The sequence below is a fragment of the Streptomyces sp. NBC_00557 genome, from assembly GCF_036345995.1.
GTDB lineage: Bacteria > Actinomycetota > Actinomycetes > Streptomycetales > Streptomycetaceae > Streptomyces.
Genome location: NZ_CP107796.1, coordinates 8258864 through 8316534, shown reverse-complemented (window position 1 = coordinate 8316534; position 57671 = coordinate 8258864). Strand labels below are relative to the sequence as shown.

48 protein-coding genes and 3 pseudogenes (2 of these 51 running past the window's edge) are annotated in these 57671 nt (G+C 69.9%); 22 read left to right on the top strand and 29 right to left on the bottom strand.

Annotation, left to right across the window (positions count from 1 at the left end):
• The 3 genes from OG956_RS37060 to OG956_RS37050 form a co-directional block, all read left to right on the top strand.
• Positions 1-544, top strand: partial view of a GNAT family N-acetyltransferase gene (locus tag OG956_RS37060; RefSeq protein WP_330342396.1) — the 3' portion only. 176 nt of this gene lie to the left of the window's left edge; only the last 544 of its 720 coding nucleotides appear in the window; its start codon lies off the left edge, out of view; the stop codon is at positions 542-544.
• A gap of 180 nt (positions 545-724) precedes the next feature.
• Positions 725-1573 (top strand): inositol monophosphatase family protein, encoded by an 849-nt coding sequence (locus tag OG956_RS37055; RefSeq protein ID WP_330342395.1) that lies wholly within the window; start codon positions 725-727, stop codon positions 1571-1573.
• Between the two features lie 378 nt (positions 1574-1951).
• Positions 1952-2665: a PH domain-containing protein gene (locus OG956_RS37050; protein ID WP_330342394.1), complete on the top strand. Its 714-nt coding sequence runs from the start codon at positions 1952-1954 to the stop codon at positions 2663-2665.
• Between the two features lie 265 nt (positions 2666-2930).
• On the opposite strand, the gene OG956_RS37045 is transcribed toward OG956_RS37050, so the two are convergent.
• The 11 genes from OG956_RS37045 to mftA form a co-directional block, all read right to left on the bottom strand.
• Positions 2931-3101: a hypothetical protein gene (locus tag OG956_RS37045; RefSeq protein ID WP_330342393.1), complete on the bottom strand. Its 171-nt coding sequence runs from the start codon at positions 3099-3101 to the stop codon at positions 2931-2933.
• A gap of 332 nt (positions 3102-3433) precedes the next feature.
• Complete coding sequence (locus OG956_RS37040) at positions 3434-3997, bottom strand: adenylate kinase (protein ID WP_330342392.1); 564 nt, start codon at positions 3995-3997, stop codon at positions 3434-3436.
• Between the two features lie 108 nt (positions 3998-4105).
• Complete coding sequence (locus tag OG956_RS37035; RefSeq protein WP_330342391.1) at positions 4106-4780, bottom strand: SDR family NAD(P)-dependent oxidoreductase; 675 nt, start codon at positions 4778-4780, stop codon at positions 4106-4108.
• A gap of 26 nt (positions 4781-4806) precedes the next feature.
• A complete protein-coding gene (gene acs, locus OG956_RS37030) occupies positions 4807-6753 on the bottom strand; it encodes an acetate--CoA ligase (RefSeq protein WP_330342390.1) in 1947 nt (648 codons plus the stop codon).
• Between the two features lie 104 nt (positions 6754-6857).
• Positions 6858-8354 carry a mycofactocin biosynthesis glycosyltransferase MftF gene (gene mftF, locus OG956_RS37025; protein ID WP_330342389.1) on the bottom strand — a complete coding sequence of 499 codons (1497 nt, stop codon included), beginning with the start codon at positions 8352-8354 and terminating at the stop codon, positions 6858-6860.
• Positions 8351-9136 carry a mycofactocin-coupled SDR family oxidoreductase gene (locus tag OG956_RS37020; protein ID WP_330342388.1) on the bottom strand — a complete coding sequence of 262 codons (786 nt, stop codon included), beginning with the start codon at positions 9134-9136 and terminating at the stop codon, positions 8351-8353. The genes mftF and OG956_RS37020 overlap by 4 nt, the downstream gene beginning before the upstream one ends.
• The gene (mftE, locus tag OG956_RS37015; protein WP_330342387.1) at positions 9133-9948 is read right to left on the bottom strand and encodes a mycofactocin biosynthesis peptidyl-dipeptidase MftE; all 816 of its coding nucleotides are present in this window, start codon (positions 9946-9948) and stop codon (positions 9133-9135) included. Before mftE ends, OG956_RS37020 begins: the two co-directional genes overlap by 4 nt.
• Position 9949: 1 nt before the next feature.
• Positions 9950-11122, bottom strand: a complete 1173-nt coding sequence (mftD, locus tag OG956_RS37010; RefSeq protein ID WP_330342386.1) for a pre-mycofactocin synthase MftD — start codon at positions 11120-11122, stop codon at positions 9950-9952.
• Positions 11119-12360 (bottom strand): mycofactocin radical SAM maturase, encoded by a 1242-nt coding sequence (gene mftC, locus OG956_RS37005; protein ID WP_330342385.1) that lies wholly within the window; start codon positions 12358-12360, stop codon positions 11119-11121. Before mftC ends, mftD begins: the two co-directional genes overlap by 4 nt.
• The gene (gene mftB, locus OG956_RS37000) at positions 12360-12650 is read right to left on the bottom strand and encodes a mycofactocin biosynthesis chaperone MftB (protein WP_330342384.1); all 291 of its coding nucleotides are present in this window, start codon (positions 12648-12650) and stop codon (positions 12360-12362) included. Before mftB ends, mftC begins: the two co-directional genes overlap by 1 nt.
• Positions 12651-12658: 8 nt before the next feature.
• Positions 12659-12772 carry a mycofactocin precursor MftA gene (mftA, locus tag OG956_RS36995; protein ID WP_330342383.1) on the bottom strand — a complete coding sequence of 38 codons (114 nt, stop codon included), beginning with the start codon at positions 12770-12772 and terminating at the stop codon, positions 12659-12661.
• 382 nt (positions 12773-13154) lie between these two features.
• Here mftA and mdo point away from each other — a divergent pair, with 382 nt between their 5' ends.
• The 5 genes from mdo (at position 13155) to OG956_RS36970 (ending at position 18936) form a co-directional block, all read left to right on the top strand.
• Complete coding sequence (mdo, locus tag OG956_RS36990) at positions 13155-14447, top strand: NDMA-dependent methanol dehydrogenase (protein ID WP_330342382.1); 1293 nt, start codon at positions 13155-13157, stop codon at positions 14445-14447.
• Positions 14448-14520: 73 nt separating this feature from the next.
• Positions 14521-15720: an AAA family ATPase gene (locus OG956_RS36985; RefSeq protein ID WP_330342381.1), complete on the top strand. Its 1200-nt coding sequence runs from the start codon at positions 14521-14523 to the stop codon at positions 15718-15720.
• A 26-nt stretch (positions 15721-15746) separates the two neighbouring features.
• A complete protein-coding gene (locus tag OG956_RS36980) occupies positions 15747-17264 on the top strand; it encodes a VWA domain-containing protein (protein WP_330342380.1) in 1518 nt (505 codons plus the stop codon).
• A 34-nt stretch (positions 17265-17298) separates the two neighbouring features.
• Positions 17299-18225 (top strand): mycofactocin oligosaccharide methyltransferase MftM, encoded by a 927-nt coding sequence (gene mftM / locus OG956_RS36975; protein ID WP_330342379.1) that lies wholly within the window; start codon positions 17299-17301, stop codon positions 18223-18225.
• Between the two features lie 54 nt (positions 18226-18279).
• Positions 18280-18936: a GPR1/FUN34/YaaH family transporter gene (locus OG956_RS36970; protein WP_330342378.1), complete on the top strand. Its 657-nt coding sequence runs from the start codon at positions 18280-18282 to the stop codon at positions 18934-18936.
• Positions 18937-18972: 36 nt separating this feature from the next.
• Here the strand turns inward: OG956_RS36970 and OG956_RS36965 are convergent, their stop codons facing one another.
• From OG956_RS36965 to OG956_RS36955, 3 genes are read right to left on the bottom strand one after another with little or no spacing between them, the layout of a single operon-like run.
• A complete protein-coding gene (locus OG956_RS36965) occupies positions 18973-19638 on the bottom strand; it encodes a MadR family response regulator transcription factor (RefSeq protein ID WP_330342377.1) in 666 nt (221 codons plus the stop codon).
• Entirely contained in the window at positions 19635-21005 is a 1371-nt protein-coding gene (locus OG956_RS36960; protein WP_330342376.1) for a MadS family sensor histidine kinase, read from the bottom strand. The genes OG956_RS36965 and OG956_RS36960 overlap by 4 nt, the downstream gene beginning before the upstream one ends.
• 10 nt (positions 21006-21015) lie before the next feature.
• Complete coding sequence (locus OG956_RS36955; protein ID WP_330342375.1) at positions 21016-22290, bottom strand: iron-containing alcohol dehydrogenase; 1275 nt, start codon at positions 22288-22290, stop codon at positions 21016-21018.
• 223 nt (positions 22291-22513) lie between these two features.
• Here OG956_RS36955 and OG956_RS36950 point away from each other — a divergent pair, with 223 nt between their 5' ends.
• The 4 genes from OG956_RS36950 (at position 22514) to OG956_RS36935 (ending at position 26605) form a co-directional block, all read left to right on the top strand.
• Positions 22514-23752 carry a transcriptional regulator gene (locus OG956_RS36950; protein WP_330342374.1) on the top strand — a complete coding sequence of 413 codons (1239 nt, stop codon included), beginning with the start codon at positions 22514-22516 and terminating at the stop codon, positions 23750-23752.
• Between the two features lie 112 nt (positions 23753-23864).
• Positions 23865-25382, top strand: coding sequence for an aldehyde dehydrogenase (gene adh, locus OG956_RS36945; RefSeq protein ID WP_330342373.1), 1518 nt, complete (start codon positions 23865-23867; stop codon positions 25380-25382).
• Complete coding sequence (locus OG956_RS36940) at positions 25382-25786, top strand: DUF779 domain-containing protein (protein WP_330342372.1); 405 nt, start codon at positions 25382-25384, stop codon at positions 25784-25786. The genes adh and OG956_RS36940 overlap by 1 nt, the downstream gene beginning before the upstream one ends.
• 393 nt (positions 25787-26179) lie before the next feature.
• Positions 26180-26605 (top strand): ATP-binding protein, encoded by a 426-nt coding sequence (locus OG956_RS36935; protein ID WP_330342371.1) that lies wholly within the window; start codon positions 26180-26182, stop codon positions 26603-26605.
• A gap of 967 nt (positions 26606-27572) precedes the next feature.
• Here the strand turns inward: OG956_RS36935 and OG956_RS36930 are convergent.
• Genes OG956_RS36930 through OG956_RS36915 form a run of 4 tightly spaced genes read right to left on the bottom strand, consistent with a single transcriptional unit; the run spans position 27573 to position 31822 of the window.
• Positions 27573-28694, bottom strand: a complete 1122-nt coding sequence (locus OG956_RS36930) for an acetoin dehydrogenase dihydrolipoyllysine-residue acetyltransferase subunit (protein WP_330342370.1) — start codon at positions 28692-28694, stop codon at positions 27573-27575.
• Positions 28695-28702: 8 nt separating this feature from the next.
• Positions 28703-29716, bottom strand: a complete 1014-nt coding sequence (locus tag OG956_RS36925) for an alpha-ketoacid dehydrogenase subunit beta (protein WP_330342369.1) — start codon at positions 29714-29716, stop codon at positions 28703-28705.
• Between the two features lie 24 nt (positions 29717-29740).
• Positions 29741-30736: a thiamine pyrophosphate-dependent dehydrogenase E1 component subunit alpha gene (locus OG956_RS36920; RefSeq protein WP_330342368.1), complete on the bottom strand. Its 996-nt coding sequence runs from the start codon at positions 30734-30736 to the stop codon at positions 29741-29743.
• Positions 30737-30781: 45 nt separating this feature from the next.
• Entirely contained in the window at positions 30782-31822 is a 1041-nt protein-coding gene (locus OG956_RS36915) for an ATP-NAD kinase family protein (RefSeq protein ID WP_330342367.1), read from the bottom strand.
• Positions 31823-31993: 171 nt separating this feature from the next.
• On the opposite strand from OG956_RS36915, the gene lipA reads away from it, so the two are divergent.
• Together lipA and lpdA are read left to right on the top strand one after the other, a co-directional pair.
• Complete coding sequence (gene lipA / locus OG956_RS36910) at positions 31994-32932, top strand: lipoyl synthase (protein WP_330342366.1); 939 nt, start codon at positions 31994-31996, stop codon at positions 32930-32932.
• Positions 32929-34296, top strand: a complete 1368-nt coding sequence (gene lpdA / locus OG956_RS36905) for a dihydrolipoyl dehydrogenase (protein WP_330342365.1) — start codon at positions 32929-32931, stop codon at positions 34294-34296. Before lipA ends, lpdA begins: the two co-directional genes overlap by 4 nt.
• A 381-nt stretch (positions 34297-34677) precedes the next feature.
• Here lpdA and OG956_RS36900 read toward each other — a convergent pair whose 3' ends face one another.
• Complete coding sequence (locus OG956_RS36900; RefSeq protein WP_330342364.1) at positions 34678-35877, bottom strand: transcriptional regulator; 1200 nt, start codon at positions 35875-35877, stop codon at positions 34678-34680.
• 373 nt (positions 35878-36250) lie between these two features.
• Between OG956_RS36900 and OG956_RS36895 the strand changes: the two genes are divergently transcribed.
• Together OG956_RS36895 and OG956_RS36890 are read left to right on the top strand one after the other, a co-directional pair.
• Positions 36251-36637: a hypothetical protein gene (locus OG956_RS36895; RefSeq protein WP_330342363.1), complete on the top strand. Its 387-nt coding sequence runs from the start codon at positions 36251-36253 to the stop codon at positions 36635-36637.
• Between the two features lie 176 nt (positions 36638-36813).
• Positions 36814-37872: a 2,3-butanediol dehydrogenase gene (locus OG956_RS36890; RefSeq protein WP_330342362.1), complete on the top strand. Its 1059-nt coding sequence runs from the start codon at positions 36814-36816 to the stop codon at positions 37870-37872.
• A gap of 1451 nt (positions 37873-39323) precedes the next feature.
• On the opposite strand, the gene OG956_RS36885 is transcribed toward OG956_RS36890, so the two are convergent.
• Complete coding sequence (locus OG956_RS36885) at positions 39324-40283, bottom strand: WD40 repeat domain-containing protein (RefSeq protein ID WP_330342361.1); 960 nt, start codon at positions 40281-40283, stop codon at positions 39324-39326.
• A gap of 395 nt (positions 40284-40678) precedes the next feature.
• Between OG956_RS36885 and OG956_RS36880 the strand changes: the two genes are divergently transcribed.
• Positions 40679-41356 carry an IS5 family transposase gene (locus tag OG956_RS36880; RefSeq protein WP_330342360.1) on the top strand — a complete coding sequence of 226 codons (678 nt, stop codon included), beginning with the start codon at positions 40679-40681 and terminating at the stop codon, positions 41354-41356.
• 459 nt (positions 41357-41815) lie between these two features.
• Here the strand turns inward: OG956_RS36880 and OG956_RS36875 are convergent, their stop codons facing one another.
• Positions 41816-42376 (bottom strand): hypothetical protein, encoded by a 561-nt coding sequence (locus tag OG956_RS36875; protein WP_330342359.1) that lies wholly within the window; start codon positions 42374-42376, stop codon positions 41816-41818.
• A 480-nt stretch (positions 42377-42856) separates the two neighbouring features.
• On the opposite strand from OG956_RS36875, the pseudogene OG956_RS36870 reads away from it, so the two are divergent.
• Positions 42857-43338, top strand: a pseudogene (locus OG956_RS36870) (sugar transferase); the annotation flags it as partial.
• Between the two features lie 2355 nt (positions 43339-45693).
• Positions 45694-46625, top strand: a pseudogene (locus OG956_RS36865) (IS5 family transposase).
• A gap of 15 nt (positions 46626-46640) precedes the next feature.
• On the opposite strand, the gene OG956_RS36860 reads toward OG956_RS36865, so the two are convergent.
• Positions 46641-46955, bottom strand: a complete 315-nt coding sequence (locus tag OG956_RS36860) for a hypothetical protein (RefSeq protein ID WP_330342358.1) — start codon at positions 46953-46955, stop codon at positions 46641-46643.
• 452 nt (positions 46956-47407) lie between these two features.
• On the opposite strand from OG956_RS36860, the pseudogene OG956_RS36855 reads away from it, so the two are divergent.
• Positions 47408-48503 (top strand): annotated as a pseudogene (locus OG956_RS36855) (IS630 family transposase).
• A gap of 60 nt (positions 48504-48563) precedes the next feature.
• Here OG956_RS36855 and OG956_RS36850 read toward each other — a convergent pair.
• The 6 genes from OG956_RS36850 to OG956_RS36825 form a co-directional block, all read right to left on the bottom strand.
• A complete protein-coding gene (locus OG956_RS36850) occupies positions 48564-49196 on the bottom strand; it encodes a DUF6368 family protein (RefSeq protein ID WP_330342357.1) in 633 nt (210 codons plus the stop codon).
• Positions 49197-49292: 96 nt separating this feature from the next.
• Positions 49293-49688 (bottom strand): hypothetical protein, encoded by a 396-nt coding sequence (locus OG956_RS36845; RefSeq protein WP_330342356.1) that lies wholly within the window; start codon positions 49686-49688, stop codon positions 49293-49295.
• A gap of 944 nt (positions 49689-50632) precedes the next feature.
• Positions 50633-52717, bottom strand: a complete 2085-nt coding sequence (locus OG956_RS36840; RefSeq protein ID WP_330342355.1) for a HEAT repeat domain-containing protein — start codon at positions 52715-52717, stop codon at positions 50633-50635.
• Positions 52718-52875: 158 nt separating this feature from the next.
• Positions 52876-53196 carry a hypothetical protein gene (locus OG956_RS36835; RefSeq protein WP_330342354.1) on the bottom strand — a complete coding sequence of 107 codons (321 nt, stop codon included), beginning with the start codon at positions 53194-53196 and terminating at the stop codon, positions 52876-52878.
• A gap of 178 nt (positions 53197-53374) precedes the next feature.
• Positions 53375-53548 (bottom strand): CsbD family protein, encoded by a 174-nt coding sequence (locus OG956_RS36830; protein WP_070027679.1) that lies wholly within the window; start codon positions 53546-53548, stop codon positions 53375-53377.
• Between the two features lie 902 nt (positions 53549-54450).
• On the bottom strand, positions 54451-54795 hold the full coding sequence (locus OG956_RS36825; RefSeq protein WP_330342353.1) for a MerR family transcriptional regulator: 345 nt from the start codon (positions 54793-54795) through the stop codon (positions 54451-54453).
• A gap of 882 nt (positions 54796-55677) precedes the next feature.
• Between OG956_RS36825 and OG956_RS36820 the strand changes: the two genes are divergently transcribed.
• The gene (locus OG956_RS36820; RefSeq protein WP_330342352.1) at positions 55678-55863 is read left to right on the top strand and encodes a hypothetical protein; all 186 of its coding nucleotides are present in this window, start codon (positions 55678-55680) and stop codon (positions 55861-55863) included.
• A gap of 111 nt (positions 55864-55974) precedes the next feature.
• On the top strand, positions 55975-56709 hold the full coding sequence (locus OG956_RS36815; protein WP_330342351.1) for a hypothetical protein: 735 nt from the start codon (positions 55975-55977) through the stop codon (positions 56707-56709).
• Positions 56710-57379: 670 nt separating this feature from the next.
• Here the strand turns inward: OG956_RS36815 and OG956_RS36810 are convergent.
• Positions 57380-57671, bottom strand: the 3' portion of a protein-coding gene (locus OG956_RS36810) for a hypothetical protein (RefSeq protein WP_330342350.1). Its footprint extends 137 nt past the window's final position; only the last 292 of its 429 coding nucleotides appear in the window; the start codon falls outside the window, past its right edge; it ends in the stop codon at positions 57380-57382.

The window sequence follows — 57671 nt, the reverse complement described above, 5'->3', positions numbered from 1 at the left end:
GCAGGACTGGGCCGATGCCGCACAGATCCTGGGCTCCGGCACCGCCGTCCACGTCCACCCTGCGGAACCGGCGCCCCCCGCCTGGAACGTCATCGACCGGTTCGACCTCGTGCAGATGACCGCGTCCGCAGTTGTGGAGGGTGCTGCCGACCCGCGGGCGATACGCCTCGAAGCCGCAGACGTTCCCGAGATGCTGGATCTCACGCGTCGCACCGCGCCCGGCCCCTTCCTCCGCCGGACCATCGAACTAGGCACGTATTTCGGCATTCGCCAGGGCCGTACGCTGATCGCCATGGCCGGCGAGCGCATGCGTGCTCCGGGCTGGGTGGAGATCAGCGCCGTCTGCACCGCACCCGAGCATCAGGGCAAGGGCCTTGGCAGCAGTCTCATGAGAACCCTGATCGGTCACATCACCGCACGCGGAGACAATGCCTTCCTGCACGTTGCCGCAACCAACACCAGCGCCGTCCGACTCTACAAGGCTCTCGGTTTCACCATCCGGCGTGAGCTCCCCCTCACCGTGCTGCGGCCTCCAACCCTCTGAGCAGCGTCGCATCGGTGAGCCGTGCAGCAAACCGGAGCTGACCGCATTGCGGCGCGTGCGGCAGACCGCGCGACACGCCGGGCGCAGTCGGCACCACGGCACGGCTCAGAAGTGGCTCCACAACGTAGGAAGTTGGTCTGGGCCCACCTGGCGGCCAGTGAGCCGTGAAAGGCTCGACGGATGGATTACGCGTTCGATGCCCCTCCCGTCGACCGGGAGCTTCTGGACTTCGCAGTCCGCCTGGCCCACCGCGCCGGGCAGATGTCGGCGCAAGGCTTCTTCAGCGATGACTGGCACAGCCGCCTCAAGGAGGACGGCACCGAGGTCACCGAGATCGACGTGGCGGTTGAAGAGCTGATCAGGGAGGAGCTGAGCCGGCGGATGCCGGACGACGGGATCTTCGGAGAGGAGGGCGGTGCAACCAGCGGGTTATCAGGACGGCGATGGATCATCGACCCCGTCAACGGCACGAAGTACTTCACCCACCGAGTGCCGCTGTTCTCGAACGATCTCGCCTACGAGGACGAGTACGGACCCGCAATCGGTGTGATCAACATGCCCCTGAGCCAGCAGATGATCGTGGCGGGCCGTGGTCTGGGCTGCTGGGTGCTGCCGGGTCCGCACCCGGACCTGCAATCGGGCCGCCGCGCCCAGGTCACGGAACGGACCGGCCTCGGCGGGGCAAGGACGCTGATGCACAACCCGGCCGGTTGGCCGGAGGAACTCCTTTGCGCTCTCCACCGCCGGGTCCTCCTGGTGCCCTCGACCGGCATGATCGTAGCCCTGGTGACGGGCCGAGCCGATGCCGGCGTCATCGCCGGTCCGCCGATGGGCTACGAGGACATCGCTCCGATGCCGGTCATCGTCACAGAGGCGGGCGGCCGGGTGACCGACCTGGACGGCGCGTCCGTGCTGGAAGGCGACATGTCGGTGCTGGTCACCAACGGTCGACTGCACGAGAAGTTCCTGCAGTTGGTGAACGGCCTTCCGCACAGCCGCGACTATCGGGCCCTCGATGATGGTGAATAGCGCGCCGGGCAACGCCGCAGCACAGGCCGGAGAGGCTCGTACATACGCCGACAGGCAAGTCCGCGACGTGCCCACATTGGAGTGAATGCGCTGCTCCGTCCGTCGTCATGGCCGTCCGGGGCGCGACCGTCCACGGCATCCGGGTCCGCTTCGGCCAGTGGCGGCCGGCGACTCCGCCGGCGCCAGGGCCTCACCACTGAGACGCCCGAAGCGTCGAGCGGTGTCCCAAGCGCAGGCCCGCCAGCCCGGGCAGCGGACTCCCCGGCACACCGCCTGTGGAGGCTCCTCGCCAGGCCGCCCCCCTGGTGACCTCCCCGGACACGAGGTCTAGCCTCTCCTCGTTCGCGCACCGTCCGGTGCGCCGGGGAGGGGACCTCCATGGACGAGGACGGCTCGGCACGGGTGTACCGCAGAGAACGCAGACGGCCCCGACGCGCCGCGCTGCTCTCCTTCGTCCTCATGGGCAACGCCGTGTTGCAGACCATCCGCACCCGCCACGACGTACCGCTGTGGTGGGCGCCCGTCGCACTGGCGCTCCTCGTCGCGGTCGGCGTCTGGGGCGCCCTGGCGGAGTGGCGGGCGCACACCGTGGTGACGGCCGCGGGAGTCACCCGGCAGGGTCCCCTGCGGGCGCGCACCTGGGCCTGGCCGGCCGTCTACGACCTGCGCGTCGAGCCCTCCGGCAGCCACGCCCTGAGCACGCAGCCCGGGTGGCCGGCCTACCTGTACGACACCGAGGGCCGCCGCTTCCTGCTGCCGCAGATCAACGAGTGGCAGCTCGACGACCCCTACGCCGAGGTCGCCGCTCTGCGCTCGCAGGCCCGGTGGTATGGCATGCCCGGCGAGCAGCGGCCCGGGGTCGAGGCCCGGATCCTGTGGCGGGCCGGGCAGCGCCGGGGATGGCAGTGGGCGAGCGTCGCGGCGGTGGTGGTGTTCGTCCTCATGCTCGCCGTCGCCCTCGCCGAGGACGTCTCCGGGACACCGGCGAACCTCCCCCTGCTCCTCCTGGCCGTGCCGCTCGCCTCCTTCGGCGTGCTCGGGGTCCTGCTCGGCCGGTACTGCGCCGCCCGCGCCCTGCGGCTGCCGCGCTGAAGCCCCTGGCGGGCACGGGGTTGTGGTGGCGGCGTGCAGGCCGTCCCGCCGTCCCGTGCAAGCCGTCGTCCCGCCGGAGGAGGCGAGTGCGTGGGAGGTGCGACGGTCATTGCCTGGGCGCGGTGGATGGTGGAGGCGTACCCGGGCTCGCCGTGGGCGGCGAGATGGGTGGCGGGCAGCTCGATGCGGCCGCGGTGCTGGGTGTGGCGGGCCACCACGTCCACTCCGGACAGCATCTTGGTGCCGGTCCAGGTGGCGCCGTTCTTCACGCAGTCCGGCCGCCGCGCACGAGCATGCGGCGTCGGTTGAGGCGGGTGCGGATTGTGTCGCCGATGTGGGCGAGCTGCCCGCCGCGCAGGCTCGTGCTGCGGCGGGTGTCGGCGATGCCCGCGGCGATGTGCCAGGTCTGGGCGCGCAGATTGAGCGCGGTCACCATGGGTGCAGGAGCCGGCGCCGGTGGAGTGATGGATCACTGCGGAGTGCAGCCGCGACAGGTCGGTCCACAAGCGGTACAGATGGGGCTTGTCCGGCCGCGAGCGCTGTCCCTGCGGCGTGCGCGGGGTATCGCCGCCCAGGGCTGTGGGGTTGTTGGGGGTTGGGGAATCATCTCCGCGTCCAGTTCGACCCAGGCTGGTCGCATACCCCCGCTCCGGCTCCGTCTGTTTCGCTCCTTGGGCCGGCAGTAGGGCGTTCACCAGCCTTGGCTATCGCTCGCGGGGCAGCACGCTTGAACCATTCCGGACGCGCCCGGCTTGTGGCCGAGGTCGCTTATCCGGCCCGTCGTTCCGCGTCCGACAGGGCCGCCAGGGCCCGCGCCGTGACGTCTTCGACCGGGCCGACGGCGTCGACCGTCAAAAGGATGGCCGAGTAGTGGGCGAGCAGGGGTGCGGTCTGGTGTTGGTACACCCGCTGCCTGTGCCGGATGACGTCTTCGGTGTCGTCCGGCCGGCCGCGGCCCAACAGCCGGGCCACGACGGCTTCTTCCGGAGCGGTGAACTCCAGCACCGCATCCAGTGTGGAGCCCGCGGCGCCCAGTATGGCGGCGAGTTCCCGCGCCTGCGGCAGCGTACGCGGGAACCCGTCGAGGAGGAAGCCGTGCCGGGCGTCCGGGTGCGCGAGCCGCTCCCGGACCATTCCCCCGGTGACGTGGTCGGGGACGAGTTCACCGGTGTCGAGGTAACGCTGCGCGTCCCGTCCGAGCGGGGTGCGGCGCGCCACATGTTCCCGGAACAGGTCACCGGTGGAGATGTGGGGGACGCCGAGCCGCTCGCTGAGCACGGCCGCCTGGGTGCCTTTGCCCACTCCAGGAGGGCCGATGAGGACGAGTCGCATCAGTGCTGCACACCTTTCGGGTGAGATCGGGCCAGTTCAGAAGCAGGTTCGTAAATCGGTTCACGTCGATGCCCGGCCGGTCGTCCCCCGTGCCTGCGCACGTCGCGCTCACCAGGCCCGGGAAGGACAGACGGGATCCCCGCTGAGCACGAGCACCGGCCCGTGTGTGGAGTCCGTCCGGCGGCTCAGGAGTTCGCACACCACCTCGGCCGCACCCGCCTGGTACGCACCGGCGTCCAGTGACGGGCCGGGGACGAGGGCGTGGACGTCGACCCGGGGCGCCAGTTCGGCGGCCAGCCACTCGGTCAGCTCGGTCAGGCCGGCCAGGGCGGCGTCCTGCGGCCCGCCTCGTGCCCTGGCCGCGACCAGGTTGACCACCGATCCGCCGTGCGCGGCCATCCACCGCCAGTAGGCACGCTGGACACAGGCCAGCGGGGTCACGAAGGCACTGTGCAGGACGTCGCGCAGGGCCAGCGGATCCATCTCCATCAGCGGGCCGGGAGGGGACGGGGTCGCGACCAGGTTCACCAAGTGGTCGAGGCGGCCGAGACGGTCGACGACCGTGTCGACGGCGCGACCGAGCGCCGCCGGATCACCGGGTGCGCAGGGCAGCACCAGAAGGGGCGCTCCCGGTGGCGCCGCCCGGTGGCCGTCCTCGGCCTCGGCGCCCGCGAGCACCACGTGCGCGCCGCGCTCCGCGAGGCCGGCCACCACGGCGGCGGCGAGGTCGCCCGCACCGGTGACGAGCACGACCCGACCGGTCGAGGTGCTTGCGCGTCCCATGTCCGTCTCCCTTCACACAGCGTCGGTCACCCGGCCTGCGGGGACCTGTCGGCCAGGCCTGCGTTGATCAGGTCCATGACCGAGGCGTCGGCGAGTGTGGTGACATCGCCGACTTCGCGGTTCTCCGCGACGTCCCGCAGCAGTCGGCGCATGATCTTCCCGGAGCGGGTCTTGGGCAGCTCGGGGACGACCATGATCTGCCGGGGCTTGGCGATGGGGCCGATCTCCTGGGCCACGTGCTCGCGCAGCGCACCGGTGACGTCCCCCGCGGACCAGGCCGTGCCGCCGCGGAGGATGACGAAGGCGACGATGGCCTGGCCCGTCGTCGCGTCCGAGGCTCCGACCACGGCGGCCTCGGCCACCGCGGGGTGCGACACGAGTGCCGACTCGACCTCGGCGGTGGAGATCCGGTGCCCGGAGACGTTCATGACGTCGTCGACCCGGCCGAGCAGCCAGATGTCGCCGTCCTCGTCATAGCGGGCGCCGTCCCCGGCGAAGTAGTAGCCCTGTGCGGCGAAGCGGGACCAGTACGTCTCCCGGTAGCGGTCGTCGTCGCCCCAGACGCCGCGCAGCATGGACGGCCAGGGCTGGTCGAGCACCAGGTAGCCGCTCTCGCCCTTGCCGACCTGCCTGCCCTGGTCGTCGACGACCTTGGCGGAGATCCCCGGCAGCGGCGTCTGCGCCGAGCCGGGTTTGGCGGCCGGCCCGCCGGGCAGCGGCGCGATCATGATGGTGCCGGTCTCGGTCTGCCACCAGGTGTCGACGACCGGCGCCCGGTCGCCGCCGATGTGCTTGCGGTACCAGCGCCACGCCTCGGGGTTGATGGGTTCGCCGACGCTGCCGAGCACGCCGATCGACGACAGGTCGTAGCGGGCCGGGACGTCCTCTCCCCATTTCATGAACGTGCGGATGAGGGTGGGGGCGGTGTAGTAGACGGTGACGCCGTACTTCTCGATGATCTCGAAGTGGCGTCCCTCGTGCGGAGTGTTGGGCGTTCCCTCGTACATCACCGACGTCGTGCGGTTGGCGAGGGGCCCGTAGACGATGTACGAGTGCCCGGTGATCCAGCCGATGTCGGCCGTGCACCAGTAGACGTCGGCGTCGGGATCGAGGCTGAAGACCGTGCCGTGGGTGTAGGCGGCCTGCGTGAGATAGCCGCCCGAGGTGTGCAGGATGCCCTTCGGCCTACCGGTCGTGCCCGAGGTGTAGAGGATGAACAACGGGTGCTCGGCGTCGAAGTCCTCGGGGATGTGCTGATCGGGCTGGGCGTCCACCACCTCGTGCCACCACAGGTCCCGGCCGTCGGTCCAGGGCACGTCGATGCCGGTGCGGCGGACCACCAGGACGTGCTCGACGCAGGGCGTATTCCGGGTGGCTTCGTCGGTGTTGGCCTTCATCGGCTCGGCCCTGCCCCGGCGGAACTGGCCGTCCGAGGTGATCAGCAGCCGTGCCTCGGCGTCCTCGATACGGGACTGGAGCGCGGCCGGGGAGAACCCGCCGAACACGACGCTGTGCGGCAGCCCGAGTCGCGCGCAGGCCAGCATGGCGAAGACGGCCTCGGGGATCATCGGCAGCTGGATGGCGACCCGGTCCCCGGCCCGAAGGCCGAGGGAGAGCAGAGCGTTGGCCGCCTTGCACACCTCGCGCCTGAGGTCGGCATAGGTGATCGTGCGCGTGTCACCCGGCTCACCCTCCCAGTGGAAGGCGACCTGGTCGCCGTGGCCGGCCTCGACGTGCCGGTCCACGCAGTTGTACGCCACGTTCAGCCGGCCTCCGGTGAACCAGCGGGCGAACGGAGCGTCCGACCAGTCGAGCACCGTGTTCCACTCGGTGCCCCAGTGCAACCGCTCTGCCTGCCGCGCCCAGAACGCCAGACGGTCGTCACCGGCCTGCCCGGGCTGTCCGGGCACCGCTTCGCCCGCTGCGGTGGGCGGGCTGTCGGGGCGGACGCGGTGGTCGGAGCGCGGAGACATGTGGGTCCTCCAAGGTGCCGGGACGATTCCAGGGGGCGAGTGCGGCCACGGTGGCCGGACAGGGTTGGCGTGAGGTTGGCGCCGACTGGTGCGGCGGCGTACGGCTACGGCCGCGCCGCGGTCCAGCGGCTCACCATGCGCAGCGCGAGACGGGGCTTCAGCGGTGCCGCGGTCCTGCGGCGTACGGCGCCCTGCCAGACGCCCCAGCCGTAGGCCAGGTCGTCCAGGCGACGGAGCGTCGTGTGGGCGAGCGGGGAGAGCGGGCTGCCCGAGCGGTGGTGGTCCAGCAGCCCCTCGGCCACGGCTGCGACGACCAGGGCGTACCGGGCGCGGCGGTCGACGGCGGCCGCGGCGGCGGCGAGCGGCCAGTGGTGCCGGGTGGCGCAGCGCAGCAGTTGCTCGGCGGTGCCGCGCAGAGCGGCGAGCGAGAGCAGGGCGCCCGCGCGGGCCGGATGGTCGGCGTCGGGCATCCTGCGGGCCACGCGCACAGCGGTCGCTCCGGTCAGGGCCACGGCCAGTGCCGCCGGGGCCGGCCTGCTGCGCAGCAGAAGGGCGCAGGCGGCCAGCGACCAGGGGGCGGCGTACAGCGGCGGCACGCGGCCGGGGTGACGCAGTGCCAGGTCGGCGGCGCCCGTGCCGTATCCGGCCCGTTGAGCCAGCCAGCTGCGCAGGTCGGTGCGGTGCCGGTGGCCCACGCGGGCGGAGGGGACGTAGCGCAGCCGCCAGCCGGCCTCGTGCAGCCGCATGCACAGGTCGACGTCCTCGCCGACGCGCATGGCCTCGTCGAAGCCGGGGCCGACGGCCTCACGCCGGACCACGATGGTCGCGCTCGGCACGTAGGAGAGCGCGGACACGGGCACGACCGGTCCTTCTGCCGCGCCCATGTCCAGCGGCGAGCGGATCTCCTCGTACCGGTCCAGCAGCCCGGGAACGGACACGGGCAGTGCGGTCACCCGTGGCGCGGCGAGCGCCAGGGCGGGGTCGGCGAACTGCGCCAGCAGGGCGGCGAGCCATCCGGGTTCCGGCACGACGTCGGAGTCGCAGAACGCCACGTAGCGGGTACGGGCGTGACGCAGCCCGGTGTTGCGGGCCGCCGCCGGGCCCCGGTTGCTCGGGTGGGACAGCAGCCGTGCGCCGTGCCGGCCGGCCACGGCGGACACGGCGGCGGGGTCGTCGGAGCCGTCGTCCACGACCAGCACCGGCAGGTCCGTGGTCTCCGGATCGGCGCGCAGGGCGCTCAGCAGCCGGTCGAGCTGGTCGGCGCGGTCCCGGACGGGGATGACGACGGTGGTGTCGCCGACGGGTGCCGGGGCGAGGCGCGGATGCGCGAGGCCGGCGTCCAGGAGCCGCCGGGCGAGCGCGGCGCTCGCCGGGTCGGTCACGGTGAACCGGCCCTCACCGAGCCGGCGGACGGCCGCGGCGGTCACTCTGACCAGCCGCAGTGGTGAACCGCCGACCATGAGCCGGCCGTCCCTCGACCGGTGCGTCCCGGCGGCGAGTTCGACCGTGAACCCGTCGGGCAGGGTGACGTGCGCGGGGGCGGCGAGCCGGCTGCCCGGCGCGGATGCCGCGAACGTCCCGGGGAGCCGTTCGAGTGTCATGCGGTGAAACCTCCGTCCGCGTGCAGTACGGAACCGGTGACGGCCAAGGAGTCGGCGGAGCAGGCCCAGGTGACCACGGCGGCCACCTCCTCGGGTTCCAGAGGGCGTCCGGTGAGCTGCTGTTCGGCGAGCTTGTCGACCTCCGGCAGCTCGTAGAGGTCGGCCGTGGCCCGCAGCATGTCCGTGCGCGTCGAGCCCGGTGACACCGCGACCGCGTTCACGCCGGTGTCCCGCAGGTCGCAGGCCAGGCCGCGGACCAGGCCGACCACGGCGTGCTTGGCGGCGCAGTAGGCGCCGAGTCCCCACAGCCCGCGATGCGCGGCGGCCGAGGCGAGTGCGACGAACCGCCCGGTGCGGGGCCGCGGCCGGCGCAGCAGAGCGGGTACGGCCGCGCGGGCGAGGTGGGCGACGCCCATGACGTCCACGTCGAGCAGCGTGCGCCACTGCGTGTCGGTCTGTTCCCACACCGGGCCGCCGCCGAGCATGACGGCCGCCGCGGCCACGGCGGCGTCGAGACCGCCGAACTCGCGCTCGGCCGTCTCGACGGCGGTGTGCAGCGCGGCCTCGTCGCGGACGTCGGCGCGCATCGTGCGGACCAGCGGGAACTCGCGGTCCAGGGCGTCGAGTTGCGCGGGCCCGGCCAGGGGGTAGGGCACGTCGGGGTCGTCGGCGCAGCGGTCCACGGCGACCACCGCCCAGCCGCCGCGGGCCAGCGCGGCCACGGTCGCCGCCCCGATGCCCCGGGCGGCGCCGGTGACCACGGCGACCCTGGGGCCGGTCATCGCCCGGCTCCCGCGGGCACGGGGACGGGCCGCTGTTCGGGCGAGCCGAGCCGGCCCCGCCCCGAGACCCGCCAGGCCCGGATGTCGGCGGCGAGGCGGTCCGCCATACGGTCGAGGAGCCGTTCGCCCTCGCTCGCGCGGGCCCCGGAGGGGTCGCCCAGGACTCCGGACGGGCTGACTCCTCGGACGGATTCGGTGACGAGCCGGTCCATCAGCAGGTGGACGGGGTCGGTGGGTCCGGCGACGGCCCGCTCCTCGCGGACGGCCGAACGCCGCAGCCGCAGCATCATCGAGGTCTCGGTACGGCCCGCGTGGGCGTCGGAGCCCGGCGGCAGACAGGGCCACCAGGCGACGTCCCGGCTCTCGCCGCGCAGCCCGGTCACCGCGTCGGCCAGGCTCACCAGGTTGCCGCCGTGACCGTTCACCACGAGCAGTCGGCCCGCCCAGCGCAGCATCGAGCGGCCGATCTCCGTGACGAGCAGGCGCAGCGCGTCGTGGCCGAGGGACACCGTGCCGGGGAACCCCTCGTGCTCGCCGCTGGCCCCGTACGACTGAGCCGGCGCCACCAGTACGTCCGCCTCGCCCTGCAGCAGGCCGGCGGCCCGCCCGGCGACCGCCGCGGCCACGGCGGTGTCGGTGTCCAGCGGGAGGTGCGGGCCGTGCTGTTCGCAGGAGCCGAGGGGCAGCAGCACGAGGGGGCCGCGGTCGGTGAGGTCCGGCCAGGCGAGGTCGGCGAGCCGGGTCCCCGGCCCGGCCGTCGCCGACGTTCCCGGTGCCGTGGCCGCCGCGGCCGGGGCGGGCTCGGCCGGCATCTCAGGCCCCGCCCAGGGTGCGGGTGAACCCGGGCGGGATCACCACATCGTCCCGGGTCAGCTCGTGAACGGAGGAGCGGCCGAGGCCCAGCAGGGCGGAGTCGATGCCGCCGCGCAGGATGTCCAGGACGTTCTCCACACCGCTCTGCCCTCCCGCGGCCAGACCCCACAGGTAGGCGCGGCCGATCATCACGGCCCTCGCGCCGAGCGCCAGCGCCTTGACCACGTCGCTGCCCCGGCGGATTCCGCTGTCCAGCAGGACCTCGATCTGGTGGCCGACCGCGTCCGCGACGGCCGGGAGGGCGCGGATCGGGGCCGGGGTGCTGTCGAGGTTGTTCCCACCGTGGTTGGACACCGAGATCGCGGTGACTCCCGCGTCGACCGCGCGCAACGCGTCGTCCACCCTGCAGATGCCCTTCAGCAGGAACGGCCCGTCCCACTGCTCGCGCAGCCAGCGGACGTCCTCCCACGAGGGCGGCGGGGTCTGCATCCACTCGCCGTACGCGCCGAAGAACGTGGGCGCGCCCCGGCCCGGATCGGCGAGGTTCGGCGTGGTCAGGTCGGGCAGGCTGCGCGACTTGAGGAAGTCCAGCAGCCAGCTCGGGCGCGTGAGCGCCTCCGGCGCGAACCGCGCCATGGCCTTCAGGTCCAGCCGCTCGGGAATCTTCGGACTGCCCCAGTCACGGCCGTGCGAGAAGGACCAGTCGAGAGTGACGATCAGTGCCTTCGCGCCTGCTTCGTAGGCGTGCTGGATGCGGCGCAGCATCGCGTCCTTCGAGCCCATCCAGTACATCTGGAAGAACGTCTGCGGGTTGGCGGCCACCACGTCTGCCAGCGGCTTGCTCGCGAAGGAACTGAGGCCCATCGCCGTGCCGCGGGCCGCGGCGGCGCGGGCGACGGCCACCTCGCCGTCGGGGTGCACCGCCTGCACCCCGGTCGGGGAGATGATCACCGGCAGCGAGATCTGCTCGCCCAGGACCGTCGTCGACTGGTCCCGCTTGGCCGACAGCCCGGCGACGTGGGGCGCGAACCCGAGTTCCGCGAACGCCTTGGTGTTGTCGTCGTAGGACGTGCCCTTCTCGGAACCCGCGAGCAGTGCGCTGTAGACCGACTTCGGCAGCCGCTTGCCCGCCCTTCGCTGGGCCTCGGCGACCGTCTCGAACCACTTGCTCATGACGTTCCTTTCACGGTGTGTACGGCGAGGCCGGCGCCGGCCAGCGGGCTCTCGTCACAGAGGCGGTCGGGGCGGGCGGTGCGCACGGCGGGCATGCCCAGGGGCACGGTCCGGTGCGAGTGGTCGTTGCCCTGGCGTGGGAGCGCGTCCCGCGCCACCGCCGAGAGCGCGGCGGCGCCGTGGCCTTTGACGCACTCGGGGTCGGGGCCGTCGAGCGGCAGGCCGGTGAAGAACTTCGCGGCCATGCAGCCGCCCTGGCAGGTGTCGTACGCGGGGCAGCCGGAGCAGGCGCCCCCGGTGGAGGGCCGGCGCAGCTCGGCGAAGAGCGCCGACTCCCGCCAGACCCGGTCGAAGCCGCCCGGGGAGCGGACGTTGCCGGCCTTGAACGCGTCGTGGATGGCGAACGGGCAGGCGTACACGTCGCCGACCGGGTCGATCAGGCACACCACGCGTCCCGCGCCGCACAGGTTCAGCCCCGGGATGGGCTCCGAACCCAGCGCGTTGAGATGGAAGAAGGAGTCCCCGGTGAGCACCTTCTCGCCGTGCCCGAGCAGCCAGGAGTAGATGTCGTACTGCTGCTCGGCGGTGGGGTGCAGTTCGTCCCACACGTCCGCGCCCCGCCCGGAGGGCCTGAGCCGGGTGATGCGCAACTGTGCGCCGTAGCGGTCGGCGATGGCGGCGAAGTCGTCGAGCTGGGCGACGTTCTGGCGAGTCATCACCACGGAGATCTTGAAGTCCCGGAAACCGGCGTCGGCGAGGTTCTCCATGGCCCGGATCGCCATGTCGTACGAACCCCGGCCGCGCACCGCGTCGTTGACCTCGCGGGTGGCGCCGTCCAGGGAGATCTGGATGTCGACGTAGTCGGTCGCGGCCAGCCGCCGGGCCCGCTCGGGGGTCAGGCGCAGCCCGTTGGTGGAGAACTTCACGCCGACCTGGTGGGCGATCGCGTAGTCCAGCAGCTCCCAGAAGTCGGGGCGGACCGTGGGTTCGCCGCCGCCGACGTTGACGTAGAAGACCTGCATGCGCTGCAGCTCGTCGATCACGGACTTGATCTCGTCCGTGGACAGCTCCAGCGGGTCGCGTCGCCCGGACGAGGACAGGCAGTGCGCGCAGGACAGGTTGCACGCGTAGGTCCACTCCCAGGTCAGGCAGATCGGAGCGTGCAGACCGCCCTTGAACTGCTCGACGAGGGCCGGCACCCGCTCGGGGGTGTGCGGTGGATCGTGAAGGGTGGTCATCACCGAGCTCCGGTTCCACTGTGCTGGGGAATGATCATGTCGGCGGCGGCCAGGGAGGCCAGCGCGCGCAGGAAGGCACCCCGCCGGACGTCGGGCACGCCGGCGAGGGCGTCCCCGACGCTGGGGTGACGGTCGAGCCCCCGGACCAGTTCGACGAGTTCCGGTGCCTTGAGGAAGGACAGCCGGCGATTGCCGAAGTGGTAGGCGAGCGCCCCGAACGGCTCGGGGCGCAGCGCGACGGAAGGGTTCAGCCGGTAGGGGCGGGCCACGTCGAACGCCGGGGACGGCATGGCGGGCCTCAGTAGACGCCGCACATGCCGTCGATGGAGACCTCTTCGACGAGGACCTCCTCGACGAGTTCATCGGCGACGTTGATGGTGTCCTGCTCGGCCCCGATCTGGTCCTCGTTCACGGCAAGCCTCCTGAAGGAAAAGGGGAGTTGGGTTGCGGCCGGTTCCGTCGCGCGGTGACCGGGCCGTACTCGACGCTACGGCCGGGCCGCCGCGCCGCTCACCCTGCTTCCGGCCGCCCTCACCCTGTCCGGTCGGACAGGTGTGCGGCGCCAGGGCCGGTGTCCGCCGGGCGCCCCGTCCGATCGGTCAGGTCGCGCCCCCTGCGTCCGCGCCGCGCAGCCGTCCGAGCGGCCGGTGTCGCCGCGCACCGCGTTCCCGGAGGGTGAGTCACGCCACCAACTCCGGCACGTCCGTGCTCCACCCCGGACATCTGCGCCGCCGGCAACGGAGCAGTCGACGCAGGACGCGCGGCCCGACCGCGCGGAGAGGACAGTCGCGATCATGCAGGTCGAAGAACTTCTCAAGCCGTTCCCGATCAAGGAATTCCACCCCTTCCCCCGGGCGCTGATGGGCCCGGGCGCCCATGAGCTGATCGGTCCGGAGGCCAAGAAGCTGGGATTCCGCCGCACGCTGGTGATGACCACCGGTCTGCGCGGCAGCGACACGGTGCACAAGATCGTCGAGTCGATGAAGTACCACGGCCTTGAGGTCGTGGTGTACGACAAGGTCGAGTCGAACCCCAAGGACTACAACGTCATGGACGCCGTGGCGCTGTACCAGGAGAACAAGTGCGACTCGTTCGTGTCGATCGGCGGCGGCTCGTCGCACGACGCGTGCAAGGGAGCCCGTATCTCCGTCGCCCACGACGGCCGCAGCGTCAACGACTTCGAGGGCTTCAACAAGTCCGAGAACCCCAAGAACCCGCCGCACATCGCCGTCTCCACCACGGCCGGCACCGGTTCGGAGACCTCGTGGGCGTACGTCATCACCGACACGACCACGGACCCGGACAACCCGCACAAGTACGTCGCCTTCGACGACGCCTCGGTGGCCAGCCTGGCCATCGACGACCCCACGCTGTACTACGACTGCCCCCTCGACTACACGGCGCAGTGCGGCTTCGACGTACTCGCGCACGCCTCGGAACCGTACGTCTCGCGGCTGGACTTCCAGCCGTCGCTGGGCAACGCGCTGCACGCGATCAGGCTCACCGCCCGCCATCTGCGCCAGGCGGTGTGGAACGGCCAGGACCTGGCCGGGCGCGAGGGCATGATGTACGCACAGTACATCGCGGCGCAGGCGTTCAACTCCGGCGGCCTGGGCATCATCCACTCCATCTCGCACGCGGTCAGCGCGTTCTACGACACCCACCACGGCCTCAACAACGCCATCGCACTCCCCCGGGTGTGGGCGTTCAACATGCCGGCCCACTACGAGCGGTTCGCGGACATCGCCGAGGCGATGGGCGTGGACACGCACGGCATGACGAAGGTGCAGGCCGCCGAGGCGGCGCTCGCCGCGGGCATCCGGCTGCTGCGTGACGTCGGCATCCCCGAGAAGTTCACCGACGTCCAGCAGGAGACCTACTCCAAGAACCGCCTCGGGCAGGGCCCGACGAAGTTCTACGAGCAGGCGAAGGTCATCAAGGGCGACGCCGCCGACGTCGACCGCATCACGAACCACGTGCTCGGTGACGCCTGCACCCCGGGCAACGCCAAGGAGTGCACGTTCGACACGGTGCGCCCCGTCGTCGAGCACTGCATGACCGGCGACCTGGACGACCTGCTCGGCTGAGCGCCTCGTGCCCGGGAGCGGGGGGCGACCTGGGACGCCGCCCCCCGCTCCCGCCCCATCGGACGGAGGAACCGTGCCCGCCACACCCGAGAACCCCGCGTTCGGCTCGGCCGAGGACGTCGCCGAGCGGTTCGCCGCCCACGGCTACATCGCCGACCGGCGGCTCGCCACCACTGTGTTCCTGCAGACCAGACTCGAGAAGCCGCTGCTGCTGGAGGGCCCGGCCGGCGTCGGCAAGACCGAGCTGGCCAAGACGTTGGCAGCAGCCAGCGGGCGCCGGCTGCTGCGCCTGCAGTGTTACGAGGGCCAGGACGAGAGCCGTGCCCTGTACGAGTGGGACTACGGCAAGCAGCTGCTGTACACCCAGATGCTCCGGGACAAGATCGGCGACCTCACGGCCGACGCCCCCGACCTGGCCTCCGCCGTCCACCGGATCGAGGAGCAGGACAGCGTCTTCTTCTCCGACCGGTTCCTCGCCCCGCGCCCGCTGCTGGACGCGGTGCGCGGCGAGCAGCCGGCGGTCCTGCTCATCGACGAGGTCGACCGGGCGGACGAGGCACTGGAGGCGGTGCTCCTCGAGTGCCTGGCCGAGTACCAGGTGTCGGTGCCGGAGATCGGCACGTACACCGCGAAGGTCCCCCCGTACGTCGTCCTCACCTCCAACAACACCCGCGACCTGTCGGCCGCGCTGAAGCGCCGCTGCCTGCACCTCTTCCTCGACTATCCCGACGCGGAACGGGAGTTGGAGATCGTACGGGCCAAGGACACCGGGCTGCCCGAGGCGGCCGCCCGCCACCTGGTGGACGTGGTGCGCGGCCTGCGCGAACTGCCGCTGCGCAAGAGCCCCAGCATCTCCGAGACCGTCGACTGGGCCCGCACCCTCGCGGTCCTGGGCGTCGACGAACTCGACCCGGAGGTTCTCGCCGGCACCGCCAACGTGGTTCTGAAGTACGAGCGGGATCTGCACCGCGCGCTGGAGGTCCTGCCACGTCTGGTCGACCCCAACCGCACGCTGCCCGCACCCGGCCACCACCACGACGGCCATCATCACCATGGCGGTCACCATCAACACGACGGTCACCATCACGGCCCCGGGCACGGGGAACCGGAGCAGGCCGACGGGCGCGCGGTACGGGCCGCCATGGACCGGCAGGGCCGGCACGACGAGGGCTACTACGGCGCCCCGGGCGCCGGACCGACGCACCGCCCCACCCCCGGCGCCGGCCAGGGCGCCCGAGCGTTCGCCGCCGTCACGCGGCGCCGCACCGACTGATCCGGGAGGCGTGCATGGAAGCCGGCGTGCACCGATTCGTCCGTGTCCTGCGGCTGTTCGGGCTGCGGATCTCCGTGTCGGAGGCGATGGACGCCATGCGCGGGGCGGCCCAGCCCGGCATGCTCGCCGGGCGCGAGACGCTGCGCGAGGCACTGCGCATGACACTCGTGAAGGACCGGCGCGACGACGCGCTGTTCGACGAGTTGTTCACCGCGTTCTTCTCCCTGCGCCCGGTGGCGGGCGACTCCGCCGGCCACGGCCACACTCATGCGCACGACGACCTGACCGACACCGGCGAACTGGAGTCGTTCACCGTCTCCGACGAGCCGTCCGAGACGCCTCAGCAGGGGCACAGCCACGGCAAGCCGTCCGACATCCGCGACTTCTTCGACCAGCAGGACCTGGCCCAGCAGTACAACCTGCACCAGGAAGCCAACAAGATCGATCTGGCGTCGATGACCGACGAGATCGTGCTGTCCAAGGACGGCGCGACCGGCGGGCGCGACGACAGCCCGTCCGTCCAGCTGGAGACCGAGCGGCTGCACGGCGCCGGGATCCCCGGACGGCTCGCGTCGGCGACCGGGCAGCCCATCGACGCGACCCTCACCGTCGCCCAGCAGGACGCCCTGCTCGGCCGGCTCACCCCCGAGACCGACGATGGTCTCGAACCCGACACGCCGAAGCAGCAGTTGGCGGGTGTCATCGAGAACCTGCCCGAGCTGCTGAAACGGCATCTCGACCGGCTGGCCGAACTGCAGGCCGTGGCCGTCGAGTCCGGCCGGATCGCCGAACGCGCCCGCCTGGAAACGGTGGACGAGGATGAGCGCGGCCAGTTGGAGGAGGCGCTGCGCAGGGTGGGCCGCAGCGTGCACGGCGCCCTGACCAGCCGCAAGCGCAACACCCCGACGGGCCGTGTCCATCCCGGCCGCACGATGCGCCGCAACATACGGTACGACGGCGTGCCGTTCCGGCCCGTCACCGTCACCCGCGCCGAGGACCGGCCCCGCCTGGTGATCCTCGCGGACGTCTCGCTGTCGGTGCGGGCCACGGCGCGCTTCACCCTGCACCTGGTGCACGGGCTGCAGTCCCTGTTCGGACAGGTGCGCAGCTACGCCTTCGTGGACGAACCCACCGAGATCACCGAGCTGTTCGCCGAGCACCCGCTGGAGCGGGCGCTGGGGCTGGTCTTCGACGGGCTGCCGGCCGGCGGTCTGCTGGACGTGGACGCGACGTCCGACTACGGCCGGACCTTCGAGACGCTGCTGACCGAACACACGCCGGCGCTGGGCCGCCGCGCCACGCTCCTGGTACTGGGTGACGGCCGCGGCAACGGCAATCCACCGCGGACCGAGGCGTTCGCGGAGATCACGCGGCGGGTGCGCCAGACCATCTGGCTGACCCCGGAGCCGCGTTACTCCTGGGGCCTGGGCGCCTGTGACCTGCCTCGCTACGCCGAGTACTGCGACCGCGTCCAGGTGGTCGCCGACCTCACCGGGCTGGAGCGCGCCGCCCTGCGGATGGCCACGGAGGCGACCGGCCGATGAACACCACCGCACACCGTCAGGGGAAGCCACAGCCATGAGTGTCCCGAGCCTGCGCAGCGCGATCGCCGCGCGCCGCATCGACCCGCTGGCACCGGGCGCGCCCGGCCTGTACGCCGACCCTCTGGTCCGCGTGATCCGCCACAGGCCCGTTACCGAGAGCGTGTTCCCCCCGCCGATCGTCCGTACCGAGCACTTCACGCTGCGCCGCCGTGGCCGCCGCGTCGAACTGGGCCACTCGCTGCTCCCCGAGCAGTTGGACAACGACCTGGCCGGGATGCTCGCCGAGGAGCTGTTCGCCCCCGGCTGGCTGTCCGGCAGCGATGTCTTCGAGCGGGTCTTCACGGGGGTGGTGCGCTCCTGCGTGGACGGACCGCTGCCCGCCTGGACCACCTTCTACGACAACACGCTGGCCCGCATCCGGCAGTACTGGCAGACCCCGGAGCCGGCCGAGCACTCCTCGATCGCCGGGTTCGCGCCCGTGTACCGGCGCACGCTGGACCTGGTCACCCCCGGCAGTGTGCTGGACCTGGGCTCCTGCTTCGGCTTCCTGCCACTGCTGCTCGCCGAGCGAGAGCGGCAGACGGTGATCGCCTCCGACCTTTCCATGGGCACGATGCGGCTGCTGGACACCGTGGCCCGTGCCCGGGGCCGCACGCTCGACGCGATGGTCTGCGACGCCTCCCGGGTGCCGCTGCCCGACCGCTCGGTGGACACCGTCACCGTCATCCACCTGCTGGAGCACCTCGACGCCGGGCACGGCGACGCCGTCGTACACGAGGCGCTGCGGCTGGCCCGGCGTCGGGTGGTGGTGGCCGTGCCGTACGAGGACGAGCCGACCGCCGCGTACGGCCACGTGCGGTGCTTCACCCCGGAGCAACTCGCCGACCTCGGCCGCCGCACGGGCCACCGCTTCTCGGTCGGCGCCTTCCACGGCGGCTGGCTGGTCGTCGAGCCCGGCTGAGCCGCTCCCCCACGAACTGCGCCACCCCGAAGAACACAACGCAAAGGAGCGTTCATGTCTGTCTCGGAAACGGACGCGGCAGGTGCCGCCGCCGCAGCTCACGCCAAGCCCCGGCCTCAGGCGGCGCCCGGACCGCTGGACGGGGATCCGGCGCTGATCGGCGTGCCCACCTTCGTGGTCGGTTCGATCGCCCTCGGTCTCACCCTGGTGGGCTATCTCCCGGCTCAGGCCACCGGAGCGCCGATCGCGATCATCCTGGCCGCCACCGCACTCGGCCAGCTGATCGCCGCGGTCTGGGCGGCCGCCCTCGGGCAGAGCACGGTCGCGGCGATCTTCGGTGTCTTCACCGGGTTCTGGCTCAGCTACGCGGTGCTCGTGCTCGGGCTCATCCACGGCTGGTTCGGCATCACGGCCGGCACCGCGACCAGGACACAGGGCCTGTTCCTTATCTCCTGGCTGGTCACGATCGTGCTGCTGACCGTGAGCACGCTCCGGCTGCCGGCCGCCTTCACCGTCCTGTTCACGCTGATCGACCTGGCGCTCGCGCTGGTGCTGTGCGCCACGCTCGACGGATCCAGCGGACTGCGGACCCTGGGCGGATACGCCGTCTTCGCGTTCGTCGCGGTCGGGTGCTACCTCTTTCTCCATGTGACGTCGCTGGCCACCGGAGGACGCGGACTGCCGCTCGGCCGCCCGGCCGTCGGCGGATGACCTGAGGGCGGGAGGCCGGGACCGGCCTCCCGCCCGTCAGATCACTCCCAGCTTGCTCGCCTCGTACACGACTTCCGCCCGGCTCCCCGCATCCATCTTGCGCATGATGTTGCGGACGTGGAACTTCACCGTGGTCTCCGAGATGTACAGCTCCCCGCCGATCTCCCGGTTGCTCAGCCCATGGGCGAGCATCTGAAGGACCTTCAACTCCCGTTCGGTGAACCTCGGCCGCTCCGGCTGCACGCGCATCGAACGCACCATCGCCGCGGCCGCGTGCGAGTCGAAGGCGCTCTCGTTACGGGCCACCGCGCGGATGGAGCGCAGCAGTTCGGTGGTGTCCACGTCCTTGACGACGTAGCCGCGCGCACCGTGCTGGATCGCCTCCACGACCAGCGAGTCGTCGAGGAAGGTGGTGAGCACCAGCACCGCCAGGTCCGGGTGGCGCTGTGTCAGCCGGGCGCACAGGTCCAGGCCTTCTGTGTCGGCCGCGGTGGACAGCTTCAGATCGAGCAGCACGATCGACGGACGCGTCCGTTCGACGACGGCGGCCGCCTCGGCGGCCGTGCTCGCCTCGCCGACCACCTCCAGGTCGCTCTCGCGCTCCAGGATCGACCGCAGTCCGTGCCGGACGATGGCGTGGTCGTCGACGAGTACGATCCGCAAAGCCTGCGTGGGTACGTGAGTGTGCTGCTCAGTGGTCATCCGTTGGCCTCCCCGACGCGCGTCACCGGCAGCGGGACGTCGACCCGCAGCAGGACTCCTCCCATGGCTGACCGGCGGATCGACAGCCTGCCGCCCAGTTCCTCCGCCCGGGCCACCATGTTCGCCAGCCCGCGATGGCGTCCGGCGAGATCGGTCGCCCGGGACACGCGCAGCGCGCGGCGCAGCTGAGCAGGGTCGCCGCCGCCGTCGTCTGACACGGTCAGCACGAGCATCTCGGGCAGATACCGCAAGCGCACCAGTGCTCGGCCGGCCTTGCCGTGCGTGGCGGAGTTGAACAGGGCCTCGCCGGTCATCCGGAGGATCGACTGCTCGGCCTCGGGCGGCAGCGGCGAGGGACTGCCCGCCACTCGTACCCGGACGTCGAGTTCCGTGGGCAGGTGCACTGTGGACAGCCGCTGCAGCATCACGGGGAGCGGGCCCGCCGGCTCCTGCGAGGTGTGGTGGAGCGCGTAGATCGCGGCGCGCAGCCGCTCCACGGCCTGCCGGTTGAGGTCCTTGGCCCCGGCCAGCCGTCCGGCGATCTCCGCGGCCTGTCCGCCCAGGCCCGCCAGTTCCGCGCGGCACACCTCGACGGTCATCCCGGCGCTGAGCACATACTGGGAGACGCTGTCGTGCAGTTCGCGCGCGATGCGACGCCGCTCGTCGTCGAGGGCCTGCCGCTGCATCGCGTCCAGCAGCCGTGCCTGCGTCTCGGCCAGCTCGGCGCTGCGCGCGGCAAGGTCCCGGGCCTGCCGCTCCGCCGCCTCGGACAGTTCCTCGGCGCGTCCGCGCAGGGTCGTCGCCGCGTGGAACAGGAACGTGTGGTGCAGCGCCACGGCGGCCTGGTTGGCGAGGACCCGCAGGATGGCCAGGTCCGTGTCGGCGACCTCGACACCGGCGCCGGGCTCAGCGGCGATGCCGCCGACCGGCTCGTCGTCCAGGGTCATCGGCGCGCGCACCCAGCCCCGGCCCCGGCCGGGCTCCTGAGCCTCCCACGGGCGGGTGCGCAGCAGCTCCAGATGGTCACGCACCTCAACGGGTATGCGGGTCTCGTCGTCGATGAACACGTCGTCGGCGTACAGCAGGAACCGTGGACGGGCGGCCCGCAACGCGCCGTCGGCGACGGCCAGCAGCAGCCAGCGGGCGCGCAGATGCTCGGCCGCGGTCCGTACGACGGTCTCGACCAGGGCGCGCGGCCCCTCCGCGGTGCGCACGAGGGCGCGGGAGATGCCGTCGAGCGCCTCCACGGTCCGCTCCAGCCGCTCGGTGGAGCGGACGTACGCCGGGTAGAAGGACCGCTTGCCGGACCGCAGTCCGGTCAGGACTCCCAGGTCGGCGGTCCGGTTCGTACGTTCGGGGGTGCTCACCGGGATCGCCTCACAGTGCCTCGCGGAACAGTGTCTCCACGTCCCGCACGTCGACGTCCCTGGGGTTGGTGGCCATGCACGCGTCTTTGAGTGTCGTGCGGGCCAGGACCGGCACGTCGCGCTCCGCGACCCCGAGGCTCGCCAGCCCCTTCGGCACGCCGACGTCGTCCGCCAGTGCGCGCACCAGATCCGCGAGCTGTTCGGCCACCTCCTGTGCCGGCACACCGGAGACCGGAAGGCCGGCCGCCGCGCCCAGCGCGACGAAGCGCTCCGGCCACGCCTCGGCGTTGAACCGGATGACGTGCGGCAGGAGCACGCCGTTGACCACGCCGTGCGGGGCGTCCAGCAGGCCGCCGACCTGGTGGCTCATGGCGTGCGTCGCGCCGAGGATGGCGTTGGTGAAGGCCATGCCGGCCTCCAGCGCGGCCTGGGCCATGGCGAGCCGGGCTCCGAAGTCCCTGGGGTCGACCTGGGTGCGCACCAGGTTCGCGGTGATCAGCTCGACCGCGTGCAGGGCGTGGTTGTCCGTCAGCGGATTGTGCGCCCGGGAGACGAACGCCTCGATGGCGTGCGTCAGCGCGTCCAGGCCGGTTGCCGCGTTGAGCCAGTCCGGCATGGTGGTCAGCAGCCGCGGGTCGATCACCGAGATCTCAGGTACCAGCGTGCGGCTCACGATGGTGATCTTGACGTGCTCGGTGGTGTCGGTGATCACGGCGAACTGGGAGACGTCCGCCCCGGTGCCCGAGGTGGAGGGCACCATCACGGTCGGGGGGATGGGCTGCACGACCTGGTCCACGCCCTCGTAGTCGAGGATGTGCCCGCCGTTGCTCGAAAGAATCGCCACGCCCTTGGCCGCGTCGATGACCGAGCCGCCGCCGATCCCCACGATCACGTCGCAGCCGCTGGCGGCGTACCGCTGGAATCCGGCCTGGACCTCATGGTCCTTGGGGTTGGGCGTGACGTCGCACCACACGACAGGGCGCAGACCGGCTCGCCGCAGGTGGGACACCGCCTCGTCCACCCAGCCTGCCTCCATCAGCCCGGCATCGGTGACCAGGAAGGGCCGGCGACCGCCGAGGCGCAGCGCGCAGTGCCCGAGCTCCGTGAGCGAACCGGGCCCGAACACGACCTCCGGCACGTGGAACTTGGCCAGCCGGGCGGACTGCCGCACAGCCTCCGCGCTCGTCCGCTGCGGCCCCAGGAGCTCGCAGCCGCACTCGTCGCGGCTCCAGTCGGCACTCGGGTCGTTACCGGCCGCCACCATGACGTGGGGCGTGAGCGACATGCGACCTCCAAAGGGCGGGAAGCCCGCAACGCACATGCAACCTTGATTTTACCGCCGAGTTGGTCGATAACACTGTCGTCCAACTGAAGACCACGCTAGGTGCGCGCGCCGGACTACGGCACCTGTCCGATCGGACAGGTGGTGCGGACCGCTCGGACGGGTGCGCCGGCGCGGTCCCTGCGGACAATAGTCGGTCGTCCCGGTTCGATGACAGGGAAAGCACATGTCACAACGCAGCGACCTCCGGAGGCGCAGGGCCGCGCTGGAGAGCGAGTGGTCCCGCCTGGTGCCGGAGATAAGGACCGCGGGATCGAAACCGAGCGGTCTGGAAGCGGTGCGCGACGACGTGACCGAATCGTGGGTTCGCTCGCTGAGCAGCGTGGATCCGGGCCGGGACAGCGCCCCGGTCACGGACGACGGCGCAGTGCGGCACCGCTGGAGCGGCTCGCCGCTGCGCCGGCCGGTCGACGGCCTCGCCGACGAGTTGCGCAGCATCGCGGAGGACGCCGGGTTCGTCACCGCGCTCACCGACGAGTCCGGCACGATTCTGTGGACGTGCGGCGGGCGGGCCATGCGCCGGCGCGCCGAGCGTGTCAACTTCGCGCCGGGCGGCCGGTGGGACGAGCAGGCCATGGGCACCAACGCGTTGTCCCTCGCGCTGCGCACCGGCCGCCCGTGTTCCGTCTTCTCGGCCGAGCACCTGGTGACCGCCCTGCACGACTGGGTCTGCTACTGCGCTCCCGTGCACGGCCCGGACGGACGCGTCCTCGGCGTTCTGGACATGTCCACCACCTGGGACCGCTCCAACCCCCTCGCGATGTCCACGGTGCGCTCGCTGGTCGCCACCGTCGAGGCCTGGCTCCGAACCGAGCCCCCATCGGGCCCCTGCGGCAACACCGGCCCCGTGAACCTCACCTGCCTCGGTCCCGGACAAGCCGTACGCAAGGGCGCTCCCCTCCCCCTGCGGCCCCGGCAGCTGGAGATCCTGACACTGCTCGCGCTGGAACCGGACGGATACTCCCCCGAACGCCTCCGTGAGGCCGTGTACGGCGACCGGCCGGTGACGGCGTCCACGTTCAAGGCGGAGATCTCCCATCTGCGGCGCGCCCTCGACGGCGGTGTCGCCACCCGTCGCTATGCGCTGACCACACCTGTGTCCTGCGACGCGGCCGACGTGCTGCGGGCGCTGGAGAAGGGGGACGCGGACACGGCCCTGCGGTTGTACCGGGGCCCGCTGCTGCCCTGGTCCGAGGCGCCGGGCATCGCGGAGTGGCGCACCCACCTCGAGGTGGCGGTGCGCGAGGCGGTGCTCGCCAGCACCCGTCCGGAGCACGCGCTGCGGTACGGCGAACGGGCCCCGTACGACGTGGAGGTGCACGAGCACGCTCTCAGCCTGCTCGGCCCGCGGGACGCCCGTCGCGCCGTCGCGGCCGGCCGCCTCGGCGCGGCCCTGCGCGACTGACGCCTCGCCCCCAGGGCACCAACCTCCCGCCAACCTCGGGGGCTCAGAGTGCACCGCATCACGACGGCGTGGGCCGTCGTACCGCACTCACCATCCCCCGAGGAGAGCCGCCATGGTGTACGCGCAGCCAGGAACAGACGGCAGCATCGTCAATTTCGCCCGGCGATACGACAACTTCATCGGCGGTGACTGGGTCGCCCCCGTGGAGGGCCGGTACTTCGAGAACACGACGCCGGTCACCGGTAAGACGTTCTGTGAGGTGGCCCGCTCCTCCGCCGCCGACATCGACCTCGCCCTGGACGCCGCCCACGCCGCCGCACCGGCGTGGGGCCGCACCTCCACGACGGAGCGGGCCAACATCCTCAACAGGATCGCCGATCGGCTGGAGGCGAACCTGGAGAGGATCGCGGTCGCGGAGACCTGGGAGAACGGCAAGCCGGTGCGTGAGACGCTGGCCGCCGACATCCCTCTGGCCATCGATCACTTCCGCTACTTCGCCGGCGTGGTCCGTGCGCAGGAGGGCAGCATCGCCGAGATCGACGCGGACACGGTCGCCTACCACTTCCACGAGCCGCTGGGCGTGGTCGGCCAGATCATCCCGTGGAACTTCCCGATCCTCATGGCCGCCTGGAAGCTGGCGCCCGCGCTGGCCGCCGGCAACTGCGTGGTCATCAAGCCCGCCGAACAGACCCCGGTCAGCCTGCTGCTGGTGGTCGAACTCATCGCCGACCTGCTCCCGCCGGGCGTGCTCAACGTCGTCAACGGCTTCGGCGTCGAGGCGGGCAAGCCACTCGCGTCCAGTCCGCGGGTGGCCAAGGTGGCGTTCACCGGTGAGACCACCACGGGCCGCCTGATCATGCAGTACGCCAGCGAGAACATCATTCCCGTCACGCTGGAGCTGGGCGGCAAGAGCCCCAACATCTTCCTGCCGGACGTGATGGCCGCCGACGACGACTTCCTTGACAAGGCCGTCGAAGGTTTCGTGATGTTCGCGCTGAACCAGGGCGAGGTGTGCACCTGCCCCTCGCGGGCCCTCATCCACTCGTCGATCTACGACGAGTTCATGGCCCGCTGCGTCGAGCGCACCAAGGCCATCGTCAGCGGCGACCCGCTGGACCCGGCCACCATGATCGGCGCCCAGGCCAGCAACGACCAGTACGAGAAGATCCTTTCCTACATCGACATCGGCAAGAAGGAGGGCGCCGAACTCCTCACCGGCGGCAACCCCCGCGCCGTCGCCGGTCTGGAGGGCGGCTACTACATCGAGCCGACGATCTTCCGCGGCACCAACGACATGCGCATCTTCCAGGAGGAGATCTTCGGGCCCGTCGTCTCGGTCACCACCTACGACTCGGTCGACGAGGCCCTGAAGATCGCCAACGACACGTTGTACGGCCTCGGGGCCGGCGTCTGGACGCGGGACGGCAGCACCGCCTACCGCCTCGGCCGGGAGATCAAGGCCGGCCGTGTGTGGACGAACTGCTACCACGCCTACCCGGCGCACGCCGCCTTCGGCGGCTACAAGAAGTCCGGCATCGGCCGCGAGACCCACAAGATGATGCTCGACCACTACCAGCAGACCAAGAACCTGCTGGTCAGCTACTCCGGACAGAAGCTCGGGTTCTTCTGATGGTCGCTCGCACCGGGCGCGTCGAGCTGACACCGGCCGCCGAGGACCTCGTGCGGCGGCTCGCCGGGACACACGGGCCGCTGATGTTCCACCAGTCCGGTGGCTGCTGCGACGGCAGCGCCCCCATGTGCTACCCCCGCGGTGAGTTCCGGGTCGGAGCCTCGGACGTCCTGCTCGGCCACGTCGCAGGGGACATCCCCTTCTGGATGAGCGCCGACCAGTACGCGTACTGGCGGCACACCCACCTCACCGTCGACGTGGTCCCGGGCCGGGGCAGCGGCTTCTCCCTCGAAGCACCCGAGGGCGTGCGTTTCCTGCTCCGCTCCCGGGTTCTCACCGACGAGGAGTGGGAACGCCTCGCCGGGGAACCACCCCTGCCGACCGGGGCGGACACCGACGGCTGACCCGTCGACCCCCGGGAGCAGGGACACTCGACGACCACCGCGCCGGCGCAGGCGGTGGCGACAGCGGGGCCGGACACCCACGCGTCCGGCCCCGCGACGTCCCACCCCTGCCGGGACACCCCTCCTTCCGGACAGGATGGATGCGCCCCGTCGCCCAGCTACAAAGCGCCGGACGACCGCGTAGCGTCTGAAGCGGCCTGGTGATCGGGGTTCCACCGGCAGGGGCCCGAGCCGACTGACCGCCGAGAGGACCCGACCACAGCGACCCCTCCTCCGCCATATTCGGGGCCGACCATGTGCACCGCACCCCTCAGAGAAGCGACAAGGCCGCCCGCCGGATCCGTCGAGGGACACCGGCCCGCCGCTCAGCCGATCGTCTACCGTGACCAGGGGATGACGCCCGCCGCTCCCGTCGACGCCAGGGCACTCCCCGGGCACCAGGCCCTCCTGGCCCTGCCGGCGGAGGCCCGGTGGGTTCCGGTGGCACGCCGCTGCGTCGTCGCCGTCCTGACCCAGTGGCGGTTCCCGTCCGCCGACCGGGAGTCCGCCGAGCTCATCGTCGGGGAACTCGCCGCGAACGCCGCCGAGCACGGCCGCCACGACATGACCATCCACCTGTCCCTGCACACGGGAGTCCTGCGGATCTCGGTGACGGACTCCGGCGTCCCGGCCCGGCCACGGCGTCCCCGGGATGCCGACCCCGACGAACACGGCCGGGGACTCTCCATCGTCGAACTGCTGGCCCTGGAGGTCCGGGTACGCCAAGGTCCGCTCGGCCGACGGGTCGACGTGGCGCTCACCGCGACCGTCACGGAGTGATGACACGACAGTGCCATTGCTCGGACATCGGAGAAACCCCTGACGACTGCTTGTGATCCCGGACCAGGCCGGACGGGCCGGGGTGGACGACGACGCACCGAGAGTGGCCGTCAGGCGCGGGACTCCATGCCGAGGGCGGCGAGGAGGCTGCGGATGCCGTTCGCCGGATCCCAGCCGCCTACTACTCGGACGTCCTCGGGGCGGCCCGTGCCGCGGCACCGGTCGAGGACATCACGGCGCGGCCGATGGCACAGCTGCCGGATGTCGCACGTGGCGCTGCCTCGTCAACGGCGTGCCACTCACCGCTGCGTTCACGAACCGCGGCCTGTACCTGACCCCGCCACGCTGTCCCCGCATGCCCGGCTCGTCGAGCGAGGCCGGCGACGCGGTCCAGGAGGCATGGCTGCGACTGGCCCGCACTGCTACGCACGACACCGACCATGCCACGGCGCGAGCGGCCAGTTCGGCATGGGTCGAGGCGCCTGCCGCCCAGCGCTCGTCCTCGGTGGCCTCGAAGGGACCGGGAAGTTCGGAGCGATAGAAACTCGCGACGCCACCTCGGCAGACTTGCGGAAGTCACCGGACACGCGCCGCGGAAGTCACCGGACACGCGCCCGGCACGCTCGCGCGCACCGAAGGGACAATGCCGCTCAACCCACATCCTCGAGCAGCGCGGACAACTGAATGCAGGAACACGACGAATGGGCCGCCGCGATCAGTTCCTCGGAACTGGTCCGGCCGGCGAGATGCCCGGCCCGAGTCGGCCACGAGACGGCGAAGGCCGTCGACTTCGTACTGTCCAGGGCTGTGCCGCCAGACCCGGAGGGCAGAGCACCGGTCCAGGTCGTGGTGGCGTGGCGGTGGGTCACGCTCGGGCTCCCTTGCCTCGGGATGACCGGGAGTGGTTCATCGGCCTGCCGGAGGCCTTCTTTTCTGTCCTCCGGCAGGCAGACGATGACTCGTGTCCTCAGCCGTCCAGGACCCCGGCGACGGCGTCGACCACGGCAGAGGGCTGTTCCATGTGGACCATGTGCCCTGCATTGTCGACATAGGTGACCTGGGCACGGCCTTCCAGTGCAGCCGCGTTGGCGGCCGGCAGCACCTGGTCCGCGCGGCCCCACACCACTGTCACCGGGCCCGCGAACTTCTGGAGCAGGCCGGCGGCGTCGATTCCCGGGCGGTCGCCGTCGAGAAGCGTGCCGAGCAGGCTGTCGAGCGCCTGCTGTACGCCGTCGAGCCGCTTGAACTTCATCAGGTCGTCGGCGAGTTGGCGGGTGACCTGTCCCGGGTCGGCGAACAGGTGGAGCAGGTGCGGCTTGAGTTCCCGCCGTGAGGAGGCGGAGGCGAATCCCCGCAGGTAGTCGGCGTTGATGGCGTCGCCGTAGCCGGCGGGTGCGACGAGGGTCAGCGACACGATCCTGCCGGGTTCGCGGGCGGCGGCCGCGGTGACCACGGCGCCGCCGAGTGAGTGCCCGACCAGGTGGACGCGTTCGATGCCCTGCTGTTCGAGGAAGCCGAGCAGCGCGCCGGCGAGGGTGTCGAGGGAACCGTCGCCGACGTCCTTGGTGGAGTCGCCGTGTCCGGGCAGGTCGATCGCGTGGACGGTCGCGCGGGTCGACAGCGGTTCCTGCACGAAGAGCCAGGAGTTCTTGTCGCCGCCGTAACCGTGTACGAGCAGCACGGTCTCCTCTGCGGTGCCGAGGGTCGCGTAGGAGATCGTGCGGCCGTCCACCTGCACTGCCCCGAGGGCGGGTCCGGCGACCTCGTCGACCGCTCCGGAGTCCAGTTCCTCCCGCGCAGCGCGCGCGGCCTCCTCGACCAGATCCTCCGGCACGTCGGCCGGAGCGATCAGCGCGATCGTGCCGCCGACGGGGACGTCCTCGTTCGTCTCGGCGATGATCCGCCGCACGACCCCCGCCCCCGACGACTCCAGCGCCCCGGTGATCTTGTCGGTGTCGATGTCGGCCAGGTCGTCGCCCTCGGCCACCTCGTCGCCCTCGGCCACGAACCAGGCGGTGATCTTGCCACTCTTCATCGACAGGCCCCACTTGGGCATGGTGACCTTCGTGATGGCGTCTTCGGTGCTCACAGGATCCGTCACTTCTTCCAGTCCATGGTCTTCTTGACGGCGTTGGCGACCTTCTGCGCGTCCGGGATGTAGAGCTGCTCCAGGGTCTGCGCGAAGGGCACCGGAGTGTGCGGGGCGGTGACCATCTCGATCGGCGCCCGCAAGGCGCCGAACGCCTCCTGCGCCACCAGCGCCGAGATGTCGGTGGCCATGCTGCAGCGCGGGGTGGCCTCGTCGACCACGACGAGCCGGCCGGTGTTCTCCACGCTCTCGAGGATCGTGTCGCTGTCGAGGGGACTGGTGGTGCGCGGATCGATGATCTCCGCCTGGACGCCCTGCCGGGCCAGTTCGGCCGCCGCCTCCTCGGCCACCGAGACCATCCGGCCGAGGGCCACGATGGTGACGTCGTCGCCGTCGCGGACCACGTTGGCCTCGCCGAAGGGGATGGTGTAGCTGTCCTCGGGTACCTCCCCGGTCATGTCGTAGAGCGCCTTGTGCTCGCAGAAGATGACCGGGTCGTTGTCGCGGATGGCCTGGATGAGCAGGCCCTTGGCCTCGTACGGGCTGGAGGGCAGGACGACCTTGAGGCCCGGGATGTGGGTGAAGACCGGGTACAGGCACTGGGAGTGCTGTGCGGCGGCGTTGAGGCCGGCTCCGTACATGGTCCGCACCACCACGGGTGTGACGGCCTTGCCGCCGAACATGTAGCGGAACTTGGCGGCCTGGTTGAAGATCTGGTCGAAACAGACGCCCATGAAGTCGATGAACATCAGCTCGGCCACCGGGCGCAGGCCGCGTGTCGCGGCGCCGACCGCGGCGCCGACGAACGCCGATTCCGAGATCGGCGTGTCCAGCACCCTTCCCGGGAACCGCTCGTACAGCCCCTTGGTCACGCCGAGGACACCGCCCCATGCGTCGTCCTCGCCGGGACTGCCCGCGCCGCCCGCGTTGTCCTCGCCCATGACGATCACGGACGGGTCGCGCTCCATCTCCTGCCTGAGCGCCTCGTTGACCGCCTCGCGATAGCTGATCGTGCGTGCCATAACCGTGCTCCTGGAAGTGTCGGGTCAGTAGGTGACGTAGACGTCGGTGGTGAGGTCGTCCGCGGTCGGCGTCGGGGCCTGCTTGGCCTCCGTCACCGCAACCTCGATGAGACCGGCCACTTCCCCGTCGATGCCGTCCAGTGCGGCCGCGTCGAGCTGACCGGAAGCAGTGACGCGCTCGCGGAACTGCTTGAGGCAGTCCAGTGACGCGCGCGCCCGCGCCACCTCGTCGGCGCGGTAGGTCTGCTGGTCCCCCTCGAAGTGCCCGTAGTACCGGGTGAACTTGACCTCGATCAGGGTGGGCCCTCCGCCTTCGCGGGCCCGCTCGATCGCCTCACCCGCGGCCTCGTACACCGCGAAGAAGTCGAAACCGTCCACGATCACACCCGGCATGCCGAACCCGGCGGCACGGTCGGCGATGTTGTCGCAGGCCACCGACCAGGCGGCCGCCGTGGCCTCCGCGTAGCCGTTGTTCTCCGCCACGAAGATCGCGGGCAGGTTCCACACGGAGGCGAGGTTGAGCGCTTCCAGGGTGGTCCCCTGATTGCTCGCCCCGTCACCGAAGAACGCCACGCCGACGCCACCGGTCCCCTGCTGCTTGGCGGCCAGAGCGGTGCCGCAGATCAGGGGCGGACCACCGCCGACGATGCCGTTCGCACCGAGCATGCCCTTGGACAGATCGGCGATGTGCATCGAGCCGCCCTTGCCCCGGCAGGACCCGGTGACGCGGCCGTAGATCTCGGCCATCATCTCCTTGACGTCCACGCCCTTGGCGATGCAGTGCCCGTGGCCGCGGTGCGTGCTGGCGATCGAGTCGCGCTCGTCGAGGTGGGCGCACACCGCGGTGGCCGAGGCTTCCTCGCCCGCGTACAGGTGCACGAACCCCGGAATCTCGCCGGTGGCGAACTCGACGTGCAGCCGCTCCTCGAACTCGCGGATGGTGCGCATGGTGCGATACGCCTCCAGCAGCGCCTTCTCGTCGAGCCCCGACGGGCCCTGGGCCGGTTGAGTGGGTGTCATCGTTGACGGTCCTTTCTTCTTGGGCTCTTGGCGGTCCGGTCGTCCTCAGACCGCGGTGCGATCGCTGCGGAGCAGGCCGGCTCGTGCCGCCTGGCTCATCACGGCGGTGACGTCGACGCAGAGTGGCCCGTCCTCCCTGAGCCGCACCGTGGCACCTGTCGTGCCTGCCAGCTCCAGTTCGCGCTCGCCGTCGAAGGCCACCACGCCGCGGGTGGTGCCGATCTCCACCTGCTCGCCGATGCGCAGGGGCCGGCAGGCGGCCACTCCGACGGGAAGCACCAGGCCCGGGGCGATCGGCGCGTTGACCACGGTGGGTGCTTGCTCCACCGGGCACAGACGCACCGCGACGCCCTCGGGTTTGTCCCGTGGACTGGGGCAGAGCAGGCCCGCGATGGAGGACAGGCCGGTCGCGTCCGGCTCGGCGAAGGTGCAGTACAACTCGGTGAGGGCGTCGGGATGCCACAGGGCGCGGGAGCCGACATAGGGCGCTGTGGACACCACGACGTCGACCAGTCCGAGCTCGGTCCGCTCCCTGGTGCGCACCTCGAGTGCGTGAGCCCGGCCGGCGGCGATGCCTCGGCCGACGGCGCCGGTGGCCACCAGTCCGGCCGCCAGGCCGGCGACTGTGGCCTCACGCATCTGCGGGAAGGCGTTGTTGGTACCGGTGGACAGGGGCAACAACGGGACGTCGTACCCGGGGCCGGCGAGCAGTGCGGCAGTGGCCACACGTGCGGTTCCGTCGCCGCCGAGGCAGATGATCACCTTCGCACCGGCCTCGATCATGCGGCGGACCGCGTTGGCCGTGTCCTGGGCGCTGCCGGTGATGGCATCGTCGTCGACGAAGCGGACTCGCGGCCATGGCGTCTTCTTCGCCGGCCGGTTCCCTACGGCCCTCAACACGGCCGTGGAGATCCCGCCGAGATCGACGGACACCAACACCGTCTCGACGCCGACCGCGCCCAGCGCCGTGAGTATGCGCTGCACCATGTTGGCCTTCTCAGTTGTCGGGAAAACCGAGGCGCCGGATACAAGCCGCCGGATGTCCCGGCCGGAGGCAGGGTTGGCCACAATGCCCACCGCAGTCATGCCGCAGGGCCCTTCCACGATCCGAAGTGTGACCGGCGTCGTCCGGCCACGGGGGTCATGGGACTGCGAAAACGGCTCAGCGGGACAGGGTTGCAGGAAATTGCACGCAGCGGTGAATGCAACCGGGTGCAACGCCTTGTGCGTCCGGCGTGATGATCGGACCTTGGGCCGATGACAAGTGTGCAACCGGACGGACGGCGGCTCCTGCGGTTGGAAGTCCGCAACAGCGCCGTCCCGATCGAGCGGAAACCTTCCTGGATCAGGACCCGCATACGGACAGGGCCGGAATTCGCCGAGCTGCAGGAACTCGTGCGCCGCGAGAGACTCCATACCGTGTGCGAAGAGGCGGCCTGTCCGAACATCTTCGAGTGCTGGGAAGACAGGGAGGCCACCTTCCTGATCGGCGGGGACCGGTGCACCCGCCGCTGCGACTTCTGCCAGATCGACACGGGGCGACCGGCCGAGCTGGATGCTGCGGAGCCGCGGCGCGTCGCCGAGTCGGTAGCCGCGATGAAGCTCCGGTACGCCACGGTCACCGGCGTGGCGCGGGACGACCTGCCTGACGGCGGTGCGTGGTTGTACGCGGAGACGGTGCGGCGAATCCATCAGCACAACCCGGGCACCGCGGTCGAGGTGCTGATCCCGGACTTCCATGGCGCATCGGATCTCCTCGACGAGGTGTTCGGCGCGTGTCCGGAGGTCCTGGCGCACAACGTGGAGACGGTGCCGAGGATCTTCCGGCGGATCCGTCCCGGTTTCGACTACCACCGCTCGCTCGGCGTGCTGGCCCGGGCGCGGGAGGCCGGCCTGGTGACCAAATCGAACCTGATCCTGGGACTCGGCGAAACCGGCGAAGAGGTCGTGGAGACGCTGCGCGACCTCCACGCGGCGGGATGCCGGCTGCTGACCATCACCCAGTACCTGCGGCCGTCGGTGCGGCACCACCCGGTCGCGCGGTGGGTGCCACCGGAGGAGTTCGACCAACTCCGCGACCGCGCTCGTGAGATCGGGTTCGCGGGAGTGATGGCCGGCCCGCTGGTGCGCTCCTCCTACCGGGCTGGACGGCTCTACCGGCAGGCGCAGGAAGCCAGACGAGGAGAAGCAAAGTGACCAGTGCCGACCTGGTGATTCTCGGTGGCGGATCAGGTGGCTATGCCGCGGCCTTCCGGGCGGCCGAGCTGGGCCGGTCCGTGATACTCATCGAGAAGGAGAAGCTCGGCGGGACCTGCCTGCACCGCGGCTGCATTCCCACCAAGGCGCTCCTGCACGCGGCGGAGGTCGCCGACACCGCGCGCACAGGGGAGCAGTTCGGTGTGCGGGCCGCCTTCGAAGGGATCGACCTCGCAAGAGTCCACGCATACAAGGACTCGGTCGTCTCCCGCCTCTACAAGGGCCTGCAGGGCTTGGCCGAGGCCCACCAGGTCACCGTCGTCGAGGGGCGTGGCACCTTCGTCGGCGGCACCACCGTCGACGTCGAGGGCACCCGCTACACCGGCCGGAACCTCGTCCTCGCCACCGGCTCCTCCTCCAAGGCGCTGCCCGGCCTCGAGCTGGGCGGAAGGATCATCACCAGCGAGGACGCGCTGCGGCTGGACTACATCCCCGAGAAGGTCGTCGTGCTCGGCGGCGGCGTCATCGGCGTCGAATTCGCCAGCGTCTGGGCGTCCTTCGGCGCCGAAGTGACCATCGTCGAGGCGTTGCCGCGCCTCCTGCCCGCCGAGGACGAATTCTGCTCCAGGCAACTGGAGCGTGCGCTGCGTCGCCGCAGGATTCGCTGCAGAACCGGGGAGAACTTCGCCGGCGCCCGACAGGACGAGCGCGGCGTGAGCATCGCACTGGAATCCGGTGACACGCTCGAATGTGACGTGTTGCTGGTGGCCGTGGGCCGCGGCCCGAACACCGCCGGCCACGGCTACGCGGAGTCCGGGCTGGAACTGGAGCGCGGATTCGTCGCCACCGACGAACACCTGCGCACCAACCTGCCGGACGTGTACGCCGTGGGTGACCTTGTGGCAGGCCCGCAACTGGCACACCGCGGCTTCGCGCAGGGCGTGTTCGTGGCCGAAGCGATCTCTGGGCTGAACCCGCCTCCCATCAATGAGGCCGGCATCCCGCGGGTGACGTTCTCCCATCCGGAGGTCGCCTCGGTGGGACTGACCGAGGCTGCCGCCAAGGAGAGGTACACAACCGGTGTCGCGACCCTCACCTACGACCTGGCGGGCAACGGCAAGAGCCAGATCCTCAAGACGTCGGGGGCGGTCAAGCTGGTCAAAGCGCCCGACGGACGCGTGGTCGGCCTGCACATGGTCGGCGATCGTGTCGGGGAGCTGATCGGCGAGGCCCAGCTGATCTACAACCTGGAACTCCTGCCCGAACAGATCGCGCCGCTCATCCACGCGCACCCGACCCAGTCCGAGGCGCTGGGCGAAGCTCACCTCGCACTTGCCGGAAAGCCGCTGCACGCACACAGCTGACCGGTGGTCCACTTCTGCCGAGGAGAGAGGGGCCGGACGTCTCGTCCGGCCCCCGCTGCTCTGGCGCCGCCCCCGTCGTGGCCACTTCGGCCGGCTCGTTCGGCCCCTCCGGGGAGACGGTGGCCTCGTGGTCGGCGCGGTCGCGTCCTCGCCGGTGAGCAGCGGGGAGCGGATCAGGAACCGCACACCACCGACTGGCCCGCGCAACGGTGTTGTGGCCCCGTGCATGCGCACGTCACCCGTCGTCGGCCGTGGGCGCGCTGCCCTGGGCTGGGTGAACGACGCGCTGCGACCGCGTCCACGACTGGACGAGTTCGGCGCCCGGCTCGGGCGCTCCTGTCACCGCCAAGGTCGGCCGGCCGTTTGCTTCCCGGCCTCGAGTCACGATGCCCCGGCGTCCTTGCTGACGGTCAGTCGGACACCATCGGCGAGGCGGTAGGGCCGGGTCGCCACAATCCCTCCGAGCTGGCGGCGGAGACGCGACACCTCGGCCCGCACCGAAACAAGGTGACCTGCATCGCCGAACAACTCCTGGCTGAGCGCTTCCGCGGACATGCCGACCGGACCCGCACGGTGCAGGAGCGCGAGTATTTCGGCATGCCGTTTCGTGATGAGCCGGCGCCATCCCGTGTCACCCGCGCGCACCTGCAGCAACGGATTGCTGGACAGGTCGAGTTCGAGCAACACCTCCCGCCCGCGGGTGAACGGCCGGACAAGCCAGCCGTTCGGCAGACGCTCGGGCAGGCATGCGCCGAAACCGGGCACAGCAACGGCCTGCCTGGCGGCTGGTGCGGCAATCCGCGCACCCACGGCGACGCCGGAGCTGTGTGCGACCCACCCATGATCGTCGACCACGAGCGCCGGACCCGAAGTGGCGGCCAGCAGCGGTTCGGCCGACTGCCGAAGCCGCTCAAGGCGCTCCTGGTGACACCGCCAGACCTGGGCCTCGATGAGACGGCGGCCGGTCTCGGCCAGCGCGCCGATCGCCGGATGCAGCGTGAGGGCAGGGCCGCTGATGTCGACGATGCCCAGCAGATCCCCGGTGCGGGGATCGTGCACCGGGCAGGCGGTGCAGTACCACGCGTGCTGGTCCTGCTCGAAGTGTTCACCGGAGAGCAGTTCCACCGGCGCGGCCTCGGCAAGCGCGGTGCCGATCGCATTGGTGCCCACCTGTGCCTCCGTCCAGACCGCGCCTTCGGTGAAACCGAGCGCGTCGGCACGGCGCCGCACCGATGACGCACCTGCTCGCCAGAGGATGACACCATCCGCGTCCGCGACCACCAGCAGCATGTGGGAGGCGTCAGGATTTGCCTCGAATATCTGTATGAATTCCTGGACGGCGCTCCGCATGGGGGAGCCGTACCGCCGGCGTGCGATCTCTTCTTCCGTCACGGAAACGCGCGGGTTCCCGCCCCGCACCGCCAGGCCCATCCGCAGCATGCGCGTCCAGGATCGGGAGACGAGGGGACGCGGCGCCAGTGGTGGGCGGCTGCCGCCGATGACAGCTTCATGCATCCGGACCAGGTCCCGGGCGTAATCGGGCAAGCTCCGGCCCGGAGGGATCGCACTGTGCACGCTCACGACCGCACCTCCCGCATCTTCGCGCCAGCCGGGAGAGCGTATCCGCAGCATGAACCGCGCGCTACCGTCGTGCAACAAACTCCATGCAATTCCGTGCAACCCTGTCGAACCTGTCCGGCCGGGTCGTGTAATCAGCGCGACTGCACGGTGATCCGCACCCCGCGAAGGCGATCCAAGAGGAATTTCGGTGCCCCTACAAGGAAGGTGCGGCCGTAGGGAACGGCAGCCGCGCACGGTCAGCAGCGAGGACTGGAACTCTCCTCACTCCCTCGAGTGGGCGTTCGCAGCGCGCCGGGCTCTTCCTCTCTCACTCACAGAAAGCTCGATGACTCCATGCCCGAGCCGACTTCCGCCGGACGAGCCGTGAGTTGGCATGGCCGTCTCGTTCTGGGCGTTGCTGTTCGTCATCCGGTCGGTCAACCTCGACTTCTTCGGATTCGACCGACTCCGCCGGCCGCTCAGAGAAGCAGTGATAACGGCGTCAACCGCGGTGTTCGCAGTCGGGGTCGCCTACGCGTTCGCAGTGGGTTTCGGGCATCTCAACGTCCGATTTCATGGCCTGCCCGGCAAGGTGTTATCGGCTACTTCGCCGCCGCCCTCCGGCATGAAACAACCGCTCATCGGCTTATGCGAGATCGCGTTCCTCATGCTGCCGACTGTCATCCTCTATGCCGTTCTGGGACTTCCGGCGGTTTCCCCCTACTCGATCATTCTACTACCGAATTTGCGGCCGGCACGCTGCTGCACGAACCGGTGGTAGCCGGAGACCTGCACGGCAATGCACACGGGTTCATGGGCTGGTTCGCTCTCGTAACCTGCTGTAGGCAGTCGGATTCGACTCCTACGGTCTGCCGAAACCTGTCGATGAAACGACTGCCAAGCCATTGCCCCCCCGCCATGCCGCTGCAGAATCAACCCGCCAGCAAGGAGCTGAAAATGAAGGCAGCACGCTTCTACGGTCCGGGCGATATCCGGATCGACGATGTCACGGAACCAGCGACACGGCCGGGCACCGTCAAGGTGGAGGTCGAATGGTGCGGCATCTGCGGCACCGACCTCCACGAGTACCTCGAAGGGCCCATCTTCGCGCCTGCCAAAGGTGCGCCGCACCCCCTCACGGGCGAGACCGTACCCGTCGCTCTCGGACACGAGTTCGCGGGAGTCGTCAGGGAGCTCGGTGACGGCGTCGACGACCTGCGCGTAGGCGACCGGGTCGCTGTCGAGCCCTACCTCGTGTGCGGCCGGTGCGACCCCTGTCTGCGCGGCATGTACAACGTCTGCCAGTCGCTCGGGTTCCTCGGCCTCTCCGGCGGAGGCGGCGGATTCTCGCAATTCGTCGTCGCCGAACGGAAATGGATCCATCCGCTCGGCGAACTCGGCACCGACGTGGGGGCGCTCATCGAGCCACTCGCGGTCGCCTACCACGCCGTACGGCTGTCCGGCGCCCGGCCCGGCGACACCGCCATCGTGTTCGGTGCAGGACCGATCGGCCTGGTGACCACGGCTGTTCTGCGCGCGGTCGGCACGGAGTCGATCATCGTCGTGGAACCGGCGGACGTACGCAAAGCCAAAGCAGTCGCGGCCGGCGCCGACCACATACTCGATCCCACCACTACGGACATCGCGACGGCGGTGTCAGAACTGACCAAGGGCCGCAACGCCGACGTGACCTTCGAATGCGCCGGCATCGACGCAGTACTCAAGTCGGCGATCCTTTCCACACGCGCGGGCGGCACCTGCGTGAACGTCGCCATCTGGGGACACGAGGCCAAGGTCGCACTGAACGATCTGGTGTTCCGCGAGGTCAAGGTGCTCGGCAGCCTCGCCTACGCCAACGACCACCCGGCGACCATCGCGATGGTCGCGAGCGGCCGGGTCGACCCGTACCAGTTCATCACCGGCCGAATCGGTCTCGACGACATCGTCACGAGCGGCTTCGACGAACTGGTGAACAACAAGGAGGAAAACGTCAAGATCCTCGTTCGCCCGCACTGAGAGCGAGGACCGCGACCGTCAGGCCGAGGCCCTCGACTGCGTATCGCCACAAGGAGTGTCGAGCGGCGAGTCGACCGCGACAACACCGCCGTGGTAGCTCAGGGGCGGCTCGACCTGTGGAACCGCACTTGAGTACATACGGCTGCCGAGTGCGCGAGCACCTCGCCCGCCAGGACGCCCGTGTCGGCGTCACCACGGGACCGACGGCCTGCTCATCCCCGGGCTGGTGAAGGTCCGGGACGTCCCAGCGGAACGTCACTTCGACGAGGATTTCCGCAGACCAAAGGCTGGGACGTCCCGCAATCACCCCAAATCCGCTCAGCCGCTCGGCTACGCGGACCGCGGCCTGCACCCTCGGTGATGCAAGCGGCGCCGGTCGCGCGCCGCCACACCATGGCAAGGAAGGTGAACCTTGAAGGCACGCAACAGCATCGCCGCCGCAGCCGCAATCGCCGCTCTCACGCTCGGGGGAGGAACTGCCGCTGCCCTCTCCAGCCCGGCACAGACGCATCAGCCACTCACGTCGGCCGCAGCCTCGGCAGCGGCAGGCAACGCACAGGGCGCGGCGCGGGCATCGCTCGGCGGAGCTTTGTCTCCGGCAGCTCCGAACACCAGCAGCGGGAGCAGGACGCCAGCCGGCAGCTGGCTCGGGAAGTGCTACCCGTACCACAAGGCCGGCACGAATTGGGCGGGTGGATGGTGCGACGGCAACGGTCCCAACTGGCAGTACTGGGGCTACGTCAACTGCTCCGGGAACACCCGTTACTTCGGTCCGCACCGCTGGGCGGGTGACCGGCGTGGCTCCTACGCCGCATGCCCGGCAGGCCGGTCCTACAAGTCCGGAGGTGTCTACTCCGGCTGGGTTCGGTAACCGCGCCGCCTGACAGCGGCACAACTGCGGTTCGTGCGTTCCGTCTCCGCGCGCTCCGCGGGGACGGAACGCACGATCACTCTTGCACGACGCGAAGCCCACCGCGCCCCCTCCTGGGTGAGAGCACACCACCCAGCTTCCCCGGCTATGGGCAGGCGATCCGGCAAGTGCATCGGCCACATCGGCGGGCGTGGAACCAGTATGAGAACACTGCATGTCCTTCGCCGAGATCACGCTGGCCACGAAGACCAAGAAAAAGGAATGCGGCGCGGCCGGCAAGGCCCAGCACCACAAGAAGAAGCACCCCGGAAGCACAAGAAGGCCGCCGCCAAGCAGTACGGCGTCGCGGAACACGATCACACAGGCAGATGGTGTCGGGGGCCGTTCGTGCAGCACCGGTGCACGACGGGTCCCGGCACTCCGTCGGGTCGGGCAGTGTCCAGGAAGCACCGGCCATGGGCGGTCGCGGGGCGCTTGACGCATACGGGCAGGGCCTCCTGAACAGCTCATGGGTGTCGAATCCATCCGAGCCATGCGATTCCCAGCGGGGACTGCTCCGGAGCCCACGACGACCTGAGATTCAGGACAGGGTTCGAATGTGGATGCCTCCGTCCTCGAGACCTGCGGCGAGGATGATGCTGCCGTTCGGATAGGCCAGAGCAGCGACGGAGATCCCGTGGATGGAGTCGTCCAGGAGGCGTCCGGTCGTGGCATGCCATTGGCATACGACGCCGCTCTCTGAGGAGACGAGGAGTCCGGGGTCGTCGGCGACTGCCACCGAAGTCGAGGAGCCGACCCTGTCTCCGGTCTCGGTGGGTTGCCCCAGGGGCTCGCCGGACACCGCGTTCCACCGGTACAGCACACCGTCGATATCTGCGCAGGTGAGCACTGGGATTCCTGCGCGAGGCACGAACAGGTCGATGTCCATTACTTCGCCACCCACCGCGAAGGTGCTCAAGCTTTCCCCGCTGCCTCCGTCCCACAGACGAACGGTTCCATCGTCGCCTGCCGAAGCGATCAGCAGGCCGCGTCCTGGCACGCGGTCGGCTTTCACACACTTCACACTGCTCCCGTGCCCGCTGAGTGGTGCCCCCAGAGCGGTGCCGGTGATGGCATCCCAGCGGTAAACCAGGTGGTCGTTTCCTGCCCCGATGAGCATGACGCGTCCATCTCCCATCGCACAGGAGTCGACGCTCCAGATGGTCCCACGGGTCAGGTCCGGCATGTCGGGGAGAGGTCTTCCGGTGCTCGCGTCCCGCCGTTGCACTCCGTTTTCTGTGGCTGCGGCGAGGATCTGCTTACCGTCGCCCAGGCTGAGCACGAGTCCGAAGCACCCGTAATAGAGTTCTCCGTCTCTTGTCTCCCACAGGACTTCCCCGGTGGTCACGTCCCAGCGGCGCAGTTGATAGTCGGGGTGCGCGGCTCCTGAGACGAGGAGGGTCTCATCCCCCGGCAACCCGGCAAGGAACAGCGGCCACACGATGCCCTCATGAGCTGACGCAATGGACATCTCTCGCTCATGGTGCTCAATTCGCGCCATTTCCCCTCCAGTTCAGCGACAGTGATTTATTGAAGATTGGATGCCATCATCGAACGGGAATCCCGATTGGGTGATCGTGGGGTGCTTGGGGCATGCGGGTGGGGCCTCCTGAACAGCTCGTTGGTGTCGAATCACCGAGCAACATCAGGAGGCCCCGGTGCCGCAGTGTTCCGTGTCGATGGCCGGGCAGTCCAGTTCGGTCGCCCCGGAGTGTGACTGTCTGGCTCACCGGTTCGGAAACGCTGCGGACAACGGGTTCCGGCAGCCGCGCTACCCGACGGACCTGACGGACGGGGAATGGGCCGTGGTCCGGCCGCTGCTGCCGGTGCCGGGCTGGCTGCGCGGCCCGGGGCGGCCGGCCGGAGGCGTACTGCCACCGCGCGATGCTGGATGCGATGCACTACCTGGTGGACAATGGCATCAAGTGGCGGGCGATGCCAGCCGACTTCCCGCCGTGGGAAAGGGTGTATGCGTTCTTCCGCCGCTGGCGCGACCACGTGCTGGTCAGGGAGTTCCACGACCGGCTGCGCAGCCAGGTCCGCAAGAGGCTGGGCCGGGATGCCGAGTCGGCAGCCGGGGTGATCGACTCGCAGTCGGTCAAGGCGGATGCCGTCGTCGGGTCGGACAGCCGCGGCTTCGACGGCGGAAAGCTGATCAACGGGCGCAAGCGGCATGCCGTGGTCGACACGCTCGGCCTGCTGCTGGGGCTGATGGTCACCGCGGCGGACACCGGCGACCGAGCCGCCGCTCAAGTCCTGCTGCGACGGGCGGCCGACGCGCACCACCGGCTGGCCCTGGTCTGCGCCGACGGCGGTTACACCGGCGGCATCGTCGAGTACTGCCACGCCGCTCTCGCGCTGGTGTTGGCGATCGTCAAGCGCAGCGACGACATGCGCGGTTTCGTGGTGCTGCCCAAGCGGTGGATCGTCGAGCGTTCCTTCGCCCACCTGATAGGCACACGCCAGGCACGCGACTTCGAGCGCCGCACCCCCAGCGCCGAAGCGATGGTCTACTGGTCGATTACGATGCTCATGACCCGCCGCCTCGCCCGGCTACGCCTTGCGCGAGCGTGAACCGGCCCGGTGCGGGCTCGGCAAGCCAGCCGCGGGCCACCAGGCAAGTCCCTCGTGCCACACCGGCACCTGCGACTTCGGCTTCGCCGCCCCCGGCACTGACGACGTCTTCCCGACCTGCCCTTCGGCAGCCGACGCTGTCCGGACGGCCGGGGACTGTCCTGCCCGGTCTCGTCCACGGGGGCCAGCACCTCGCCGACCCGCGAGCGGACGATGGCCCACTCCTTCCATTCCTTCTCGGCCACGGCCAACTCCGCCTGGATACGGTCGGCTTCCTCCCGCAACCCGTCCATCCGACGGCGAGCGGCGAGCTCGCGCTGTTCCAGCAGCCCCACGACCGACGGCATCAACGACCTCCACAGGAGCGACCAAGCGTCAGCCCCAGCACTCCCGCGAGATCGCCGACCCTATGCCTGACCAGCGGAAACGCAATCCTCAAGTCCGGAAAGACAACAGCTTCTAAGGCATGATCGACGTGTTGTCGGTGCTGCCGCCGTTGTCGGTACTCATACCGTTGTCGGTGGTCGCGCCGTTGTCGGTGCTGCCGCCGTTGTCGGCGGTCGCGCCATTGTCGGTGCTGCCGCCGTTGTCGGTGCTGTCGCCGTTGTCGGCGGTCGCGCCATTGTCGGTGCTGCCACCGTTGTCGGTGGTCGCGCCATTGTCGGTGGGTGGACACATGTTGGACGGCTTAAGCAGAGGTGCGGACTGGCCGCCACCCCCAGTGTTCATATTGCCGCAGTTATTACCGGGCGTATTGTTGGTCTGATTGTTGTTCGGTGTGTTGCTGTTGTTCGGCGTGTTGCTGTTGTTCGGTGTATTGCTATTGTTCGGTGTGTTGCCGTTGTTGTTGCTCTCGTTGCTGTTGCTGTTTGGCGGTACGGCAGGAACTTCCGACGGCAGCGTTTGCTCCTCCTTCGGGATGGGGTTCGATCCGTGCCGTATCCGGGAGAGGAACCCCCAGCTCTCACAGTTCTTCTTCCAGCCGGCCGAGTATCCAGCACGGTAGAGCTTCAGGTACACGTCAGCGCTGGCCGTATCACCCGTTATGCTCTCAACAGATCCTGTCGGCTTGGCCAGTTCCTTGTTACAGGTGGAGCCTGCTGCGAAAACATCCTTATTAAGCTTGGTCGTCGCTACTGCCCTGGGAGGGAGCTGTTGTTGTTGCACTTGTCAGGGCCGGATCGGTATGCGCTACGGCTGCGCTGGCACTGCCGAAGATCGTGCCAGTGGCGATCACGGCTGCTGCGGTAACTCCGCTTGCTCGCCGAATGCATTGGCGCTTATCGCCTTTGGTGAACATCTCAACGTCCTCGTTGACAATCCAAGAATTCCGTGAATCACGCTACGCGTCTCGTGGACCAAAAGACATGGGCCGCATGACCTAACACGATTGAATCGGCAACATCACGGGGGACGCAGACGTTAGTTAAGGTGTCTAAGTCCATCCTCGCGGGACTCCCTAAAGAGGGTTGCACAAGGCCCTGAGCTGGGCATCTCCCTGGACCGGCACTCTTCAGACAGCAGCGAGTGGGCCGCTACGGCGACCACTTCACCATGCTCAAGTTCCGCACCATGCACCGGGACTCCGAAGCGGCCCGGGCGAATCTTGCGCATTTCAACGAGAACAACAACGGCCTGCTCGTCAAGGCGCGCGAGGACCCACGGATCTCCCGGTTCGGCTCCTTCCTGCGCCGCAGCGCGCTCGACGAACTGCCGCAGCCCCTCAACGTCATCCGGGGCCACATGTCCCTCGTCGGCCCACGGCCGCCGCTGCCCGAAGAGGTGGAGGCTACCCGCCGGACATCAGGCGTCGGCTGCTCGTGAAGCCCGGCCTCACCGGCCTGTGGCAGGTCAGCGGTCGTTCCCCGCCCTGGGACGAGGCGGTCCAGCTCGACCTCTATAAGGTAGACAACTGGTCGATGGGCCTGGACCTGTCGATCCTGCTGCGGACCGGGGCGGCGGTTCTCCGTGGGGGCTACTGACCCCTGTGCGCCGCTGTCCCGGATGACCGGCACCAGTCCTCCTCTGCATGGCAGTCAGCAAGGCCCCGGGAAGCACCACCGGAATGCCTTCTCCGGTGAATACGCGGCTAAGTTGGCGTGGGATGCAGATCTGCACCAGTAAAGTCCAGGTCAGAGACCTAAGTAAGCATGAGCGCTCCCTCTCTTCTAAGCACCTGGCCAGCAGCGGGAAGCGGATGCTCGTCGGAGCGACAGGAATCCTGTCCGAACAACCAAGCGCGCCCTCCCGGGCCGCCCTCGGGCCGTGAAAGGGCGCTCAATGGTGACCAACGTCGACAGGTGCCGACGGCTCGGCAGCAGGTCAGGGTGTTGATCGATTCGGCGGCAGCGGGTCGCGGCCATCCGTGATCAGTTGTGGCTGAACTGGGCCCCGACGAGGGTGCAGGGCTGCAGGAGAAGTGCCAGTTACGGCATGCTCGGGACATGGATCAGGAGGGGATCGGCGCCGTCGCGGCTGCCGCCGTGGCAGCGCTCGGAGTCCCAGCCGCTGTCCTGGTCGGCCGTTGGCAGATGCGCGCCGCGCTGCGAGCAGCTGAGGAGACTGGCCGGGCCGGCATCGCTCAGGCGGAGTCGACTTAGAGCTGCCCTGGATGCTGTTCGGACCGAGACAGACGCGGCTCACCTGCAATGGCGACGCAGCATTCGACGCGACGCGTACGCCGGGTTCCTTCTGGCGATGACACGTTGTGTACAGGGCGCCGAGGCGCCACCGCGGGAAACGGCTAGAGACGTCTCAAAACCTCAGTGCCGCAGAGAACGAACTGCCTCGGGCGAAAAATGGCCTGAGCACAGCGCTCTGGGTGGTGAAGCTCGAAGGACCCCCGGTTGTCGCTGACAGTGCTCGCTTGCCCTCGAACTCACGGAGGCACTGGCTCGGAAGGCTGAGTACCTCCGTGCGGCCAGCACTCTCAATCACCTCAGCATGTCTAATCCCATAGCTGCGGAACTGGATGCCGCGTTGATGGGATTGGCCGTGGTAGTAAGCGAGACAGGGTGCAACGCGCAGCCCGGGTCGCGACAGATGCCGCCTCCAGAAGTGACGGAGGCCGTCGAGCGCGCAAGGGAACTGCATAGCCAGCTGTCGGATGACACAGGTATCCGTGAATGGGTGGCACTGCTCAGCGAAGCACTCAGCTACTTCGCGGAGTCGGGGGCGCTCGATCGGCAGCTCTCGTCGGCTGTAGAGCGGCTCCTCCCTGCTTGCAGACAGGCGCTGGATGCCGAATCCGGTACCGATGATCTCTCCCGGGCGTCAGGTCTCTGACATCCATGGCACCCCCGGTTACGAATCTCTGGCTCCCCCTACCGCCGCAGCCCAGGAAGACCGCCAGGCAACGCATGCACACTGCTGAACGCTCCCCGTAGGGATTGCGCTCCGCAGGCCGAACTTTCTCGGCCGCCTGCCGCAGAGGAGGAAGCTCTGGCGGATCGTCAGGGCGAACAGGTAGCACCGGCGTACCGCCCACCAGGCACGCCCTCGTCTCGCCAGGCACCTGGTGCGAGTACAGCAAGCCAGTGCGAGTGTTCGCCCTGGTTCTCGCCTCGCACTCCGGGCACTCGTATGGCAGTGCATCCGGATTACGCACACCTCTCCCCCTCTCCCCTCGCCGTCAGCACAACGGCACCCCATCAGGCGTGCCCCCTACCATGGCCAAGCCCTCCGCCGTAAACAGACGCTTCGCCACGGATACGACGGCCCGGAACGGGACTTACGGCAGGACCAACCCACATGGACCCACCTGTCGTTGCCACGTTCATAACCACCCCAACCGCGCCCACTCGCCGTCGGCAGGGTGTACGACGCCGGACGCGTGCGAGGCCGCGCAAGCGTGGACGCCGTCCGCAGATAGCGGGTAGGCAGCTGACTTGCCCTCGCTCCGAGTGTGGCGCTCACGAGCTGCTGCCGCTGGTGAGCCCTCCACCGGTCGACAAAACTTCCATCCCAACCGGAGAGGTCATCGGACGTGAACACCGAGCTAATTACCAGCGCTTACGGGACTTGGTAGCGCTGCCATCGGCGCTGGCGCAGCCATCATCGCGGCGCGCATTCAGGGGCGCCCCGCTCATCGTGCAGCCGAAGCTGCCCAGGAACAGGCAGCAGCAGCCCGCCGCGCGGCAGAGGCCGCCCAGCAACAGGCCGTGTCCGCCTATCGCGCCACGCTGGACACCGCACACGCACAAATAGCAGCTAGCGCACGGCAGGAGGCCAACACCGCTCGCAGGCCTGTCTACTCCACCTTTCTGCGGGCCGCAGAGCAACTAGGAGCTGTCCGGGCGATCATGTGACCGCCCCGTGCCTGGGTCGTTGCTGTGGGCATGGGGCGGGGCGATCTGACTGATGCCGAGTGGGAACGGTTGCGGCCGTTCCTGCCGGTGAGCAATGGACGTTGTGGCCGATGGCGGGATCATCGACAGGTGATCGATGGGATTCTGTACCGGGTGCGGATCGGAGTGCAGTGGCGGGATCTTCCCGACCGGTTCGGCCCTTGGAAGACCGTCTATGAACGCCACCGGCTGTGGTCGGCCGACGGGACGTGGGAGCGTCTGCTGCAGCAGGTCCAGGCCGCTGCCGACGTCGCGGGCGAGGTTGACTGGGACATCTCGGTGGACTCCACCATCGTGCGGGCCCATCAGCACGCGGCCGGTGCCCGGACGGAACCGCCGCCGGCGCCCGCGTCAAAGGGGGCCGAAGGGGCAGAACACCAGGGCGAAACACCGTGGCAGAGCCTGCTCGCCCGGCTGGTGGAGGTGGTGCAGGAGGTGAAGGCCTGGGTCGCTCGCGGGGCGGGTTCACCAGCAAACTCCACCTGAGCGCCGACGGCCGTTGCCGCCCGCTGTCCCTGGTCATCACCGGCGGACAGCGGGCGGACTGCACCCAGTTTCAGACGGTGCTGGCGAAGATCCGCGTTCCGCGGGTCGGTCCGGGCCGGCCACGCACGAAGCCCGACAGCATCGCGGCCGACAAGGGATACAGCAACGGTCCGTGCCGCGAGTACCTGCGGCGCCGGGGCATCCGGCACGACATCCCGGAGAAGGCCGATAGCCAGGCCGCCCGCCTGCGCAAAGGCTCACGCGGCGGACGGCCACCCGGCTGCGACGAAGAGCGGTACAAGAAGCGCAACACCGTCGAACGAGCGATCAACAGGCTGAAACAGTCCCGGGCCGTAGCCACGCGCTACGACAAGCGCGGCTACGTCTTCCTCGGCACCGCCACAGCAGCTGCCCTTGTCATCTGGCTCCGAACATGACCGCTCGGACAGGATTTACGGTCTGCCGCCGCCCTTCCGGTTACCACCGGCGAGCTGACCCACCATCATGATGATGAAGCCGGCAACGAGAATCGCGGCGCCGATCAGCGTTCCCGACGGCCGAGCGCCGGAATCGCTGATCATCAACCCGAAAACCAGCTGCCAGCACAGCGCAAAGGCCACCACCAGCTGACCCCAGCCATAGATCCGCGGGGCGCGAACATGGCGCCGGTTCATGGGAAGCACCCAGCCGCGGGCAACCGCCGCAACGCCAGAGGCGGCGATGAGCAGCGCCAACAGGACAAGAGGCACGGCGAGGTACAGCTTCACGGTTTCTCCCCTGCGTACCGGGCCCCCGCCCGACGACAGCGTGATCATGACACCCGCTGCATCGCACGTCCATAACTGCGCAGGCCCGGTGATCGGCCGGACAAGTCCTAGTCGACGCTACGTTTGACTATGTGATCAACCCTAACGCCGGCGGCATGCACGAAGCGGCCTTAAACGAGGCCCGAGCGGCGTACACGGGACTACGCGTGGAGGGACCTCCGCACGTCGCCGCCCTGGGCCGCGACTGTATCGACGCAGTGATAGCGGCGCGAAGGCGAGGGGACGAACTCGGCACAACGTTCGAAGTCCTCAACAGGGTTGCCGCCCTGAGCGCCACCCCGGAAACCCCCTCCCTGGGCTTCAAGCTAGTGCTGTGACCGCATAGGTTCGCCGGGGCGGCGGTCGTACCGGTTGGATGTGCGGTGACATCCGATCCGACCGCTGGAGGCGCGGTGGCCGAGCCTGTCCGTGTGCGCAGACTGACCGACCAGGAGGGGCACAAGCTGCAGCAGATCGTGCGCCGGGGCAGCACCAGTTAGGTGCGCTACCGGCGGGCGCTGATGCTGCTGGCCTCGGCCGGCGGGAACCGGGTGCCGATGATCGCCCAGCTGGTTTAGGCCGACGAGGACACCGTCCGGGATGTGATCCACGCGTTCAATGAGAAGGGCCTGGCCTGCCTGGACCCACGGTGGGCGGGAGGCCGTCCCCGCCGACTCAGTGATCACGACGAAGACTTCGTCATCGCGACGGCCACTACCCGCCCGGTCAAGCTCGGCCAGCCGTTCACCCGCTGGTCGCTGCGCAAGCTGGTCGCCTACCTGCGGAAAGTGCACGGCCGGGTGATCCGCAACGGCCGTGGGGCATTACGGTCCCTGCTCGCCCACCGCGGCGTCGCCTTCCGGCGCACCAAGACCTGGAAGGAGTCTCCGGACCCCGATCGTGAGGCGAAGCTGGACCGGATCGAGCACGTTATGGACCGCTTCCCGGACCGGGTCTTCGCCTTCGACGAGTTCGGTCCGCTGGGGATCCGGCCCACGGAAGCACCCCGACCGGGTGCCGGCCACCTACCACCGCACCCACGGGGTCCGGTACTTCCACGGCCGCTACTCGGTGGGCGACGATCGCCTGTGGGGCGTGAACCGGCGAAAGAAGGGAGCCGTGAACACGCTGGCCGCGCTGAAATCGATTCGCGCCGCCCGCCCAGACGGCGCACCGATCTACGTGATCCTGGACAACCTGTCCGCGCACAAGGGCGCCGACATCCGCCGCTGGGCGAAGAAGAACAAGGTCGAGTTGTGCTTCACCCCGACCTACGCCTCGTGGGCGAACCCGATCGAAGCGCACTTCGGACCCCTGAGGCAGTTCACCATCGCCAACTCGAACCACCCCAACCACACCGTGCAGACCCGGGCCTTGCACGCCTACCTCCGCTGGCGCAACGTCAACGCCCGCCACCGCGACGTACTGGCCGCCGAACGCAAGGAACGCGCCTGTGTCCGCAGCGAGAAAGGTATCCGCTGGGGCGGCCGACCCGCTCTCGCCGCATGATCAGGCAACCTGGCGAACGTTCCAGGTCACAGCATGACCTCCGCCGGGAATCTGTCTCGGCTACTTGACCAGCCGGAAGGCGGGGTGCCCAACCCAGGCCCGCAGGAACTCCGCCGTTCCCAGCGCCATCCAGTCGTCGTCCGCGATCCCCAACACCCCCGGAAGGCCAGCGACGACCGACGCCTCGCCGTCCAGCAGTTCGGCTTTGGCCACGCCTCCGATGACGTCCATGACAGCGGCGGTCAGCAGAGCCGTGGTGACGTGGTCGATCTCGCGATTGCAGCAGGCGCTGACATTGACGGCATGGGTCGGTCTGAAGCCGAGGATGGCCTCCACCTCGGGCTCGTCCGCGTGCTCAGCCTCGAAGGTGCTCTCGTCGCCGACACCCGGCCCCATCAAGTAGACCAGGAAGGGCCGACGCCAGTCCTCGCGCTGCGGATTGAATCCCACCAGGGCTGTGAGCTCCTCGTCCGCGATGGTGTTGCCGAGGAGTGGAAGCGGGAACGGCTTTCGCCAGTCCTTCTCTCGCCTGTCCTCGACGCCCAGTCGCTCTGCGGGCACGTTGACGTCGAAGAACCCGGGCCGCTTCTCGGCGAAGTGGGAGGAAAGCCCCACCATCAACGCGCGGAACTCCCGCAGCGCAGCCGCGGAGAGCGGCTCCGCCAACTCGATCACCAACGTCGGACCAGACATGGTGGGGAGCCTAATTTGATCGGCTCCGCGACCGCTCAAATTCTTCCCACACCGAGTCCAGCCGGTCCGAGCACCGACGCCGCCAACCCGGCGAACCTATGCGGTCAGAGCACTAGCCGCCTCGTGCAGCCTGATCGCTTCCACTGTCGGCCTGCTGCCCGAAGACTGGCAAACTCGGGCGTTCCTGCTGCCCCCTTTCCCAACGGCGAAGATCGTGTCAGACAGGCATTGCAGGATCTCGACGCTCCCGCCGATGCCAGGCAGTACGACAGCGTCTTGCGGCTCCTCTACACCGAGGGCAGAAATCTCGACGCCCAGCTTCGGGAAGCAGCGCAAGGCGGCCATATCTCCTACGAGAACGACGCGTATCGCCTCTACTGGTCCCTTATCAACCGACAGACCGCAGATTCCGGAGAGTTTGCGCAGCAGATCGTTCACCAAGCCCGCGTCGCGCTCCGCGCGGTCGGGGATGCGTGCAGCGCCGTCCTCCACGGCGAACAGACTGGACCAACGCAACCACAGACGAGGGCGACAGGTCGCACATCTGACGACGAAGTCCCGGCAAGGCCGACGCACAGCAGCAGGGGCGTCGGCGTTCACGGCAAGTTCTGACGGCAACGTCACCGTACAAGAGCAGTCATAAGCGCGCCTGACGGCACTCACCGCGTGCAGTCATGGGCGTGTCGCCCAGTCAGTTCGCCAGTTTGGCTGAACTCCTAAAGCGGGTGCCGCAGGTCCGAATCCTGCCGGGGCACGGCGAGAAGGGCCAGCTCAGGAGGGATTTTCCCCCAGACTGGCCCTTCGGCGTTTCAGGGGTCGTGCCACACACGTGCCGCAGACGTGCCACTACGGGCCCGCAGGGTCCTTCTCGGACGTGTGGGCAGCTACTCCCCCATCAACCCGAATCATGGCACCAAGCCGGTCGGCGATGACCCGGTCACGATCCGCCGGCCCGCTGCCCCACTCATTGCCGCTCCAGGTCGTGCAGAGCCCGCAGCACACCGAGCCAGTCCTTTCTGCCCCGCCTGCTCCCCCCTCCGCGTTGCCGAGGCCGGTGAGCCGACAGTAGAAGCCCGAACCCGGTGAGCGCACGCAAACGCCGGAAAGAGCACCGGCTCTCGCCCGGCTCACCGACTGGGTACTGCGCCGGCCCGGCGCCCCAGGAACTGTGCCCGCTCGGACGGCACCTCTTATGTCCGCAGACACTGAAGAACCCGGTTCTCCCGCCCCATGGCAACCTCTACCAGCTGCAAACCCCGTCGACCTCGTACTGCCCGACAACCCGGACACCACCACCGCAAACCGGCACGGCCCCCTGCCCGAGATCCGGTGCACGTGTACGCGGCGAACGGCTTTGGCCGCCACGTCCATACGGCAGCATGCTTTCCGGGCGGGCGGGGGCGGCGATCGATTGCTCGTCCGCCCCGGCCTCGGGATCAGATGGCGGTCAGAATGGCGCGCAGCCGCTCGTCCTCGCGGATGATGCTGTTCGCGACGCCTGAGCCGACGATGCGTCGGTCCCCGTCAGCGAGTTCGGCGACGCGCCGGCGCTGCTGGGTGCTCAGGGCGGTGGCACCGAGGGCTTGGAGGGCCTCACAGGCGCCGATGACGTCCGCTCCGGTTTCGGCGGCGTGGAGAACGGCCTCGGCGAGGCGGCCGAGGTCGACGACGTCGGGGTCGGTGATGGCGAGCAGGGCCAGGGCAGCGGCGGGGGCCTTCTCGGGGTCGGCGAGCAGTGGTTCCAGTCGAGGGATCAGGGGCCGGGCGGACGCGCCGAGGAGGGCGGTGGCGCGGAGGGCGCGGACGACGGTCCACCGGTACCAGGGGTGGCTGCTGGCGGTGCGGTCCAGGACCGAGGCAAGGATCGTGACGGCTTCGTCGGCGGCGCCGTCGATCTGCCACAGGGCGGTGGCGATCGCGATGTCGCCGTCCAGTTGGGGGGTGGTCGGCTCGGGGTCCTTGCTGACGGCTGCCCGCAGGGCGGGGAGCAGTCCGGCGGCCGTCGCGCCCAGGGCGGCGGCGGCCTGGGCGGCCTCGGTCACTTCGCGCGGGCCGGCGCTGAGCGCCGTGGCGACGGCGTCGAGCAGGACGTCGGTCTCACCGGTGAGCTCATAGTGGGTCCGCGCCACCATCAGCGACCCGGCGGCGGCCCGCAGCACGGCACCGGCCTGCTCGCGCACGGCCCGCGGGCCGGCCGCTGCCACGGCGGTGATGGCGGTGGCCGCGTACGGGAAGCGGGGCAGCACGGTGTACAGCTCGGGCAGGGCGGCAGCGGCCTGCGGGCCCCACTGGCGCAGGAGATGGACCAGGTCGGCGGTCTCGTTGTTGCCGAGCCCCTCTGCGGCCAGGCGTACGCGGACGGCGGCGAGCAGGGCCGGGTGGAAGGGGAAGGGTGGCGCGTGGAAGTCGCTTGCGGCGTCGAGCGCCCGGGGACGCCGGTCGAGGTGCCGGGCCAGCAGCGGGGCGGCCTGCCGGGGCGCGACCCGGACGAGCACGGCCAATGCCTGGTCAGCCGCCTTGTCGTCGGGTTGGGCGGCGAGGTCGGCGAGGAAGGGCGCGGCCTCGGCGGCAGCCGGCCCGAGCTTGCCGAGCAGGGTCGACGCCGGTTGCTCGGCGACGAGGGGGACGATGGCGGGGACGAGTCGCCGGGGAGCGCTGCGGGAGAGGTAGCAGGCGTGGTCGGCCGCGGAGAGCGCCTCGGTCCGCACCTCGGGGCGGCCATCGCGCAGGGCGGTGTCCAGCAGCGCGAAGGCGGCTTCGCGGTCTGCCTCGGTCTCGCGGCGCAGCAGGCTGTCGACGATCGTGTGCAGCGGCTCGCGGTGGTGCATGCTGTACCGGTCGACGGTGAATCCACGAGCGGGCAGCAGGCCCAGCGCCGCACCGTGGTGGGCATCTGTCCACGGCTCCCCGGCGTCCAGGGTGACGAGGAGCGCGGCCAGCCGCAGTGGCGCGGGCGTGTCCGCGCCGAGCAGTGCGCGGGCCTCGACGGCGGCGCCTGAGATGTCCACCCGGCCGAGGGCGATGAGCAGTTCGGCACGAACCCCGGGGTCTGCCTCGGCCGTCCACCGGCTCAGCAGGGCGGCCGGGGCGGCCTCCGTGTCCCGGGTGTGACCGAGCGTCCAGGCGGTGAGGAGGCGGACGTTGACGTCTTCATGGGCCAGCAGCGTTGTCAGCAGCGGGATCTGGGTGGCGACGGCGGCCCGGACGGCGCCCGGTGCGATCTGCCATTCGTCATCGCTCTCGGCCAGCCCGCCGAGCAGGCCCAGGACTTCGGTCGTCCCGGGCCGGCCAGCAGCGGCGATCCGGGCGAGGTACGGGACGGCGTCCACGCTGGCGGAATACACCGTGCCCTGGTGGAGGATGCACGAGTACAGCTCGGAGATCACCTCCTCCTGGGCATCCTCGCCGCCCTCGGCGAGGGCGCGCAGCAGGTGGGGCAGGTCCTCGGCAGGGCCGTAGGCATGCGAGACCAAGGCCCAGGGGTGGGTGTCGAGGCCGGCGAGGGCGTCAGCGAGATCCATGGGCGTGATCTTCGCAGGCCGCTCCGACAGAACGGTCAGGGGCCTGCGGAAACCTGCGCCGGCGCGCCTGATACGTCCCCTTCGACAACAGGCCTGACCAGCGACACAGGCTGCCTGCACGACGCGCAGAAGGCGGGACACGGAGGCATCGGCCCAAGCTACCGCGCGCCCCAGCTTGTCGTGCGCGGCGAGGCCTGGATCTGCTGGGGCAGGGCGGCCGCATGTCCCCACGGCCTGCGGAAGGTCAGGAACGCGGATGCGTGGTCCTTGTGGTCGTGGCTGAACGAGGCCTGGTCCAGCTGCCAGCCCAGCTCTTCCACGGCCTCGATCTGCTCGGCCACCCCGGACAGCGGGCCAGAGAAGTTGCTCTGCAACACGCCCTGGTTGACCCGGCAGACGAACACGGTGCGGCCTTCGGTGACGGCCCGCTGCGCATGCTCTTTGATCATGTTCGCCTTGGCGTCTTTGATCCACCCCATGGTGCTTCCCCTCCCCTTGTCAGCCCGCCGGGCGAGGCGGCCGGCGAGGTGCACGGTAGCGGCTGACCGCGGTGTGGGACCCGTGCCTGCAAGGCGGTTCCGCGACGGCTTCGGTGACAGCAAGGGCCCTCACCCCTTGTCGGGGTGAGGGCCCAGCGCTCATGAGCGGCGCCAGAGTTCAGCGCTTGAACATGTCCTTGATCTTCTCCTTGGCCTGGCGCGCATCGCCCTTGGACTTCTCCGCCTGGCCCTCGGCGACCATCGGGTCGTCGACGGCGGCTCGTCCCATGGCCCTCTTGAGCTTCCCCTTGGCCTGCTCGGCCTTGGCCTTGGCCTTCTCACCAGCCGACATGGCAGACACGCCTCCTGCCGTGGTTGACGATTCGTCCGCATTCAGCGGCGGGTCCCGTGTGCCCAGCACCGCCCCTCGCAAACGGGTGATACGACCATGAGAAGACGGGTACGCCGAGATCACGCGCTTCGCGGCCGTCGCCCCGTGGCCTTCTTCGCAGTCGTCTTCTTCGCCGCGGCCTTCTTGGCCGGCTGCTTCTTCGCGGCCGTCTTCTTCGGCTTCGGCAGTTCGCGGACGTAGGCCGGGCCCACGTCCTCGCCGCGAGCCGCTTCACGTTCGACACGGACTCCTGCAGAGCGGCCATCAGGTCGAGCACCTGTGCCGGCTGCTCGGGCTCGGGCGTCTCCGGCAGCGGCTTCTCCTCGCGTTTCGCCTCGCCGATCTGGACGATGGCCTCCGTGTACCGGTCCTGGGACTCCGGGCCACAAGGTCGTCCACGGTCATCGTGTCCATGAGGGCGAGCGCGCACTCGACCTCCTCGTCGGTCACGTCGACCGGCGGCGGGAGCAGCTCGGTGGGGTCGCGGAGCTCGTCCACCCAGCGCATGGCGTGCAGGACCAGGACGGCGTCGCGGATCGGAAACGATCAGAACGTCGCGGCCGTCGGACAGCGTCCATATCTCGGCGGATGGTGCCTCCATCAGGCGAGATTTCACTGGGTCGACGGCGCGGCCAGTGGGTGCCGGGGCTGCCGGTGGAACTCGGTCACACGGTCACGGAGACACCGGGAGGCGGGAATCTGCTGGTCGCGGCCCGGGACGGGACTGCGGAGAGGGATGCTGGAGTGGACGCCGACGGCGTCTTCTCCAGCGCCCTGAGCCGTGACCGCCGGGTGCCGGCTACCGCCGATCACGGCTCGGCGGCCTGCTGAAAGCCGCTTTGAGATCGCGACCGGCGTCCTTGTCAGGCCGAGGTTTTCGGCTGCGGCTGGGTGGCTTGGGCGCGCAGTTGCTCGTTGATGCGCTGGGCTTCTTCGAGTTGGTCTTCGAGGATCACGATGCGGCAGGCGGCCTCGATGGGGGTGCCCTGGTCGACGAGTTCGCGGGCGCGGGCGGCGATGCGCAGCTGGTAGCGGGAGTAGCGGCGGTGGCCGCCTTCGGAGCGCAGGGGGGTGATCAGGCGGTGTTCGCCGAGAGCGCGGAGGAAGGCGGGAGTGGTGCCGAGCATCTCGGCGGCCCGGCCCATGGTGTAGGCGGGGTAGTCGTCGTCGTCGAGGATGTCGGCGGTGCGGGTACTGCGAGGGGGCATAGACCTCTTCTTTCCGGGGGACGCGTCGGGGGGCCCGGGTGCCGTACTGGCACCCGGGCCCCGAGCTTTCAACACCATCTACCGGCCGACTGCGCCGGCCTTGTTCGTCCGCAGATCCGCCTGGGACGGCGGTGCTGCGGGGATCGCGGATGCGTGACCGGGGACCACCTTCCAATCCGGGGTCTTGCGGTACCCGGGCGGACTGCTTCCTCGCCCGGGCGATCCTGATGGCGCCTGTTGCTCCTTACCTTCGGTTACTCGGTGGTACTGCTGGATACCGCGGGTACTGCTCGCGACCCCTTCGGGTCGCGTCCTGCTTGACCTGTACGGCAGTTCCTGTCTGCCGTACCCACTGCGACTTCCTGGGTACGAGAGAAATGGTAGCCCCGCGAACAAGCGAATGTCTACCACCGCCATGACAGATTTTCTCTCTGACCCGTGCAGGTATTTCTGTCCTCAAATACACCCGGAAGAGTGCTGTGCCTGGTTGAATCCCGGCCCCGGCGGGCAAGCGCTGAGCCTGGCGTAGAGCCGATCGAGGGTGGGCGGCAGCGCCTGACCGACATGGAGACGACCCCACGACCAGGGCCCCGGCCGGGCCCTGGTCGTGGGGAAGGGTGTCCGTCCCGGTGACGTCGCCCGCTCCCGGATGCCGCCCGCGCCTTCCTCGACAGCCTGGACCCGTGCCCGGCGGCGGAGACAGCACAGACCCTCACTCTGGGGCCGGCGTGAGTGCGTGAGTGTCGGAGCGGCAGCGGTGGCGACCACCGAGATGAGGGCCTGCTCAGCCCGGCGCCGTGGTAGGCGCGTGGTGCTGCCTGGTGCTGTGGGCGCTGATGGCGGTGCCGCTGGTCCGGCATGTGGGACTCTGCTGGCCGAGGCGTGGACCTCCTAGAGGAGGAGATCGAAGCCGAGCGGAGGACCATCTACGGCGTTGACGAGAACCTCGGTGACCACGAGATGAAGCGTCTGCAGGAGTGGCGCACCCGGCTGGTCGCTGACGTGGCGCGCCAGGATTGGAACCGGCGGAGGAAGCAGGAGCGGAACGAGGACGCCCCCGGCCGGTGACAGCTTCACCGGAGAACTACAGAGAACACCCGCGTGGATGCCCTCATGTCAGCACCCGGAGTGTCTGCCGGGGAGCTTGCCCGAAGCGGGCAGCGCGGTCACCCTGGCGACATGGCGAGTTCCTGGGGGCCAGCCGTGCTGAGGGCGGCCGGGCGTGCCGGAGGATGGCTGGGACTATTCGCCGCGGGGTCGTTCGTGGCGACCGGGTTCACCCTGGCCACGGCATGGCCGCTGCTGGCGCTGTGGTCACAGGGGCACCGGAACCCGATGGCCTTCTTCCTGGCATGCGGCGGAGTGGTCGTCGCCCTGCTCGTCCCCGGGCTGTCGGCCGTGTACCTCCACTCCCGTGGCCGCGAGAAGGCGTCCTACGTCATCGCAGGCGGCATAGGCCTGCTCATGGTCTCTGCGTACGGCTTTGTGCTGCATTTCGGCCAGCAGGATTCCGACCAGCAGGCTCTGCATGACCGCGGAGTCGCGGTGACCGGTGTGGTGACCCGGCAGTGGAAGTCGTCGACACCGGACGGCACCTCTTCCGGGGTGGTCGTACGGCTGCCGGACGGGACCACGCACCAGCTTCGGGGCGAGCAGTCGCCGACAGGAACGCGGGTCGTCGTGACCGTCGACCCGCGCGGGCACGTCGACGAGCGGCTGGGGCCGCCGCCCGGGGCACCGGACGGAGTAGCGCTGAAGCTGTCGGCCGCTGGAGTGGCGCTCGGCTGCGTCGCATCGTCCGCGTGCTGCGCGGGATTCCTCACCGAGGACATACGGCGCCCGCTGCGCCGGAGGGGACCGGCCAGGGGCCGAGAGGATAGGGCAGTGGCGGTCTCGGCCGCGCGCGGTCACTGAGGGTGGGCCGGTAGGTGCCTGCAGGTGCTGCCAGCAGCGGTGGACGTGCTGTTCTGCCTCTCGAACAACGCAGAGCGCAACGTCGTCCGCCGGCGAAGGCGTCCGGGGCGGCGTCGTGTCGGTGCCGGGCGCGCTGCGGTGGCACAACGGCGGGCCGCTTCGGCGCGTTGTCGACCGTGGCGGCGGTGGCCTTCACCGCAGCAATCACCCCTCGTGGTAAGGGATGTTCCTCCACCTGCGGCCTTTCAGGGGAGTCATCCCGGAAACGGATCAGGCCGGTCTTCTCGGTGGCGCCCTGATCACGCCGCGGTGGCCCGGATGGACCGCTCGGCGTGGAGCGGCTCGTTCGCCGGCAGAGTTGAGCAGGACCGGCACGAGCACTTCGCGCGGCCAGCGCCCTCCCGCTCAGCGGCAGGCACCGCTCCTCCTCCTGCACTTCGGCCTGCGCGGGGTACCGACGCAGCAGGGCATCACCACCGACGCGGCGATCTGTCTGCCCTGGCACGGGTCACGGTGGTAAAACGGGATTCCGTTCGGAAGCGTCAGGGGGCGAATGCGTTCGGCATGGGTCATGTGGCTGGTGTGCTGATGGCGGTCACCGCGTGCTCGAGCCAGGGCGGGACCGGTGGCAAGGCGACGCCGTCCCACCGAGCTGAGGTGACCCTGGCGCTCAGGGCCTTCGCCTTCGGTTGATGAGGAGCAGGGCGCATGAGGCGACGGAGCACGCCAGCCCTGCGTACAGCAGGGGCGCAGTCCAGAACCACACCGCTTCGGTGCTGTGCCCGCTGGTCCAGTGGCAGGTGATGGACGGAGGGAAGCTGTCCACGCTCACCGATGTCAGCCCGTAGTCCCGCCCGGCATCCATGTACACGCCGTCACCGGTCTTGTCTCCACACACGTCGAGCGGTTTCGTGAAGGCAATCCCGTATACGGTTCCGGCCCCGTAGGCGGCGATCGCTGCC

What these genes read in the sequence shown, in the direction of transcription:
- OG956_RS37055 (WP_330342395.1), top strand. Translation starts at nt 725, where the DNA reads ATGGATTACGCGTTCGATGCCCCTCCCGTCGACCGGGAGCTTCTGGAC.
- OG956_RS37050 (WP_330342394.1), top strand. Translation starts at nt 1,952, where the DNA reads ATGGACGAGGACGGCTCGGCACGGGTGTACCGCAGAGAACGCAGACGG.
- OG956_RS37045 (WP_330342393.1), bottom strand. Translation starts at nt 3,101, where the DNA reads ATGGTGACCGCGCTCAATCTGCGCGCCCAGACCTGGCACATCGCCGCG.
- OG956_RS37040 (WP_330342392.1), bottom strand. Translation starts at nt 3,997, where the DNA reads ATGCGACTCGTCCTCATCGGCCCTCCTGGAGTGGGCAAAGGCACCCAG.
- OG956_RS37035 (WP_330342391.1), bottom strand. Translation starts at nt 4,780, where the DNA reads ATGGGACGCGCAAGCACCTCGACCGGTCGGGTCGTGCTCGTCACCGGT.
- acs (WP_330342390.1), bottom strand. Translation starts at nt 6,753, where the DNA reads ATGTCTCCGCGCTCCGACCACCGCGTCCGCCCCGACAGCCCGCCCACC.
- mftF (WP_330342389.1), bottom strand. Translation starts at nt 8,354, where the DNA reads ATGACACTCGAACGGCTCCCCGGGACGTTCGCGGCATCCGCGCCGGGC.
- OG956_RS37020 (WP_330342388.1), bottom strand. Translation starts at nt 9,136, where the DNA reads ATGACCGGCCCCAGGGTCGCCGTGGTCACCGGCGCCGCCCGGGGCATC.
- mftE (WP_330342387.1), bottom strand. Translation starts at nt 9,948, where the DNA reads ATGCCGGCCGAGCCCGCCCCGGCCGCGGCGGCCACGGCACCGGGAACG.
- mftD (WP_330342386.1), bottom strand. Translation starts at nt 11,122, where the DNA reads ATGAGCAAGTGGTTCGAGACGGTCGCCGAGGCCCAGCGAAGGGCGGGC.
- mftC (WP_330342385.1), bottom strand. Translation starts at nt 12,360, where the DNA reads ATGACCACCCTTCACGATCCACCGCACACCCCCGAGCGGGTGCCGGCC.
- mftB (WP_330342384.1), bottom strand. Translation starts at nt 12,650, where the DNA reads ATGCCGTCCCCGGCGTTCGACGTGGCCCGCCCCTACCGGCTGAACCCT.
- mdo (WP_330342382.1), top strand. Translation starts at nt 13,155, where the DNA reads ATGCAGGTCGAAGAACTTCTCAAGCCGTTCCCGATCAAGGAATTCCAC.
- mftM (WP_330342379.1), top strand. Translation starts at nt 17,299, where the DNA reads ATGAGTGTCCCGAGCCTGCGCAGCGCGATCGCCGCGCGCCGCATCGAC.
- OG956_RS36970 (WP_330342378.1), top strand. Translation starts at nt 18,280, where the DNA reads ATGTCTGTCTCGGAAACGGACGCGGCAGGTGCCGCCGCCGCAGCTCAC.
- OG956_RS36965 (WP_330342377.1), bottom strand. Translation starts at nt 19,638, where the DNA reads ATGACCACTGAGCAGCACACTCACGTACCCACGCAGGCTTTGCGGATC.
- OG956_RS36955 (WP_330342375.1), bottom strand. Translation starts at nt 22,290, where the DNA reads ATGTCGCTCACGCCCCACGTCATGGTGGCGGCCGGTAACGACCCGAGT.
- OG956_RS36950 (WP_330342374.1), top strand. Translation starts at nt 22,514, where the DNA reads ATGTCACAACGCAGCGACCTCCGGAGGCGCAGGGCCGCGCTGGAGAGC.
- adh (WP_330342373.1), top strand. Translation starts at nt 23,865, where the DNA reads ATGGTGTACGCGCAGCCAGGAACAGACGGCAGCATCGTCAATTTCGCC.
- OG956_RS36940 (WP_330342372.1), top strand. Translation starts at nt 25,382, where the DNA reads ATGGTCGCTCGCACCGGGCGCGTCGAGCTGACACCGGCCGCCGAGGAC.
- OG956_RS36935 (WP_330342371.1), top strand. Translation starts at nt 26,180, where the DNA reads ATGACGCCCGCCGCTCCCGTCGACGCCAGGGCACTCCCCGGGCACCAG.
- OG956_RS36925 (WP_330342369.1), bottom strand. Translation starts at nt 29,716, where the DNA reads ATGGCACGCACGATCAGCTATCGCGAGGCGGTCAACGAGGCGCTCAGG.
- OG956_RS36920 (WP_330342368.1), bottom strand. Translation starts at nt 30,736, where the DNA reads ATGACACCCACTCAACCGGCCCAGGGCCCGTCGGGGCTCGACGAGAAG.
- OG956_RS36915 (WP_330342367.1), bottom strand. Translation starts at nt 31,822, where the DNA reads ATGACTGCGGTGGGCATTGTGGCCAACCCTGCCTCCGGCCGGGACATC.
- lipA (WP_330342366.1), top strand. Translation starts at nt 31,994, where the DNA reads ATGACAAGTGTGCAACCGGACGGACGGCGGCTCCTGCGGTTGGAAGTC.
- OG956_RS36895 (WP_330342363.1), top strand. Translation starts at nt 36,251, where the DNA reads ATGGCCGTCTCGTTCTGGGCGTTGCTGTTCGTCATCCGGTCGGTCAAC.
- OG956_RS36890 (WP_330342362.1), top strand. Translation starts at nt 36,814, where the DNA reads ATGAAGGCAGCACGCTTCTACGGTCCGGGCGATATCCGGATCGACGAT.
- OG956_RS36885 (WP_330342361.1), bottom strand. Translation starts at nt 40,283, where the DNA reads ATGGCGCGAATTGAGCACCATGAGCGAGAGATGTCCATTGCGTCAGCT.
- OG956_RS36880 (WP_330342360.1), top strand. Translation starts at nt 40,679, where the DNA reads ATGCACTACCTGGTGGACAATGGCATCAAGTGGCGGGCGATGCCAGCC.
- OG956_RS36850 (WP_330342357.1), bottom strand. Translation starts at nt 49,196, where the DNA reads ATGTCTGGTCCGACGTTGGTGATCGAGTTGGCGGAGCCGCTCTCCGCG.
- OG956_RS36840 (WP_330342355.1), bottom strand. Translation starts at nt 52,717, where the DNA reads ATGGATCTCGCTGACGCCCTCGCCGGCCTCGACACCCACCCCTGGGCC.
- OG956_RS36835 (WP_330342354.1), bottom strand. Translation starts at nt 53,196, where the DNA reads ATGGGGTGGATCAAAGACGCCAAGGCGAACATGATCAAAGAGCATGCG.
- OG956_RS36830 (WP_070027679.1), bottom strand. Translation starts at nt 53,548, where the DNA reads ATGTCGGCTGGTGAGAAGGCCAAGGCCAAGGCCGAGCAGGCCAAGGGG.
- OG956_RS36825 (WP_330342353.1), bottom strand. Translation starts at nt 54,795, where the DNA reads ATGCCCCCTCGCAGTACCCGCACCGCCGACATCCTCGACGACGACGAC.
- OG956_RS36815 (WP_330342351.1), top strand. Translation starts at nt 55,975, where the DNA reads ATGGCGAGTTCCTGGGGGCCAGCCGTGCTGAGGGCGGCCGGGCGTGCC.